This window comes from Streptomyces sp. NPDC101490 (assembly GCF_044767145.1).
Lineage (GTDB): Bacteria > Actinomycetota > Actinomycetes > Streptomycetales > Streptomycetaceae > Streptomyces.
Genome location: NZ_JBIWNI010000002.1, coordinates 55,961 through 113,631 on the forward strand (window position 1 = coordinate 55,961; position 57,671 = coordinate 113,631).

43 protein-coding genes and 1 pseudogene (1 of these 44 cut by a window edge) are annotated in these 57,671 nt (G+C 72.0%); 14 read left to right on the top strand and 30 right to left on the bottom strand.

Features of this window, described 5'->3' with window-relative positions; all coding sequences use genetic code 11:
* The 17 genes and pseudogenes from ACIRQY_RS04085 to ACIRQY_RS04165 all read right to left on the bottom strand — a co-directional run.
* Positions 1 to 189, bottom strand: partial view of an ABC transporter ATP-binding protein gene (locus tag ACIRQY_RS04085; protein WP_403922362.1) — the 5' portion only. 795 nt of this gene lie to the left of the window's left edge; the window shows 189 of its 984 coding nt (coding positions 1-189); it begins with the start codon at positions 187 to 189; its stop codon lies off the left edge, out of view.
* Between the two features lie 7 nt (positions 190 to 196).
* On the bottom strand, positions 197 to 1,171 hold the full coding sequence (locus tag ACIRQY_RS04090) for an ABC transporter permease (protein ID WP_351792622.1): 975 nt from the start codon (positions 1,169 to 1,171) through the stop codon (positions 197 to 199).
* On the bottom strand, positions 1,164 to 2,087 hold the full coding sequence (locus ACIRQY_RS04095) for an ABC transporter permease (protein ID WP_403922364.1): 924 nt from the start codon (positions 2,085 to 2,087) through the stop codon (positions 1,164 to 1,166). The genes ACIRQY_RS04090 and ACIRQY_RS04095 overlap by 8 nt, the downstream gene beginning before the upstream one ends.
* 122 nt (positions 2,088 to 2,209) lie before the next feature.
* Positions 2,210 to 3,838: an ABC transporter substrate-binding protein gene (locus ACIRQY_RS04100; RefSeq protein ID WP_403922366.1), complete on the bottom strand. Its 1,629-nt coding sequence runs from the start codon at positions 3,836 to 3,838 to the stop codon at positions 2,210 to 2,212.
* A gap of 268 nt (positions 3,839 to 4,106) precedes the next feature.
* A complete protein-coding gene (locus ACIRQY_RS04105) occupies positions 4,107 to 4,694 on the bottom strand; it encodes a peptidoglycan-binding protein (RefSeq protein WP_403922827.1) in 588 nt (195 codons plus the stop codon).
* 48 nt (positions 4,695 to 4,742) lie between these two features.
* Positions 4,743 to 5,030 (bottom strand): annotated as a pseudogene (locus tag ACIRQY_RS04110) (peptidoglycan-binding protein); the annotation flags it as partial.
* A gap of 23 nt (positions 5,031 to 5,053) precedes the next feature.
* Positions 5,054 to 6,058, bottom strand: coding sequence for a penicillin-insensitive murein endopeptidase (locus ACIRQY_RS04115; RefSeq protein WP_403922368.1), 1,005 nt, complete (start codon positions 6,056 to 6,058; stop codon positions 5,054 to 5,056).
* A gap of 175 nt (positions 6,059 to 6,233) precedes the next feature.
* The gene (locus ACIRQY_RS04120; protein WP_403922370.1) at positions 6,234 to 7,307 is read right to left on the bottom strand and encodes an N-acetylmuramoyl-L-alanine amidase; all 1,074 of its coding nucleotides are present in this window, start codon (positions 7,305 to 7,307) and stop codon (positions 6,234 to 6,236) included.
* Positions 7,308 to 7,317: 10 nt separating this feature from the next.
* A complete protein-coding gene (locus tag ACIRQY_RS04125) occupies positions 7,318 to 7,740 on the bottom strand; it encodes a DUF2690 domain-containing protein (RefSeq protein ID WP_403922372.1) in 423 nt (140 codons plus the stop codon).
* Positions 7,741 to 7,821: 81 nt separating this feature from the next.
* Complete coding sequence (locus ACIRQY_RS04130; RefSeq protein WP_403922374.1) at positions 7,822 to 8,241, bottom strand: DUF2690 domain-containing protein; 420 nt, start codon at positions 8,239 to 8,241, stop codon at positions 7,822 to 7,824.
* 430 nt (positions 8,242 to 8,671) lie between these two features.
* Entirely contained in the window at positions 8,672 to 9,760 is a 1,089-nt protein-coding gene (locus ACIRQY_RS04135) for a dipeptide ABC transporter ATP-binding protein (protein ID WP_351792640.1), read from the bottom strand.
* On the bottom strand, positions 9,753 to 10,811 hold the full coding sequence (locus tag ACIRQY_RS04140) for an ABC transporter ATP-binding protein (RefSeq protein ID WP_403922376.1): 1,059 nt from the start codon (positions 10,809 to 10,811) through the stop codon (positions 9,753 to 9,755). The genes ACIRQY_RS04135 and ACIRQY_RS04140 overlap by 8 nt, the downstream gene beginning before the upstream one ends.
* Before the next feature lie 14 nt (positions 10,812 to 10,825).
* A complete protein-coding gene (locus ACIRQY_RS04145; RefSeq protein WP_403922378.1) occupies positions 10,826 to 11,773 on the bottom strand; it encodes an ABC transporter permease in 948 nt (315 codons plus the stop codon).
* Positions 11,766 to 12,698 carry an ABC transporter permease gene (locus ACIRQY_RS04150; RefSeq protein ID WP_351792767.1) on the bottom strand — a complete coding sequence of 311 codons (933 nt, stop codon included), beginning with the start codon at positions 12,696 to 12,698 and terminating at the stop codon, positions 11,766 to 11,768. The genes ACIRQY_RS04145 and ACIRQY_RS04150 overlap by 8 nt, the downstream gene beginning before the upstream one ends.
* A gap of 169 nt (positions 12,699 to 12,867) precedes the next feature.
* Positions 12,868 to 14,508 (bottom strand): ABC transporter substrate-binding protein, encoded by a 1,641-nt coding sequence (locus tag ACIRQY_RS04155; RefSeq protein ID WP_351792648.1) that lies wholly within the window; start codon positions 14,506 to 14,508, stop codon positions 12,868 to 12,870.
* A gap of 497 nt (positions 14,509 to 15,005) precedes the next feature.
* Entirely contained in the window at positions 15,006 to 16,907 is a 1,902-nt protein-coding gene (gene typA / locus ACIRQY_RS04160) for a translational GTPase TypA (protein WP_351792651.1), read from the bottom strand.
* 282 nt (positions 16,908 to 17,189) lie between these two features.
* Positions 17,190 to 19,562: an ABC transporter family substrate-binding protein gene (locus ACIRQY_RS04165; RefSeq protein ID WP_403922381.1), complete on the bottom strand. Its 2,373-nt coding sequence runs from the start codon at positions 19,560 to 19,562 to the stop codon at positions 17,190 to 17,192.
* Between the two features lie 237 nt (positions 19,563 to 19,799).
* Between ACIRQY_RS04165 and ACIRQY_RS04170 the strand changes: the two genes are divergently transcribed.
* Both ACIRQY_RS04170 and ACIRQY_RS04175 read left to right on the top strand, forming a co-directional pair.
* Positions 19,800 to 21,938, top strand: a complete 2,139-nt coding sequence (locus ACIRQY_RS04170) for a TPM domain-containing protein (protein WP_403922383.1) — start codon at positions 19,800 to 19,802, stop codon at positions 21,936 to 21,938.
* A 112-nt stretch (positions 21,939 to 22,050) separates the two neighbouring features.
* Positions 22,051 to 22,758, top strand: a complete 708-nt coding sequence (locus tag ACIRQY_RS04175; RefSeq protein WP_403922385.1) for a PspA/IM30 family protein — start codon at positions 22,051 to 22,053, stop codon at positions 22,756 to 22,758.
* A gap of 232 nt (positions 22,759 to 22,990) precedes the next feature.
* Here ACIRQY_RS04175 and ACIRQY_RS04180 read toward each other — a convergent pair whose 3' ends face one another.
* The 5 genes from ACIRQY_RS04180 to ACIRQY_RS04200 form a co-directional block, all read right to left on the bottom strand.
* On the bottom strand, positions 22,991 to 25,561 hold the full coding sequence (locus tag ACIRQY_RS04180) for a SpoIIE family protein phosphatase (protein WP_403922387.1): 2,571 nt from the start codon (positions 25,559 to 25,561) through the stop codon (positions 22,991 to 22,993).
* 144 nt (positions 25,562 to 25,705) lie between these two features.
* A complete protein-coding gene (locus ACIRQY_RS04185; protein ID WP_351792664.1) occupies positions 25,706 to 26,128 on the bottom strand; it encodes an ATP-binding protein in 423 nt (140 codons plus the stop codon).
* Positions 26,129 to 26,271: 143 nt separating this feature from the next.
* Positions 26,272 to 26,721, bottom strand: coding sequence for a (deoxy)nucleoside triphosphate pyrophosphohydrolase (locus tag ACIRQY_RS04190; RefSeq protein ID WP_403922389.1), 450 nt, complete (start codon positions 26,719 to 26,721; stop codon positions 26,272 to 26,274).
* Positions 26,722 to 26,926: 205 nt separating this feature from the next.
* A complete protein-coding gene (locus tag ACIRQY_RS04195; protein WP_351792669.1) occupies positions 26,927 to 27,106 on the bottom strand; it encodes an SPOR domain-containing protein in 180 nt (59 codons plus the stop codon).
* A gap of 735 nt (positions 27,107 to 27,841) precedes the next feature.
* Complete coding sequence (locus ACIRQY_RS04200) at positions 27,842 to 28,594, bottom strand: GntR family transcriptional regulator (RefSeq protein ID WP_351792672.1); 753 nt, start codon at positions 28,592 to 28,594, stop codon at positions 27,842 to 27,844.
* A gap of 420 nt (positions 28,595 to 29,014) precedes the next feature.
* On the opposite strand from ACIRQY_RS04200, the gene ACIRQY_RS04205 reads away from it, so the two are divergent.
* Positions 29,015 to 30,346, top strand: coding sequence for a glycoside hydrolase family 18 protein (locus ACIRQY_RS04205; RefSeq protein WP_351792674.1), 1,332 nt, complete (start codon positions 29,015 to 29,017; stop codon positions 30,344 to 30,346).
* 409 nt (positions 30,347 to 30,755) lie between these two features.
* Here the strand turns inward: ACIRQY_RS04205 and ACIRQY_RS04210 are convergent, their stop codons facing one another.
* The 5 genes from ACIRQY_RS04210 to ACIRQY_RS04230 form a co-directional block, all read right to left on the bottom strand.
* Positions 30,756 to 31,946 carry a DUF4190 domain-containing protein gene (locus ACIRQY_RS04210; protein WP_403922391.1) on the bottom strand — a complete coding sequence of 397 codons (1,191 nt, stop codon included), beginning with the start codon at positions 31,944 to 31,946 and terminating at the stop codon, positions 30,756 to 30,758.
* Between the two features lie 395 nt (positions 31,947 to 32,341).
* A complete protein-coding gene (locus ACIRQY_RS04215) occupies positions 32,342 to 33,916 on the bottom strand; it encodes a S8 family serine peptidase (RefSeq protein ID WP_351792679.1) in 1,575 nt (524 codons plus the stop codon).
* Between the two features lie 699 nt (positions 33,917 to 34,615).
* Positions 34,616 to 35,386, bottom strand: coding sequence for a DUF4232 domain-containing protein (locus ACIRQY_RS04220; RefSeq protein WP_403922393.1), 771 nt, complete (start codon positions 35,384 to 35,386; stop codon positions 34,616 to 34,618).
* Between the two features lie 297 nt (positions 35,387 to 35,683).
* Entirely contained in the window at positions 35,684 to 38,329 is a 2,646-nt protein-coding gene (locus tag ACIRQY_RS04225) for a BTAD domain-containing putative transcriptional regulator (protein ID WP_351792685.1), read from the bottom strand.
* A 540-nt stretch (positions 38,330 to 38,869) separates the two neighbouring features.
* Positions 38,870 to 41,302 carry a DEAD/DEAH box helicase gene (locus ACIRQY_RS04230; RefSeq protein WP_403922395.1) on the bottom strand — a complete coding sequence of 811 codons (2,433 nt, stop codon included), beginning with the start codon at positions 41,300 to 41,302 and terminating at the stop codon, positions 38,870 to 38,872.
* A gap of 445 nt (positions 41,303 to 41,747) precedes the next feature.
* On the opposite strand from ACIRQY_RS04230, the gene ACIRQY_RS04235 reads away from it, so the two are divergent.
* From ACIRQY_RS04235 to ACIRQY_RS04265, 7 genes are all read left to right on the top strand, one after another.
* Entirely contained in the window at positions 41,748 to 42,995 is a 1,248-nt protein-coding gene (locus ACIRQY_RS04235; RefSeq protein ID WP_403922397.1) for a helix-turn-helix domain-containing protein, read from the top strand.
* Positions 42,996 to 43,284: 289 nt separating this feature from the next.
* Entirely contained in the window at positions 43,285 to 44,079 is a 795-nt protein-coding gene (locus ACIRQY_RS04240; protein ID WP_403922399.1) for a toll/interleukin-1 receptor domain-containing protein, read from the top strand.
* The gene (locus ACIRQY_RS04245; RefSeq protein WP_403922400.1) at positions 44,076 to 46,106 is read left to right on the top strand and encodes a hypothetical protein; all 2,031 of its coding nucleotides are present in this window, start codon (positions 44,076 to 44,078) and stop codon (positions 46,104 to 46,106) included. Before ACIRQY_RS04240 ends, ACIRQY_RS04245 begins: the two co-directional genes overlap by 4 nt.
* Entirely contained in the window at positions 46,103 to 47,488 is a 1,386-nt protein-coding gene (locus ACIRQY_RS04250; protein ID WP_403922402.1) for a hypothetical protein, read from the top strand. Before ACIRQY_RS04245 ends, ACIRQY_RS04250 begins: the two co-directional genes overlap by 4 nt.
* 274 nt (positions 47,489 to 47,762) lie before the next feature.
* Positions 47,763 to 48,932 (top strand): hypothetical protein, encoded by a 1,170-nt coding sequence (locus ACIRQY_RS04255; protein ID WP_403922404.1) that lies wholly within the window; start codon positions 47,763 to 47,765, stop codon positions 48,930 to 48,932.
* Between the two features lie 180 nt (positions 48,933 to 49,112).
* Positions 49,113 to 49,382 (top strand): type II toxin-antitoxin system Phd/YefM family antitoxin, encoded by a 270-nt coding sequence (locus ACIRQY_RS04260; protein ID WP_019434848.1) that lies wholly within the window; start codon positions 49,113 to 49,115, stop codon positions 49,380 to 49,382.
* Positions 49,375 to 49,638, top strand: coding sequence for a type II toxin-antitoxin system RelE/ParE family toxin (locus ACIRQY_RS04265; protein ID WP_403922406.1), 264 nt, complete (start codon positions 49,375 to 49,377; stop codon positions 49,636 to 49,638). Before ACIRQY_RS04260 ends, ACIRQY_RS04265 begins: the two co-directional genes overlap by 8 nt.
* A gap of 133 nt (positions 49,639 to 49,771) precedes the next feature.
* Here ACIRQY_RS04265 and ychF read toward each other — a convergent pair whose 3' ends face one another.
* The gene (gene ychF, locus ACIRQY_RS04270; protein ID WP_351792704.1) at positions 49,772 to 50,860 is read right to left on the bottom strand and encodes a redox-regulated ATPase YchF; all 1,089 of its coding nucleotides are present in this window, start codon (positions 50,858 to 50,860) and stop codon (positions 49,772 to 49,774) included.
* 252 nt (positions 50,861 to 51,112) lie between these two features.
* Between ychF and ACIRQY_RS04275 the strand changes: the two genes are divergently transcribed.
* Positions 51,113 to 51,829 (top strand): DUF6542 domain-containing protein, encoded by a 717-nt coding sequence (locus ACIRQY_RS04275; RefSeq protein ID WP_403922408.1) that lies wholly within the window; start codon positions 51,113 to 51,115, stop codon positions 51,827 to 51,829.
* 343 nt (positions 51,830 to 52,172) lie between these two features.
* Here the strand turns inward: ACIRQY_RS04275 and ppgK are convergent, their stop codons facing one another.
* A complete protein-coding gene (gene ppgK / locus ACIRQY_RS04280; RefSeq protein WP_403922410.1) occupies positions 52,173 to 52,916 on the bottom strand; it encodes a polyphosphate--glucose phosphotransferase in 744 nt (247 codons plus the stop codon).
* A gap of 30 nt (positions 52,917 to 52,946) precedes the next feature.
* Positions 52,947 to 53,990, bottom strand: coding sequence for a 4-hydroxy-3-methylbut-2-enyl diphosphate reductase (locus tag ACIRQY_RS04285; protein WP_403922412.1), 1,044 nt, complete (start codon positions 53,988 to 53,990; stop codon positions 52,947 to 52,949).
* A gap of 54 nt (positions 53,991 to 54,044) precedes the next feature.
* On the opposite strand from ACIRQY_RS04285, the gene ACIRQY_RS04290 reads away from it, so the two are divergent.
* The 3 genes from ACIRQY_RS04290 to ACIRQY_RS04300 all read left to right on the top strand — a co-directional run bounded on the left by ACIRQY_RS04290 (position 54,045) and on the right by ACIRQY_RS04300 (position 57,365).
* On the top strand, positions 54,045 to 55,415 hold the full coding sequence (locus ACIRQY_RS04290; protein ID WP_403922414.1) for an APC family permease: 1,371 nt from the start codon (positions 54,045 to 54,047) through the stop codon (positions 55,413 to 55,415).
* 324 nt (positions 55,416 to 55,739) lie between these two features.
* Positions 55,740 to 56,957, top strand: a complete 1,218-nt coding sequence (xseA, locus tag ACIRQY_RS04295) for an exodeoxyribonuclease VII large subunit (RefSeq protein WP_403922416.1) — start codon at positions 55,740 to 55,742, stop codon at positions 56,955 to 56,957.
* Positions 56,958 to 57,089: 132 nt separating this feature from the next.
* A complete protein-coding gene (locus ACIRQY_RS04300; RefSeq protein ID WP_403922418.1) occupies positions 57,090 to 57,365 on the top strand; it encodes an exodeoxyribonuclease VII small subunit in 276 nt (91 codons plus the stop codon).
* The last annotated feature ends 306 nt before the right edge of the window (positions 57,366 to 57,671 follow it).

The window sequence follows — 57,671 nt, forward strand, 5'->3', positions numbered from 1 at the left end:
GATCTTTCCCGGGGGCGTGTCGAGGATGCCCATGACGGCCTGGGCGGTGACGGACTTGCCGGAGCCGGACTCGCCGAGGACGGCGAGCGTCTCCCCGGCGTCGACGGAGTAGTCGACGCCGTTGACCGCCTTGGCGACCCCGTCCCTGGTGTGGAACTCCACGTGCAGGTCGCGCACTTCGAGCAGCATGGGTTCCCTACCTCAGCTTGGGGTCGAGGGCGTCGCGGACGGCGTCGCCGAGCATGATGAAGGCGAGCACGGTGACGGCGAGCGCGCCCGCGGGCCAGAGCAGCATGTGCGGCGCGTTGCGGATGTTCTGCGAGGCGGCGGAGATGTCGATGCCCCAGCTGACGGTCGGGGGCCGGAGTCCGACGCCGAGGTAGGAGAGGGTGGCCTCCAGGGCGATGTAGGTGCCCAGGGCGATGGTGGCCACGACGATGACGGGGGCGACCGCGTTGGGGGTCACGTGCCGGAGCAGCATCCGGGAGTTGGAGGCGCCGAGGGCGCGGGCCGCCTGGACGTAGTCGTGCTGTTTGGCGGTGATGACCGAGCCGCGCGCGATGCGGGAGATCTGGGGCCAGCCGAGCAGCACCATGAAGCCGATGACGGGCCAGACGGTGTTGCTGGTGATGACCGAGAGGAGCACGAGGCCGCCGAGGACGACGGGGATGGCGAAGAAGATGTCGGTGATGCGGGAGAGGATCGCGTCCCACACCCCGCCGAAGAACCCGGCGAGGCCGCCGAGGGCGCTGCCGAGGAGGGCGACGCCGAGGGTGGCGAGGACGCCGACGGTGATGGAGGTCCGGGCGCCGTAGACGGTGCGGGTGTAGACGTCGCAGCCCTGTCCGTCGAAGCCGAAGGGGTGGCCGGGCTGGGAGCCCTCCTGGGCCTTGGCGAGGTCGCAGTCGAGCGGGTCGCCGGAGGCGATCAGGGACGGCCAGATCGAGATGATCACGAGGAAGACGATGATCAGGGCGGAGACGATGAAGACGGGGTTGCGGCGCAGGTCCCGCCAGGCGTCGGACCAGAGGCTGCGGGGCTTCTCGCCGGGGTCCTGGCCCTGGCCGCCGGACGTGTGCCCGACCTCGATCGCCTCGCTCGCGGCGAGGTCCATCGCCCCGCCCGCGCCGGTCGCCGCGATGGCGCCCTCGTTCTCATAGGGGTCAGGCATAGCGGATCCTGGGGTCGAGGACGGAGTACAGCAGGTCGACGAGCAGGTTCGCCACCAGGAACACCAGGACGAGGATGGTGGCGAAGCCGACCACCGTCTGGGTGTTCTGCCGGAGGATGCCCTGGTAGAGCTGGTAGCCCACGCCGTGGATGTTGAAGATCCGCTCGGTGACGATGGCACCGCCCATGAGCGCGCCGATGTCGGTGCCGATGAAGGTGACGACGGGGATCAGCGAGTTGCGCAGCAGGTGCCGGGTGATGACGCGGCGGCGCGGGAGCCCCTTGGCGACGGCGGTGCGGACGTAGTCGGCGCGGGCGTTCTCGCCGACGGAGGTGCGGGTCAGCCGGGTGACGTACGCCAGGGAGACGGAGGCGAGCACGATGCCGGGCAGGATCAGCTCGTCGAAGGGCGCGCCGGAGGAGACGGTCGGGGAGACCCAGCCCCATTTGACGCCCAGCAGGTACTGGAGGACGTAGCCGGTGACGAAGGTCGGGATGGAGATGACGACGAGGGTGCCGATGAGGGTGCCGGTGTCGATCGCGCGGCCCCGGCGGAGCCCGCTGAGCACGCCGAGGGTGATGCCCACGACGATCTCGAAGAGGATCGCGACGATCGTCAGGCGGAGGGTGACCGGGTAGGCGTCGGCGAGGAGTTCGGTGACCTTCTGGCCGTTGAACGCGGTCCCGAAGTCCCCGGTGAACACGTTCCCCATGTAGGTGAGGTACTGCTGCCAGACGGGCTTGTCGAGGCCGTACTCCTCGCGCAGCCGGGCGGCGGTGGCCGGGTCGCAGGCGCGGTCGCCGCAGAGTCCGGCGATCGGGTCGCCCATCACGTTGACCATCAGGAACAGCAGCAGGGTGGCCCCGAAGAAGACCGGGATCATCTGTAGCAGCCGTCGAATCACATATCGACCCATGAGGGGGCTCCGGGGGTTGGCTCCGGGGTGGGGTGGCGTCCGGGGAGGGACGCGGGGAAGGCGTCCGGCCCGACGCGGGGGTCCGCGCGGGCCGGGCCGGGCGCCTCGGGCCTGCTACGGCGTCACTTCACCTTGATCTGGTCGTAGACGGGGACGCTGAAGGGGTTGAGGGTGACGCTCTCCAGCCGGTCCGAGTAGCCCGCGCTGCCGTTCTGGTACCAGAGCGGGATGGCGCCCATCGCGTCGCGCAGGACGCCCTCGGCCTGCTGGAAGATCCCCACGGCCTTCTTGGTGTCGGCCTCGGCGTTGGCCTGGTTCACGAGCTTGTCGAACTCGGGGTTGCTCCACTTGCCGTCGTTGGAGGAGGCGTTGGTGTAGTAGAGCGGCTGGAGGAAGTTCTGGATGAGCGGGTAGTCCATCTGCCAGCCGGCCCGGAACGGGCCCTGCATCTTCTGCGTGGTGACCTGGCTGCGGTAGTCGGCGAAGGTGCCGACGGGGTTGCCGAGGCAGGCGGTGTTGTTGCCGAGGGCGCGGTTGATGGAGTTGCAGACCGCGTCGACCCATTCCTTGTGGGAGCCGGTGTCGGCGTTGTACGAGATCTTCATCGTGCCGCCGGGGATGCCGCCGCCCTCCGCGACGAGCTTCTTCGCCTCGGCCGCGTCGTACGTGCAGTAGTCGCCGCAGACGTCCTTGTAGCCGCCTTCCTCGCCGAGGACCGGGGAGGTCCAGTCGACGGCGGGGGTCCGGGTCTTCTGGAAGATCGTCTGGGTGATCTGATTGCGGTCGATGGCCCGGGAGATGCCCTGGCGGAGCTTCTCCTGGCCGGGCTTGTTCCAGTCCGGGTCGTAGAACGGGAACGCGAGGGTCTGGATGATGCCGGCGGGGACGTTGATGTAGCGGTCGCCCAGGTCGGCCTTGACGTTCTTGAGCTGGGCGGCGGGGATGTCGTCGACGAGGTCGAGGTTCCCGGCCGTCAGGTCGGTGTAGGCGGTGTTGTTGTCGGTGTAGACCTTGAGGGTCACGCCGCCGTTCTTCGCCTTGTCGTCGCCGGGGTAGCCGTCCCAGCGCTTGAGCGCCATCTGGGAGCCCTTGGCGTACGAGTCGACGGTGTACGGGCCGTTGCCGACGGGCTTCGAGAGCCAGGCCGCGTGGTCGTCGTAGAACGCCGTGGGGAGCGGGGCGAAGGCCGCGTAGCCCAGGGTGATGGGCCAGGTGGAGAACTTCTGGGTGAGCTTGACCGTGAAGGTGCGGTCACCGGTGACCTTGAGTCCCGAGAGGGTGTCGGCGGTGGGTTCGCCCTTGTCGGGGTGGACCTTGTCGTAGCCCTCGATCTGCCCGAAGAAGTAGGCGTTCTTCTGGTTGTTCTTCAGGTTGGCGCCGTAGTTCCAGGCGTCGACGAAGGACTTCGCGGTGACCTTCTCGCCGTTGGAGAAGGTCCAGCCGTCCTTGACGGTGATGGCGAAGTTCGTCGAGTCGGTGGTCTCGATCTTCTCGGCGAGCATGTCCTTGGCCTCGCCGGTCTTCGGGTCGTACTGCTTGAGCCCGCGGAAGATCATGGACAGGACCTTGCCGCCCTGCACCTCGTTGGTGTTGGCGGGTTCCAGCGGGTTCTGCGGGTCGCCCCACGAGGAACTCACGATGCCGTCGGCCCCTCCGCCACCACCGCCGTTGTCGCCGCCGCCGCAGGCGGTCGCCGCGAGGGCGACGGCTGTGGCCAGTGCGGCCCACTTGGCGTGCGTGGCTCCGCGCATGGAGTGCCTCCCGTTGGTCTTGCCGAGACTTAGGCCCCCATATCACCCCAAGCCGGACGGAGTCGCATCTCGGCCTCACCTGTCCGGGGGATTGCCCCCTCGGGGGCGTACGCCCGGAGCGACGGAGGCCCTGGAGCACCGCGCCCGCGCTCCTCCCCCCTCCCCCGCACGCGCGAGGTCCCCCCGCCGCGCCGACGGGAGGCGTCGGTGCGGCGGGGGGACCGTGGGCGGACCCGTCCGGGACCGCCGGGGCGGTGCCGGACAGCGGTCAGTTCAGGAAGGTCACGTCCCAGTGGTTGCCCTCGTTGGCGTAGACGTTGCCCGAGGGAGCGGTGTAGAGGGCGGCGCCGTCACCCCGGGTGCCGGAGTAGGCGAAGGTGCCGGTGACGTAGTTGCTGAGGCAGCTGGTGATCGCGAAGTCCAGCTTGTAGCCGTTCCAGTGGCTGTACGTGCCGCTCGCGTGGCCCGTCTCCGTGCCGCCGGTGATGGTCAGCGCGCAGCCGCTCGCCCCGCGCAGCGTGACCGCGCCGTCGGCGGACGCCTGGCGCAGCCCGTCGAAGGAGGTGCAGCTGGTGCTGTTGCGGTTGGAGCAGTTGCCCGAGGAGGCCCAGGTGACGCCCGCGGCCGAGAACTTGCCCGCCGCCGCCGCGTGGGTCAGCAGACCGCTGTCGCCACCGCCGCCGCCGGAGGAACCGGTGACCAGGGCGCGCCAGGTGTCCGGGCCGATGATGCCGTCCGCGTCGAGGCCGTGCGAGGACTGGAAGGAGCGGATCTTGGAGTCGGTGCCGTCGCCGAACGCGCCGTCGACGGCGAGCCCCGCCCCGTACCGGTTGAGCTGCGTCTGGGCGGCCTTCACCCCGGAGCCGTTGTCGCCCTTGCGGACGGTGACGACCAGCCGGGACCAGGTGTCGGCGCCGACGACGCCGTCCGCCGAGAGGCCGTTGGCGCTCTGGAAGGAGCGGACCTTCGCCGCGGTGCCGTCGCCGAAGGCCCCGTCGGCGGCGGTGGTGTGGCCCCGGGAGGTCAGCAGGTGCTGGACGGTGGTCACCTGGACGCCGCTGCTGCCGGTCTTGACCAGCGGCCAGTCGGCGGCGAAGGCCGGGGCGGCCTGGAGGACGGCGGCCACCAGGGCGGTGACGAGGGCGGCGAGCAGCGCGGCCGCGAGGCCGGGCAGTCTTCTCACGTGGGTCATGGGCGGTTCCTCGGACTCTCGTGTCAGCACTGGTAGTTCGCGTCCGGGTGACCCGGCTCGCAGTAACGGATGTGCAGGTGGTTGTCGTGGTTGGGGTACTGGACGGTCAGCCCCTCCGCGATCAGCTGCGGGTCGTTGAAGAAGATCAGCTTCACGTGGCCCGGGGCGGCGGCGCGCAGGGCCTTGACCAGCTCGCGGGTGGCGCCCCGGTCGTAGGCGGCGGACTGCCAGGTGATCCGGGAGCCGGAGCACTGCGCCGCGTCGGTGCGCACGGGCCAGAGGTCGGCGTCCAGGCCGTCCTGGTGGGTGGCGTGGCCGTAGATCGAGCCGCCGTGCTCGAAGGAGATGTCACCGACCGGGACCTTGCCCCGGCCGAGGGCGGCGAAGGCGCGGGCGCCCGCCTCCAGCTGGCCGATGGTGGCGCCGGTGCCCCAGTCGGCGGAGCTGTTGCCGTCCGGGCTCTGGTTGCACAGGGTGCCGGAGTTGTAGTCGGCGTACTCGTAGTGCCAGAGCAGGTTGGTCCAGGTGTCCGGGCCGACGACTCCGTCCGCGCCCAGACCCGCGTGGCCCTGGAAGGTGCGGACGGCCGACGCCGTGCCCGCGCCGAAGGCGCCGTCGACGGTGAGGCCCGCGCCGCGCTTGGCGTTGAGCAGGTGCTGGACGGCCTTCACGGCCTCGCCCTGGCTGCCCTCCCGGACCGTGGTGGTCAGGGCCCGCCAGGTGTTGGGGCCGACGATGCCGTCGGAGCCGAGGCCGTGCGAGGACTGGAAGGAGCGGACGGCGGTGTCGGTGCCCGCGCCGAAGACTCCGTCGGCGGTGAGCTGCGCGCCCTGTCCGTTGAGGAGGTACTGGAGGGCGACGACGTCCGAACCCCGGTTGCCCTTGCTCTGGGTGGGGACGAACGCGCCGCCGAAGGCGTGCGCGGGCGTGCCGAGCCCGATGAGCACGAGCAGCGCGGCGAGGGCGGCGAGGGCCGCGAGCGGGACCGCCCCGCGCGCGGGGCGGAGCGACCGTGTGGTCGGCGACATGACGGTGGGCTTCTCCTTGGTCGGGTGGGAGGGGTGGGAGGGAGCGGCGCCTCCGGGCGGGGCCGGAAGCGGCCTTGGCCCGGAGCGGGCCGGGCCGGAGCGGGCCGGGCCGGAGCGGGCCGGGCCGGAGCCTTTGGTGGACAGGACCGGGACCGGGAGCGGGGACCGGGCCCGGTCAGGCCAGGAGGCGGCTGAAGGTGCGCGCGTCGGCGACACCGTCGGCGGGCAGCCCGGCCGTGCTCTGGAAGGTGGCCACCGAGGCGGCGGTGCCGGACCCGAAGACGCCGTCCGGGTCGGTGGGGACGCCCTTGGCCGTGAGCAGCAGCTGTACGGCCCTGACGGCGTCGCCGCTGTCGCCCTGCCGGACGGGCCCGACGAGCTGGTGCCAGGTCTGGTTGCCCGCGTAGCCGTCGGCGGTCGCGGTCGTCAGCGTCTGGAAGTCCCGTACGGCCCGCTCGGTGGCCGGGCCGAAGCTTCCGTCCGCGGTGATCGCGGCGCCGCGCCGGACCAGCAGGTGCTGGAGGGCCCGGACCCGGTCGCCGGTGTCCCCGGAGCGCAGCAGCGGCCACACGGGGGCCGTCGGGTCCCCGCCGACGCGGGCGGCGACGTCCCGCCGCAGCTGCGGCAGGAGCGCGTACAGCCGGTCGCCGGGGCACTGGGTGGCGTTGAAGTCCCGGTGCCCGTAGATCTGGTAGGCCCGCAGCCCGTACTGGCGGCAGAGGTACGCGCACAGCTCGACGAGGGCCGCGTACTGCTCGCTCCGCGGGTCGACCGTGGTGTAGGTGCCCTCGTTCTCGATGCCGACGGCGACGGTGTTCTGTCCGGTGCAGTGCGCCGACTCCACCATCTGCGTGCCGCCCCGGAGCGTGCTCAGGCTACTGTGCCTGCCCTCCAGGACGTGGGCCCCGCGCGAGACGGTGAAGTGCTGGCCCGTGTCGATCCACTGCTTCTCGTCCATCGCCCAGTTCTGCATGGCGCGGGCGAGCCGGAAGGCCTGGTCGCGGGAGAGGTCGGTGACGTTGGCGGTGGCCGTGTGATGGACGATGATCTTCTGTGGCGGGGTCGGCAGCAGCCGTACGGGGCTGCTCGCCGGGCGGGCGCCCCAGGCGGTGGTGTCCGCGACGGCGGGCCCGTCCAGGGCGTGCGCCCCGCCGGCCGCCCACAGGGGCAGCACGGCCGAGGCGCCGAGCGCGAGTCCGCCGGTGAGGAAGGCCCGTCGGCGCGGGTTCGGTTCGGATACCGGGGTCATGTCGGGGTCCTCAGTAGCTTCCGGTGCACTGGGTCTGGAGCGTCTCGTAGGCGCGCGTCTCGCAGGCCCAGGCCTGGATGTCCTTGTCGTTGACCATCCGGGTCCAGACGCTCCCGGAACCGCCGTAGTAGGTGCTGTGGGTGGTCCCCTGGGTGTTCTGGACGTGGATGGAGGTGTCGAGGGACCCGCCGGACGTCTTGCGGGCCCAGGCGGCCCGGCAGCCGGGGCTGTAGCGCAGTTCCACGCCCCAGGCACTGGTCCGCACGGTCTGGGCGTCGTTCTGGCAGACCGTGGCGGCCGGGTCGAGGCCCTGGCAGCTCGCCGCGTAGCAGGAGGTCGCCGCGGAGGCGGGCGAGGAGGCGAGCAGGAGGCTCGACGCGGCCACCGCCAGGGCCGAGCCGACGGTGGCGAGCCTGCGGGTGAGCCGGTTCATGGGAGGTGCTCCTTCTGGGACTCGTACCGGATCGCTGCGGGGCCGCGGTGGAGCGCGGCCGGGGGCGGGTCGGGTACCGGGTCACCACCACAGCGTGGAGGACGCCATGGTGTAGTCGGAGCGGCGGTCGCAGGCGTACGCGAGGATGTCCTTGTCGTCGACCATCGTGGTCCAGACGGTGCCGCCCGAGGTGCTGGGACGCACGCTCTGCATCTCCCGGCGGTCGTTCTCGACCTGGTAGTAGTGCCCGGCGACGGCGTTCTTCTTGCGGGCCCAGACGGCACGACAGGTGGCGCTGTAGCGCAGCTCGACGCCGGTCTCGCTGGTGAGGACGGTCGTGGCGTCGTTCTGGCAGACCGAGGTCGCCGGGTCGACGCCGTGGCAGCCGGTCGAGTAGCAGGACGTCGCCGCCGAGGCCGGCGAGGAGGCGAGCAGCAGACTCGACGCGGCCATCGCCAGCGCCGATCCGACGGTGGTGAGCTTGCGGGTGAGTGCGTTCACGACGACCCCTTGGTTCCGGTGCGGTGGGTGGCGGCCGCAGCTCGGTGGGCTGCGCCGCGGCACACGCTGCCAGTCCCGGCCGGTGTCCCGGCGGGTCCGGCCGTCCCGTGGGAGGGGCCGGTACGGCGCCCGGCGGGAACGGGCGAGGCGGCGCGCGGACGGGAGCCGGCGTCCCGTCGGGCGGCCGGGACGGACCGGGGGACGCGGGACGGGAACGGGACCGCGCGCGGACGGGTCCGCGGGACGCTTCCGGGCGGGGCCGCGGCGGGGCCGACAGGCACGGCGGGGGCAGTGGGGCGGATGGCCGTCGCGCGGGCGGCCCGGAGGGTCCCTTCCGGCGCGGCCCGGGAACGGGCGGGCCCGGGAACGCCGGAGGCCCCCGGTCACCCGTGGGAACGGGTGGCCGGGGGCCTCGGTGGGCTTCGGTGCGTCAGCTCACCGGAACGACCTGCTTCTCCTCGGCGAAGTGGCACGCCGAGAAGTGCGCGGCCGGGGTGTCCTGGCCCTGGAAGCGCTCCGGGATCGCCAGCACCGGGGTCTCCTGCGAGCACCGGTCCTGCGCCTTCCAGCAGCGGGTGCGGAAGCTGCAGCCCGACGGCGGGTTCGCCGGCGAGGGCACGTCACCGGTGAGGATGATCCGCTCGCGGTTCGCGCGGGCCTTCGGGTCCGGCACCGGCACCGCGGAGAGCAGCGCCTGGGTGTACGGGTGCGTCGGGTGCTCGTAGATCTGCTCGTCCGTACCGATCTCGGCCATCTTGCCGAGGTACATGACGCCGACGCGGTCGGAGATGTGCCGGACGATCGACAGGTCGTGCGCGATGAAGAGGTAGGACAGGTTGAACTCGTCCTGGAGCTTCCCCATCAGGTTGATGACCTGCGCCTGGACGGACACGTCCAGGGCCGAGACCGGCTCGTCGCAGATGATGATCTCCGGGTTGAGCGCGAGGCCCCGGGCGATGCCGATGCGCTGGCGCTGACCGCCGGAGAACTGGTGCGGGTACCGGTGGATGTACTCCGGGTTCAGACCGACGACGTCGAGCAGCTCCTGCACCTTGCGGCGCCGGTCGCCCTTCGGGGCCACCTCGGGGTGGATGTCGAAGGGCTCGCCGATGATGTCGCCGACCGTCATGCGCGGGTTCAGCGAGGTGTACGGGTCCTGGAACACCATCTGGATGTTGCGGCGCACGGCCTTCAGCGCGCGGCCGGACAGCTTGGTGATGTCCTGGCCCTTGTAGAAGACCTCGCCCGCGGTGGCCTGCTCCAGGTTCATCAGGAGCTTGGCGACCGTGGACTTGCCACAGCCGGACTCGCCCACGATGCCGAGGGTCTCGCCCTGGTAGAGGTCGAAGGAGACCCCGTCCACGGCCTTGACCGCGCCGACCTGCTTCTTGAAGAGGATGCCCTGCGTCAGCGGGAAGTGCTTCTTCAGGCCACGCACCTGGAGGATCGGCTCGCCACGGCCCACGGGGGTGTCGAGGGCGGCGGCCACGGCCTCGTCGTTCTTGCTGAGGTCAGCCATGGATCGTCTCCTTCCAGAAGTGGCAGGCGCTCTTACGGCCCGGGAGGTCCGCGCCGTCCTGCTCGGTGACCGGCACGAGGGCCGGGATCTCCGTGCGGCAGATGTCGTCGGCCTTGGGGCAGCGCGGGTTGAAGGCGCAGCCGGTGGGCACCTTGAGCAGGTTGGGCGGCAGGCCCTTGATCGCGTAGAGCTCCTGGCCCTTCTGGTCCAGGCGCGGGATCGAGTCCAGCAGACCGCGGGTGTACGGGTGGGCCGGGCGGCCGTACAGCTCGTGCACCGGCGCCTGCTCGACGATCCGGCCGGCGTACATCACGGCGATCTTGTCCGCGACGTCGGCGACGACGCCGAGGTCGTGGGTGATCAGGATCAGACCCATGTTGTATTCCTGCTGGAGCTCCGCGAGGAGGTCCATGACCTGGGCCTGGACGGTCACGTCGAGAGCCGTGGTGGGCTCGTCGGCGATGATCAGGTCCGGCTCCAGGGCCAGCGCCATGGCGATCATGATGCGCTGGCGCATACCGCCGGAGAACTGGTGGGGGTAGTCGGAGACCCGTGCGCCTGCGGCGGGGATCTTGACCTTGTCCATCAGCTCGATGGCCTTGACCTTGGCGTCCTTCTTGGACAGGCCCTGGTGCACGCGGAACATCTCGCCGAGCTGGTAGCCGACGCTGAGGACCGGGTTCAGGGAGGAGAGCGCGTCCTGGAAGATCATGGCGATCTTCCGGCCGCGGATCTTCCGCCGCTCCTCCTCGGACATCTTCAGCATGTCCTCGCCGCGGAACAGGATCTCGCCCTGCGGGATCTTGCCCGGCGGCATGTCGAGGATGCCCATGATGGCCTGCGCGGTGACGGACTTGCCGGAGCCGGACTCGCCGAGCACGGCGAGCGTCTCACCGGCGTTCACCGAGTAGTTGACGCCGTTGACCGCCTTGGCCACACCGTCGCGGGTGTGGAACTCGACGTGCAGGTCGCGCACTTCGAGCAGGGGTCCGGTGTGGTCGCCTCCGCCGCGGGGCGCGGGGACGGCCGAGGTCTTGTCGATGATGGTCATCTCTTACGCCCTCCTCAGCGCAGCTTGGGGTCGAGGGCGTTGCGGACGGCTTCGCCGAGCATGATGAACGCCAGAACGGTGATGCTGAGCATGATCGAGGGCCAGAGCAGGATGTGCTGGGCCACTCGGATCTGGTCGACACCGGTGGAGATGTCCACGCCCCACGAGACGGTCGGGGACGCGAGGCCCAGGCCGAGGTACGAGAGGGTGGCCTCGGCGGAGATGTATCCGCCCAGGGCGATGGTGGCGACGACGATCACCGGAGCCATGGCGTTCGGCAGGATGTGCCGGAACAGGATGCGGACCGTGCCCGCGCCGAGTGCCTTGGCCGCGTGGACGTAGTCGGCCTGCTTGACGGTGATCACGGCACCGCGCATGACGCGGGCCATCTGGGTCCAGCCGAGGAACGCGAGGGCGAAGACGACCACCCAGACCGTGCGCTCGACGAAGGACTGCAGGACGACCATGGCGCCGAGCAGGAACGGGATGCCGAAGAAGATGTCCGTCAGGCGGGAGAGCACCGCGTCGACCCAGCCGCCGAAGTAGCCCGCGAGCATGCCCATGATTCCGCCGAGCACGGTGACGATCGCGGTCACGCAGACGCCGACGATGATCGAGGCACGGGTGCCGTAGATCAGCCGGGCGTACACGGAGCGGCCCTGGCCGTCGTAGCCCAGCCAGCCCTCGGAGCCGACGCTGGCGAGCTCCGGCTTGCCCAGGTAGTGCTTGACCAGGTCACCGGCGGTCGGCGAGGCACTGGTGAAGAGGCCGGGGAAGGCGGCGATCAGCAGCAGGAAGGAGATCAGCACCGACGACACGATGAAGTACGGGTTCCGGCGCAGGTCGACCCAGGCGTCGCCCCAGAGGCTGCGGGGCTTGTCCTGCTTCGCCGGAGGAACGGCGTTGGCGAGAGGCGCGACGGAGGCCTCGACGGCGGCTGCGGTCTTGGTCACGTCAGGCATAACGGATCCTCGGGTCCAGGACCGCGTACAGCAGGTCGATGAGCAGGCTGGTGACGAGGTAGATGATCACCAGGATGGTGACCAGGCCCACGAGGGTGGACCCTTCGCGCCGGGTGATCGACTCGGCGATCAGACCGCCGACGCCCTTGATGTTGAAGATGCGCTCGGTGACGACCGCACCGCCCATGAGGGCGCCGATGTCGGTGCCGAGGAAGGTGACCACGGGGATCATCGAGTTGCGCATGAGGTGGACGCCGATGACACGACGCCGGGGCAGGCCCTTGGCGACGGCGGTGCGCATGTAGTCGGCGCGCAGGTTCTCGGCCATGGAGGTACGCGTGAGGCGCGCCACGTAGGCGAGGGAGAGACCGCCGAGCACCATGGCCGGGGCGATCATCTCGGACCAGAGCTGGTCGTTGCTGACGTTCGGCGCGATCCAGCCCAGTTCGAAGGCGAACACCATCTTGATGATGAAGCCGAGGACGAAGACGGGGATCGAGATGATCAGCAGCGTGAAGATCAGGATCGCGTTGTCGGCGAAGCGGCCGGCCTTGAGACCGGCGATGACGCCGAGGCCGAGGCCGAAGATCAGCTCGAAGGCGAACGCCAGGGCGGCGAGCTGGAGCGTGACGGGGAACGCCGCACCCAGTACCTCGGTGATCGGGCGACCGTTGCGGATCTGGTTCCCGAAGTCGAAGTGCAGGATGATGTCGGTCATGTAGTTCCAGTACTGCTGCCAGAGCGGCAGATCCAGTCCCAGATCATGTCTGATCTTCGCGAGGGTCGCGGGGTCAGCGCCCTTGTCCCCGAACATCCCCGCCACGGGGTCGCCGGGCAGGCTGTAGACCATGAGGAAGATCAGCAGGGTGGTCCCGATGAAAACCGGGATCATCTGGAGCAGTCGTCGTGCGACATAGCGCCCCATCATGCCTCCGTTGAAATGTGACAGCAGCAGCGACAGGCCCTCCCACGGCATCCGCGCCCCTGTGGGTACGCGAATGTCGTGGAAGGGCCCCCCAGCCACTGCGTAAGGCACCGAGACGGGACTGACTCTCCGTCAGTCCCGTGACGGCGTGCGGACTACGCTCGGGTGGTTACTTCTTGACCTCGACGCCGGTCAGGATCGGGTCGCCGTCCTGGCCGTACGCCACGCCCGAAACCTTCTCGGAGTAGCCCGCGTTGACCTTGTAGTACCAGAGCGGGATGGACGGCATGTAGTTGAGCAGTTCCTTCTCGATGGCCTGGAACTGCTTCACCGAGTCGTCCAGCGTCGCCGCGGAGTCAGCCTTGGCGATCTTGGCGTCCAGCTCCTTGTTGGAGAAGTCGCCCTGGTTGCCCGCCGCACCCGTACGGAACAGGTCCGAGATGAAGTTGGCGTTCACCGGGTAGTCGAGCACCCAGCCGGAGCGGTACAGGGACTTGACCTGCTTGCTCTTGCGAGCGGTCAGGTCGGCCTGGAAGTCCGGCTTGCCGTCGCCGACGCACTGGACGCTGGTGGACTGCTGGATGGAGTTGCAGACCGCGTCCACCCACTCCTTGTGTCCACCGTCGGCGTTGAACTGGATCGAGATCTTGTTGCCGGGGACGCCGCCGCCGGCCTTGATCAGTTCCTTGGCCTTCGCCGGGTCGAACTTGGTGACGCCGGCGCCACCGTCCTCCTGGAAGCCCAGGACGCCCTTGGCGACCCAGCCGGTCGCGGGCTCACGGGTGCCCTGGAGGACCGTCTTGGTGATGGTGGCGCGGTCGATCGCCATCGACAGACCCTGGATGACGCGCGGGTCGATCGGCTTCGGCTTCTTCCACTGGTCGGCGTAGAAGGCGACGGCGATGGTCTGGACCGCGGAGTACGGCTGGTCCACGGCGCGGTCGCCGAGGTCCGCGCGGTAGACCGGGAGGTCCTTCGGCGCGATCTGACGCAGGACGTCGACGTTGCCGGACTTCAGGTCCTCGTACGCGGCCTCGAGGGTGGTGTAGTTCTTGAAGACCACACCGCCGTTCTTCGCCTTGTTCGGGCCCTTGTAGCCGTCGAACCGAGTGATCTCGATCTTCTTCTTGTGGTCCCAGCTCTTGAACTTGTAGGGACCGTTGCCGACCGGCTTCTCGCCGCCGGCCTTCGGGTCCTTGTAGAAGGACTCCGGGAGCGGGGCGAAGACGATGTAGGCCAGCTTGTGACCGAAGTACGGAACGGCCTTCGAGAGCTCGATCTTGAAGGTGTTCTCGTCGACGACGGTCAGGCCGTCCAGCTTGTCGGAGGTGGGCTTGGCGCCCTCACCCTCGGGGTGAACCTTCTCGAAGCCCTTGACGTCCGCGAACCAGGAGGACAGACCCTGGGCGTTCTTGACGTTGGCGTTCCAGTTCCACGCGTCCACGTAGGACTTGGAGGTGACCGGGGTGCCGTCGTGGAAGGTCCAGCCCGGCTTGAGCTTGACGGTCCACGTCTTCGAGTCCGTCGTGGTGACCGACTCGGCGTTGATCATCTCGAGCGAGCCGTCGGCCTTGTAGTCGACCAGGGTCGAGAACAGGCCGGCCATGACCGCGGAGCCGTTGGACTCCATCGTGTCACCGGTGAGCAGCGGCTTCTCCGGCTCACCCAGCTCGATGGAGAAGATTCCGTTCGGGTCAACAGCGCCCTTGGCGTCATTGCCGCCGTCGCTCTTACCCCCGCCACAGGCGGTCGCAGCAAGGGCAACGATGATCGCGCCCGTTACCCACTTGGCGCTCTTGGCACCGCGCATGGGTTCCTCCTCATGAGTCCACTTTGTCACTACAAGAGGGGTACTCCGAGTTCAGCCGACACCCCTGACGGCTTTGGACTCACGTACCCCGAGTGTGCTCGTGAGTCGGCACTCCCCACAGTGCGTGACCCATTGACCCGAGCTCAATGGAGCCAACTATTAAGTACGTCCGGGCTGTAAACCACACTTAAGTGGTCTCGTTTTGACAACATCACCAGGTGTCCGGATACCGAAATCCGGACAAAGTGAGCACAGACAGACACCCCCGAAACGGACCGTTAACACACGTACCGGAGAGCGATGGCCGATATGCGGACACCCGGCCTCCGAAATCGAGTTGACCGGAGTTGACGAAAAGCCCGGACCCCCACCATGTCCGTGGGGGTCCGGGCTCCGGTGCTGACGTACCGTCAGCCGAGAGCGGAGTGGATCACAGGTCCGTGATCTACCCCGCCGTCATCGGCGGTATGCGAGCGTGCTCGGGCGATCTCGCCCGGTCAGTTGTTCTTGGCGCGGGAGGCGCTGCGACCGCGCGCGTTCTGGTCCAGGATCACCTTGCGGATGCGCACGGCCTCCGGGGTGACCTCGACGCACTCGTCGTCGCGGCAGAACTCCAGGGACTGCTCCAGGGAGAGCTTGCGCGGCGGGACGATCGCCTCGAAGGAGTCGGCGGAGGCGGAGCGCATGTTGGTGAGCTTCTTCTCCTTGGTGATGTTCACGTCCATGTCGTCGGAGCGCGAGTTCTCGCCGACGATCATGCCCTCGTACACCTCGGTGCCGGGGTCGGTGAACAGGACACCGCGCTCCTGGAGGTTCGTCATCGCGAAGGCGGTGACGGCACCGGCGCGGTCGGCGACCAGGGAGCCGTTGTTACGGGTGGTCAGGGTGCCGAACCACGGCTCGTGACCCTCGTGGATGGAGTGGGCGATGCCCGTACCGCGGGTGTTGGTGAGGAACTCCGTACGGAAGCCGATGAGGCCCCGGGACGGGACGACGAACTCCATGCGGACCCAGCCGGAGCCGTGGTTCGACATGTTGTCCATGCGGCCCTTGCGGATGCCCATGAGCTGCGTGACCGCGCCCATGTGCTCCTCGGGGACGTCCACCGTGAGGCGCTCGACGGGCTCGTGCGTCTTGCCGTCGACCTCCTTGGTGACGACCTGCGGCTTGCCGATGGTCAGCTCGAAGCCCTCGCGGCGCATCTGCTCGACCAGGATGGCGAGCGCCAGCTCACCACGGCCCTGGACCTCCCAGGCGTCCGGGCGCTCGGTGTCGAGCACGCGGAGCGAGACGTTGCCGATCAGCTCGCGGTCGAGGCGGTCCTTGACCTGGCGGGCGGTGACCTTGCGCTGCTTGACCGCGGACTTGGCCTCCGCGCCCTTGCCCGTGCCGCCGCGGCCGACGAGCGGCGAGGTGTTGGTGCCGATGGTCATGGAGATGGCCGGCTGGTCGACCGTGATCAGCGGCAGCGCGATCGGGTTCTCCGGGTCGGCCAGGGTCTCGCCGATCATGATGTCGGGGATACCGGCGACGGCGCAGATGTCACCGGGGCCGGCGACCTCGGCGGGCTTGCGGGTGAGCGCCTCGGTCATCATCAGCTCGGTGATGCGGACGTTGGAGATCGTGCCGTCCCGCTTGATCCACGCGACCGTCTGGCCCTTGCGCAGCTCGCCCTGCTCGACGCGGAGCAGCGCGATGCGGCCGAGGAAGTTGTCGGCGTCGAGGTTGGTGACGTGGGCCTGGAGGGGCGCCTCCTCGTCGTACGAGGGGGCCGGGACGTGCTCCAGGATGGTGGAGAAGAACGGCTCCAGGTTCTCGCTGTCGGCGGGGACGGTGCCGTCCGCCGGCTTGGTCAGCGAGGCGACGCCGTCACGGCCGCAGGCGTAGACGATCGGGAACTCGATCTGGTCCTCGTCCGCGTCCAGGTCGAGGAAGAGGTCGTAGGTCTCGTTGACGACCTCGTCGATCCGGGAGTCCGGGCGGTCCGTCTTGTTGATGCAGAGGATGACGGGCAGGCGCTGCTGGAGGGCCTTGCGCAGCACGAAGCGGGTCTGCGGGAGCGGGCCCTCGGAGGCGTCCACGAGGAGGACGACCGCGTCGACCATCGACAGACCGCGCTCGACCTCGCCGCCGAAGTCGGCGTGGCCGGGGGTGTCGATGATGTTGATCGTGATCGGGGCCCCGCCGTCCTTGGGGTGATACTTCACCGCCGTGTTCTTGGCGAGGATCGTGATGCCCTTCTCACGCTCCAGGTCGTTCGAGTCCATCATGCGGTCGTCGAGGTGCTGGTGGGCGGCGAAGGCACCGGCCTGCTTGAGCATGGCGTCGACGATGGTCGTCTTGCCGTGGTCGACGTGGGCGACGATGGCGACGTTACGGATGTCGTGGCGCGTGGGCATGGGTGCTTGCGCTTCTCTCGGATCGTGGGATGCGGCGTCAGTTCCTCGTACGCCCGCCGGGCGGACGCGCCACGGCTATGTCCTATGGTACGGGGCTGCCGCGCGAGGGGCTTCCCCGGTGGAGATCGCGGAGAGATCGCGGAGAGATCGCCGGGGGTTCCCGGGGGTGTGGGGGAGGTCGTGCTGCCGGGTCAAGGGGCCGACGCGATCCTGCCCGCCGGGGTCACCGGCGGGCAAGGAACTTGAGCTGCTTCTGAGGTTGTGACCTGCGATTTCAGGGTCCTACTGGTTCTTTTCCGTGCTCTTGGGGGATTCGGGCTTCTTGAAGCCGATGTCCTGGTAGCGGGGGGCGGCCAGGCCCCAGGCACCGGCGTTCACCAGCTCGGCCCTGGCGGCCGCGAGCTGGGGGCGCTGGTAGAGGGGGATCGATCCGGCGGCGGCCCAGATCCGGGCGTCGGCCTGACGGACCAGGTCGCGGGCCTCGTCCTCGTCGAGGGTCCTCGCCGCCTGGTCGAACAGCTGGTCGATGCGGTCGGTGCCGACCCGCGAGTAGTTCTGCTCGACGAGGAGGGAGCCGTCCGAGGCGGGCTCGGGCTTGGCGAAGATCGGCCGGGCGTCGGTCGCGGGGAAGGCGGAGGCGGGCCAGGAGTAGAGGGCCAGGTCGTAGTCGCCGGAGGCCACGTGGTCCTTGAAGAAGCTCTCGTCGGAGACCTTGGTGACGGCGGTACGGATGCCGACCGCGTCGAGCATCCGGACGATCCGGTCGCCCACCGCGCGCAGCGACTCGGAGCCGGGGCCGGACGGCAGGACGAAGCGGAGGACGAGCGGCTTGCCGTCCTTGCCGAGGGCCTGGTTGGCCTCGGGCACGGCCGCGGGGGCGGCGGAGCCGCGCGGGGCGTAGGCCCCGGCGACGCCCTTGTCGGTCCTGGCGACGGTCCTGGCGGCGTGGGCGGCGGCGCCCGTACCGGTGTCGAGGGCCTCGGCGCGGGCGAGGAGGGCGGCGCTCTGGCGGGCGGCCGCGGGGGCCGGGGCGAGGACGGCGGTGCCGCTGCCGGGGCCGTCCTCGCCGAGGGCGACGACGTGGCGGTCGCCGGGCTTGTCGTCGCCGACGATGTAGAGGCCTTCGTCGGAGGGGGTGTCGTTCCCCTTCTTCCCGTCGCCGGAGTCGCCCTCCCCCTTCTCCGCCTTCTCCTTCTCCGCCTTCACCTGCTTGTCCGCCTCGCTGCCCGCCTTGGTCCCGGCGGGCTTGCGGGTGGCGCCGCCGGGGACCCAGCCCGCGTCGGCGAGCAGGGCGCGCGCCTCCTTGGTGTCCTGGCCGCCGAGCGCGTCGCTGCTGTCGGCGTAGGCGGCCTGGCCTTCGAGGGCCAGGTGGCTGCCGGGCGGGCTCGCGGGGAGGCCGAGCGGCTTGAGGACGGAGTCGGCGAGCTCCTGGCGGTTGATCGCGCGGGCCACCGCCCGGCGCACCCGCTCGTCGGAGAGCGGTCCGGACTCGCCGTTCAGGGAGAGCTGGGTGTAGGCGGGCTCCAGGGACTTGCGGACGGTGTACCTGGTGAGGGTGGTCTGGGCGCTCGCGTAGCGGGTGACGGCCTCCTGGTTCTCGGCGCGGGCGGCCCGGACCTCCTCGGCCTTCTCCTCGTCGGAGCCGTGCGCGAGGGCCCAGGACCTCAGGGCCTTGCCGGGGGTGATCCCGGAGCCGGGGCCGTGGGCGAGGGCGGCCTGCGCGCCGCTGCGTCCGGCGCGGGCGTCGCGGAGGGCGAGGGAGATCCGGTCGGCGGTGGCGCGGTCGATCTCGGCGAGGTCGAGGATGCCGTCGGCGAGGGCCTGGGTGCGGTCGGCGCGGGGCACGGCCTTGAGGACGAGGCTGTCGAGCTTGGCGGTCTGTCCCCACCAGCGGGGGTTGCGGACGAGGGTGACGTCGCCGCTCTTCCGGTCGACCGACTTCAGCAGGAACGGTCCCGCGGTGGCCTTCAGCGTGGTGCGGGCCCCGTCGTTGAACGCGTTCGGGGAGCCCATCACCTGCTTCGGGTAGAGCGGGGTGAAGAGGGACCGCCAGTCGGCGTAGGGCTTGGCGAAGGTGACCCGGACCTCCAGGTCGTTCTTGCCCTTCTCGATCTTCTCGATCCGCTCGTAGCCGGAGTTCCGGGCGGTCCAGTACGCGGTGTCCCGGCCGCTGAGCGCCCGCCACTGGGCGACGAAGTCGGGGGCGCCGACCTCGCGCCCGTCGCTCCAGACGGCCTGCTGGTGGAGCTTGTAGAGGACGACCTGCTTGGGCTCCGTCTCGACGACCTGCGCGGACTCCAGGTAGTCGGGGTTCAGCTGCGGCCTGCCCCGGGCGTCGAGGGTGTAGAGGGAGGGGAGCACCGCCCCGGCGATGCGGCTGGTGGTGCCGTCGGCGTCGGCCTGGAAGGTGTTCAGGGTGGTGGGCAGGGCGTCGACGGCCCAGCGCAGGGTGCCTCCGTCGGCGACCTTGTCGCGGGTGGCGGGCGCATTGTCCTGCGCCGCGCCGGAGATCTCGTCGGCCGGGTCGCCGGAGCTGCATCCGGCGAGGAGGGTGAGGGCGAGGACGGCGCTGCTGAGGGTGGCGACGGAGCGGAGCGTGCGGGAGCGGGGGCTCCTGGAGCATGTCCTCCCGCGAGGGGCGCCGATCTGGGACATGACATGTACCCCTTCGTCCAGATTTATTACATTTGGAGATGATCACACCTATGACCCACCCAATGAAAAGGACAATGGAGATCCGGCCATCACGACACGGCGCCCTGTCTGAAAATCCCACTCGTGCGGCCCAGTCGAGACCCCTCCCCCACACCGGGCCCCGACCCCACCCCGGGTCCGGACTCCACCCCTCCCTCCCGGTCGCGGGCCCCCATATGCGGACATAGCCTCCCTTCTGTGACGCGAAAAGCCGCCCGTGTGCCGCACCGAGCCACCCGAGCCCTCCTCTCGGTACTGGCGGCGGCGTGGTGGCTCCTGGTGCCCGCCGTCCACGGGGCGCACGCCGACGACCCCGTCACCCTGTCCCGGGACGGCCAGATCACCGACCGGGTGGACGCCCTCGGCGACCGCCGCCCCGCCGTGGTCCGGGCCCTCGGCAGGCTCTACGACGCCCGGCGCGTCCAGCTCTTCGTCGTCTACGTCCGCGACTTCTCCGGACGCGGCGGACAGGACTGGGCCGACGCCACCGCCCAGCGCAACGGCCTCGGCGCCGACGACCTGCTCCTCGCCGTCGCCACCCACGACCGCCGCTACGGCTACTCCGCCGACCCCGCCTCCCGCTTCACCCGCGCCCAGCTCGACGACGTCGCCCGCACCGCGATCGAACCCGCGCTCCGGCAGAACGACTGGGCGGGCGCCGCCATCGGCGCCGCCGACGGCTACGCGGCCGTCCTCGCCGACCTGCCCGTGCCCGTCCCCGCCGTCACCCCCGGACCGGCCGACCCCGGCGCCGCCTCCGAGAGCGGCGGCTCCGCCACCGACCTGGTGCTGCCCGTGGTGCTCGTCGGCGGCGCCGGGGCCGTGGCGGCGTACGCGTACGTCAAGAGGCGCCGCAGGACCGAGACCCGCACCACCCCCGGCGGCGACCGGGGCTGGGGCCCGCCCCCCGAAGCCGCCCCGCCGTCCCTCGACGCGCTCGACGGGGAGGCCCGCAGGGCCCTGGTCGCCACCGACGACGCCGTCCGCACCAGCCGGGAGGAACTCGGCTTCGCGACCGCCCAGTTCGGCGACGAGGCGGTCCGCCCCTTCACCGAGGCGGTCGCCTTCGCCGAGGAACGGCTGACGGCCGCCTTCCGGCTGCGCCAGCGGCTCGACGACGCCTTCCCCGAGGACGACGCCACCCGCCGGGAGCTGCTCACCGAGATCCTGCGCGGCTGCGCCGAGGCCGACGCCCGGCTCGACGCCGAGACCGAGGACTTCGACCGGCTCCGGGCCCTGGAACGGACCGCGCCCGAGGCCCTGCTGGCCGTCGAGGCCGCCTTCCGCGAGCAGACCGGCCGGACGGGCGCCGCCGAGGCGACCCTGGCGGCCCTGCGCGAACGGTACGCGGACAGCGCCTCCGCCCCCGTCGGCGGCGACGTCGAGCAGGCCAAGGACCGGCTGGTCTTCGCGACGACCCATGTCAACCAGGCCCGCCAGCGGATCGACACCGGGGACAACGGCGGGGCCGCCGTCCACATCCGGGCCGCCGAGGGAGCCGTGGGCCAGGCGGCCCGGCTGATCGGGGCCGTGGACCGGCGGGCCCGGGAACTGGCCGAGGCGGCCGGCCGGCTGACCGGGGCCCTCGCCGAGACCGACGCCGACCTCGCGGAGGCCCGGGGGCTGCTGGAGGGCGCCCGGGACGGCGCGGCCACCGCCGACCTCCGGGGCCGGACCGCCCGCGCCGCGTCGGTGCTCGCCGAGGTCCGGCGGGCCGTGGACGCCGGACGGTACGACCCCATCGACGCGCTCCGCCGGATCGAGGAGGCCGACACCGCGCTCGACGAGGCCCTGGCCGGGGCCAGGGAGCACGTCTCGGGCGACCGGCGCGCCCGCGCGCTCCTCGGCCAGGCGACGCTGACGGCCCGCTCGGCGGTCGGCGCCGCCACGGACTACGTCACCACGCACCGGGGCGCGGTCGGGGCCGAGGCCAGGACCCGGCTGGCCGAGGCCCAGCGGCACCTGGAGGAGGCCGGGTCCCTGGCCGGGGCCGACGAACCGGCCGCCGCCCTCGCCGAGGCCCAGCGGGCGGACGCGCTCGCCCGCCGCGCCCAGGACCTCGCCGAGCGGGACGTACGGGCCTACGGCAACCCGAACGGCCCCGGGGGCGGTCCCGGCGGCTCCGGCGGTCCGTTCGGGACGGCCGGAACCGGTGGCGGGCTCGGCGGTGCGGTGCTCGGCGGCATCATCCTCGGCGGACTGTTCGGCGGCGGGTCCGGCGGACACGGCCGGGGTCCCGGCGGCTCCGGCGGCCGGTCCGGGGGCTCCGGCGGCGGGCCCGGCAGCTTCGGGGGCAGCGGCACCCGTGGCCGGCTCGGCGGTGGCGGCCGCTTCTGAGCCCTGGCTGCGACCGGAACGACGACCTCTGAGCCCCGGCGGCGACCGGGACGACGACCTCACTCCCGTACCCCCGTTCCCTCCCTCTCCGTCCCCCACAAGGAGAAGCACCATGAGCAAGCAGACCGTCCTCGGCCGGGTGACCCAGCTGGCGAAGGCCAACATCCACGCCCTGCTCGACCAGGCGGAGGACCCGCAGAAGATGCTGGACCAGCTGATCCGCGAGTACACGGGCAACATCGGGGAGGCGGAGGAGGCGGTCGCCTCGACCATCGGGAACCTCCGGCTGATGGAGCAGGACCACCAGGAGGACGTGGCGGCGGCGAAGGAGTGGGGCGGCAAGGCACTCGCCGCCAGCCGGAAGGCCGACGCGCTGCGCGGCGCCGGGCAGGCGGCGGAGGCCGACCGCTTCGACAACCTGGCGAAGGTGGCGCTCGGCCGTCAGCTCCAGTCGGAGAAGGAGGCGCGGACGGCGGAGCCGACGATCGCCGCCCAGACCGAGGTGGTGGCGAAGCTGCGGACGGGCCTCGACCAGATGCGGGCCAAGCTGGGCGAGCTGACGGCGAAGCGGGACGAGCTGGTGGCCCGCGCCCGGTCGGCGCGGGCACGGAACACCATGACGGACGCGGTGCGGAACATCGACGTCCTCGACCCGACCAGCGAACTGAGCCGGTTCGAGGACAAGGTGCGCCGCGAGGAGGCGCGGGCCCTGGGCAAGGAGGAACTCGCGGCCTCCTCGCTCGACGCGCAGTTCGAGCAGCTGGACGCGCTGGGCGACAGCGCCGAGATCGAGGCCCGGCTCGCCGCGCTCAAGGAGTGACGGCCGGGGCGGGGCGACGACCGGGCGAGGCGGGGAGGAACGACTCGGGCCGGGCCGGAGGGGGTCTGGTCGAGCGGGGCCGGGCAGAGCCGAGCCGGGACCCAGCGGGGCCGGGCCGCGCGGGATCTCGGGCCGTGTGGGGCCTGGCCAGGTCGGGCCGGACGGGGCCCGGTCGAGCGGGGCCGGCGGGGTCGGGCCGCGCGGGACCCTCAGGCCCGGGCCGGGCCCGGGGTCAGAACATGCTCAGGAGCTGTTCCACCGTGGGCTCCGCCGTGCCCTCGCCGTCCGGGAGGTCCAGTTCGAACCAGACGGTCTTGCCGCGCGGGGTCCGCCGCGCGCCCCACGAGGAGCTGAGGAGCCCGACGAGCTGGAGGCCCCTGCCCCCCTCGTCGGTGTCCTTGGCGCGGCGGCGGCGCGGCTGGACGAGCCCCGCGTCCCACACCTCGCACACGAGGGTGCGGTCGCGGAGCATCCGCAGCCGGATCTCCCCCTCGCCGTACCGGAGCGCGTTGGTGACGAGTTCGCTGACGAGGAGTTCGACGGTGTCCACGAGCCCTTCGAGGCCCCAGGCACCCAGCTGCGCGCGGGCGAGTTCCCGGGCGCGGCCGACCGAGCGGGGCTCCCTGGGCAGCTGCCAGTCGCCGACCGCCTCGCCGGGCAGTCCCTGGATCCTCGCCATGAGCAGGGCGATGTCGTCCTCGCCGTGCCCGGTGTTCAGGGTCGTGAGGACCCGGTCGCAGACGTCCTCCAGCGGGCGGACGGGGTCGGTGAGGGCCCGCTGGAAGGCGCTCAGGCCCTCGTCCAGGGGGTGGTCGCGGGACTCGACGAGGCCGTCGGTGTAGAGGGCGAGGAGTGCGCCCTCGGGCAGTTCGACCTCGACCTCCTCGAAGGGTTCGCCGCCGACGCCGAGCGGCATCCCGGGGGGTACGTCGAGCAGGACGGCGGCCTTGCCCGGTTCGACGAGGACCGGCGGGAGGTGCCCGGCGTTGGCGAAGGTGCAGCGGCGCGTCACCGGGTCGTAGACGGCGTAGACGCAGGTCGCGAGGTAGACCTCGGAGAGTTCGGGGCCCCGGCCCTTGTGGTTGCGGGACTGCTGGGCGCCGATGGGGGCGCCCAGTCCCCGGGCGATCTCGTCGAGGTGGGAGAGGACTTCGGCGGGTTCCAGGTCGAGCTGGGCGAGGGTGCGGACGGCGGTGCGCAGTTCGCCCATGGCGACGGCGGCGCGCAGTCCCCGTCCCATGACGTCCCCGATGACGAGGGCGGTGCGGTGCCCGGGGAGTTCGATGACGTCGAACCAGTCGCCGCCGACCTCGGTGGCGGCGGTCCCGGGCAGATAGCGGCAGGCGATGTCGAGTCCGGCCGCCTCCGGGTCGCCGGGCGGCAGGAGGCTGCGCTGGAGGATGAGGGCGCGCTCGTGCTCGCGGCGGTAGAGGCGCGCGTTGTCGATGGAGACGGCGGCGCGGGCGGCGAGTTCGGCGGCGAGGGCCCGGTCGCGCTCGCCGAAGGGTTCGCTGCCCTTGGTGCGGGAGAACTGGACGAGGCCGACGACGGTGTCGTGGGCGGTCATCGGGACGACCAGGGTGGACTGGACGAGGTCCCCCCCGGAGCCGGGGACGGTCCGGAGGCGGCCGGTCCGCAGGGCTCCGGCGCACGGCGAGTTGAAGGGGTAGCGGTGGACGGCGCCGACCTCGATGTGTTCGGGGCCGCAACAGCCGCTGCCGGGTTCGTGGCCGCCGTCGGTTCTCAGGGCGGCGTCCGAGACGGCGCTGGCGAAGGCGACCCTGCGCAGTTCGGCGCTGCCCGCTCCGTAGCCGATGTCGTGGGAGCTGCCCCACCGGCCCGGTGGTGCTTCGTCGCCGGTGAGCAGGCCCTGGTAGAGGTCGACGGAGGCCAGGTCGCAGAAGCCGGGGACGGCGACGTCGAGGAGGGCGCGGGCGGTGGCCTCCAGGTCGAGGGAGTTGCCGATGCGGGCGCCCGCCTCGTTGAGGAGGGCGAGGTTGCGGCGTGCGCTGGCCGCTTCCCTGGCGGTGCTGTGGCGGCGGGTGACGTCGATGCCGAGGCCCGCGACGCCGATGGGGCGCCCCGAGCCGCTGTGCACCCGGTAGAGGTTGACGGACCAGTGGCGGCGGTCCCTGGCGCCGGGCGCGGCGCCGATGATCTCGAAGTCGGTGACGGACTCGCCGGTGTCGAGGACGCCCCGGAGGGCGGCGGTCAGCCGGTCGGCCTCGGCGCGGCCGAGGTAGTCGTGGACGGTACGGCCCCGGTGGTCGTCGGCGGAGCCGCCGAAGACGGTGGCGAACCGCCGGTTGGCCCGCTTGACGGTGAGGTCGGTGCCGAAGAGGAGGAAACCGAAGGGAGATTGGCCGAAAATCGCCTGCGAGGCGGCGAGGTCGGTCTCGATCCGGCGCAGGGCGCGCACATCGACGACGATGCAGAGCGCGGCCCGCTCCCCACTGGGGGTCTCGCTGGGCATGACGTACATCTCGGCGATGCCACGGGGCCGGTCCTCGCCGGGGACGCGGAACGGGACGAGGCCCGTCCACTCCTTGCCGTCGAGGATCTCCCGGACCCTGCGCCGGCCGCGCTCACGCAGGTCGGCGGGCATGAAGACCTCGACGGGGTCCTTGCCCCTGGCCTCTTCGGCGGTGACTCCGAAGAGGTCGACGGCCCGTCGGCTCCACTGCTCGACGAGGCCGTCGGGCCCGATCGAGAAGGACGCCACCCGGATGTAGTCATAGATGGAGCCGGGCGGGCTGCTGTGCCACACGACGCCGCCGCTCGCCGTCTCAGGTATCTCGCTCACGCGACCGTCCCCTCCAGCTCACCGCACCGGACCGGCCATGCCCGCAGTATTCAGCACCTCGGGCACCGGCGGCACGACGTTCACGATCACAGGGTGGTCTCGTTCGCCTGACGCCGAGTACCGGTGATCGTCGTCCCTTCCTGTTTACTCACCAGGCAGAGCCAGCTCGAACCATACGGTTTTGCCCTTACTTCCCTTACGGGTTCCCCAGCGGCGTGCGGAACAGGCCACGAGACCGAGTCCGCGCCCCCCTTCGTCCTCCGGTCCCGGGGCGCGCTCGGTCGGCGGATCCGGAAGCGGATCGGAGACCTCCACCAGGAGCCCAGGCGGGCGGGAGGGGTCGGACCGGTCGCGGTCGGGGCGGACCAGACGCACTCCGATGGGCCCCGACGCGTACCGCAGGGAGTTGGTCACCAGCTCGCTGACCAGCAGGACGGTCACATCTCCGAGCTCCGAGTCGAGCTCCCAGGCCCGCAGCGTCTCGCGCACCGCGTGGCGTGCCGTACGCACGGCGTTCGCCTCCGCGGGGAAGTTCCACTCGGCGCGGTCGCCGTCGGTGTCGATCACACCCGATCACTTCCCCAGCCGTGCGTCAGCAGGAAGGCCCACGTCCTCTTCCAACGGGTCATTCAGGACATACCCGTAATTTGGTACGAGATATCGCGCTGGGCGCAACAGCGGGCGCACGGTGGCACGAACGGCGTAGGGACTCAGCCGTGTGCTCCGGTCACGGGGGTCGCGGGGAGCCCGCGCGCGGCTTCCGCGACGGCGGGCCGGTCCTGGTCGAGCCAGTCGACCGAGTCCAGTTCGGCCCGGGTCAGCCAGCGGAGTTCGTCGTGGTCCTCCAGGGGGCGGGGTTCGCCGGAGAGCAGCCGGGCGGTCCACACCCGCAGGACGTAGCCGGGCTTGAGCGGCCATTCGCCGGGGATGCGCTCCCCCGGTTCGACCTCGACGCCGAGCTCCTCGCGCAGTTCGCGGACGAGTGCCTCCTCGGGGGTCTCGCCCGGTTCGAGCTTGCCGCCGGGCAGCTCCCAGCGGCCCGCCAGCTCGGCGGGGGCGCTGCGGCGGGCGGCGAGCAGCCGCCCCCGGTCGTAGAGGGCGCCCGCGACGACCACGACGGGGCCGGGCGGCGGGGTGGGGCGGGAGGTGTGATCCGTCATGGGCGCGAGCGTAGCCCGGTCCCGGTCCAGGAGGCCCCGGCCCTTGGACGCCCGGCGGGCCGTCGGAGCCCGGGGCCGGGCGGGCCACCTGCGCTCCTGCCCGCCGGGTGCCGTCGGGGCCGCCGGAGCCCGGGGGCGGGCGGGGCCGTCCGAATCGCGCTCGTCGGGGAGCGTGGGCCGGTCGGGGCCGTCAGGATCCGGCGGATCAGAGGGCGGGGCTGCCGATGCGCTCGACCCAGTAGAGCTGCTTGTGGCCCCGGGCATCGAGGCTGTCGGCCATCTTCTGCGCTTCGTCCTCGGTCGCGTACCGCCCCACTCGGTAGCGGTTGCCGTTGTCGTCCTGCCGGACGACGAGCCAGACGAGGACGGGGCCGCTTTCGGTCATCGGACTTCTCCCTCCGCCGCTCCGGGCGCCGCCATGGGTCTCCGGGAAACCTCGATCCGCATATGCCGGAGCTTACGCCTGACCTTCACACAGCGGATACGGAATTGCACGAAGAGATACGGATCGGCCGGGAACCGACGGAAGGCGGCCGACCGTGACGACGGGGACACCGCCCCCGACCCGCCGCCACCGGCACTGGCGCGGCACCCGCCCGCACCCTCTGGCCCCTCACGGCGAACGTCCCCGCAGATGGTGCCACGGAAGCACCCCACCCGGCAGCCGCACCCCCGAACACACGAGCCGGTTCCCGACCCCGGAACCCCGCGGAAGGTTCCACCCGTCCACCCGAAGGACGGGTGGCGCGTTCCCCGACAGAGCCGGGTGACCCAGGGGCGGCGAACGACGGGCGTCGGGCGTCGGGCGTCGGGCGTCGGGCGTCGGGCGTCGGGCGTCGGGCGTCGGGCGTCGACAGCAAGATCGCAGAAGACCGGTCACGACACGGCCGACCGCGAGCCGCCGGACCGCCGATCCCCGGCTCACCGCTCACCGCACCGCCGGACCGCCGATCCTCGAACCTCCGGATCTCGGACCAGGTCCGTACCCGCACAGTCGGCCGCCGGTACCGGCCTGGTCACCGGGTCACCTGGTCACCTGGCCACCGGGTCACCCACAGCCGGTCACGTGGCGGCCCGCCGGGCGGTCAGTGGCTCCTCGTACGGGCCCCGGGGCGCCCTCTCAGCGGACCGGCAGGTGGTAGGAGAGGCGGTAGCGGTCGGCGGGGACCACCACGTCGGCGGTCTCGACCGCGCGCCCGGAGGCGTAGTACGTGCGCTCCACGGCCATCACCACATGGCCCGGCACCCCGCCCAGCGCGAGGAGTTCCTCGGCGAGCCCCGGCCGGGCGCCGACCTCCTCCACCACGTTGTCCACCACGACGTCGATGGCCGCCATGCGCTCGACGACACCGCAGCCGCCGAGCGGCCCCTCCTCGGGCAGCATCACCGGGGTGCGGCCGGTGACCGCGAGGGGCTCCCAGGAGGTGGCGACCATCATGGGCTCGCCGCCGTCCCGGTACACGTACCGGGTGCGCATCACCCGCTCCCCCGGCTCGATGCCGAGCCGCTCGGCCACCTCGGGGGCCGCGGGCTCCTGCTCGCTGTTCGAGTCCCAGGTGCCCCGGGCGCCCTCGTCCGCCTGCTCCTGCCGGAAGGGATTGGCGCCGGTCGCGGGGCGGTACCCGGAGCGGGAGATCCGGCGCGGCACCGGCCGCTCGCGCACATAGGTCCCCGAGCCGGACCGCCCCTCCACCAGCCCCTCGGCCATGAGCACCTTGCGGGCCTCCAGCGCGACCGTGTCCGACACCCCGTACTCCTCGCGGATGCGCGCCTGCGAGGGGAGGCGGGTGTGCGGCGGGAGCGAGCCGTTGGCGATCTTCTCCCGCAGATCGCTCGCCACGCGCAGATAGGCGGGCTGCTCACCGAACGTCACTGGACACTCCCCTCAGGTTGACTGTCAGCTACAGAGTGACAACCGTCGGTCGCGGTCCGCAAGCATGGGCCAGAGTTTCACTCGAAGTGATGACGCAAGGGTCCGACCCCTTGCCCCCAGGAACCCGCCGGGCTAGACGCCGCCGGACCGCGCCGAATCCACCGGCCCCGCCGCGTCCGGACGAGCCCGCACCCACGGACCGACGCCACCCCGGGGACACTCCGATCCACCCCGGACACCCCCTCGCCGCCGACCCCCATTTCGCCGAACCTCCGCCCCCCGCAAGGAGCTTGGCCCGGCCGATGGATGCCGTAGGCACTTGATCGAATACCGCCGAACCCCTTGACCTGATTGGTACAGACCAATACTTTCCTGCCAGCACGCCGCACGCTCCAGCCCGCCTCGCACAGGAACGAGCCCATGCGTCCCAGAGTCATGACCAAGCTGACCCTCGGCACCGCCGCCGCGGCCGCCCTCGGCCTCCTCGCCACCCTGGCCCCCGCCGCCGACGCCCACCAGCCCGCCTCGCAGAAGCCCGCGCTCAAGCGCATCGGCTACTTCACCCAGTGGGGCATCTACGGCCGGAACTTCCAGGTCAAGGACCTGGAGACGAGCGGCACCGCCGCCAAGCTGAGCCACATCAACTATGCCTTCGGCGTGGTCGACGCCGATGGAAAGTGCCAGATGGGCAACCTCCCCGGCTCCGACCCGTGGGCGGACTACGTGCGCCCGGTCGACGCCGCCTCCTCGGTGGACGGCGTCGGGGACACCGCCGACCAGCGGCTCGCCGGAAGCTTCAACGAGCTGCGTGAGCTGAAGGCGAAGCACCCCGGGCTCAAGGTCATGATCTCGCTGGGCGGCTGGAGCGGCTCCGCCTACTTCTCCGACGCGGTCCGCACCGACGCCGGGCGCAAGAAGCTCGTCTCCTCCTGCATCGACACCTACATCAAGGGCAACCTGCCCGTCGACGGCGCCCGCGGCGGCGCCGGTGCAGCCGCCGGGGTCTTCGACGGCGTCGACCTCGACTGGGAGTGGCCGGGCTCCGACGGCGCCCCCGGGAACGTGATCCGCCCCGAGGACAAGCCCAACTTCACCAAGCTCGTACGGGAGTTCCGCACCCAGCTCGACACCTACGGGCGCTCGCTGCCGAAGCGCAAGCACTACGACCTCAGCGCGTACGTGCCCACCGCCCCCGCCAAGATCGACGCGGGCTTCGAAGTCGCCAAGATCATGCGGGACTTCGACTTCGTGAACCTCCAGGGCTACGACTTCCACGTGTCCGGCGAGTCGACCGCCAACCACCAGTCCGCGCTGTACGCCAGGAACGACTTCAGCGTCGACCAGACCGTCAACGACTGGCTGCGGCGCGGCGCCCCCGCCCACAAGCTGGTGGTCGGAATGCCGTTCTACGGCCAGGGCTGGACCGGTGTCACCGGCGGCGGCGACGGCCTCGGCCAGCCCGCCGCGGGCCCCGCCCCCGCGACCTGGACGGCCGGTTCCGAGGACTACAAGCACCTGAAGACCCTGGCCGCCTCGGGCACGTACAAGGTCTACCGGGGCTACCGCGACGGGCACGCCTGGCTCTTCGACGGCACCACCCTGTGGACGTACGACGACCCGACCGTGCTGCGCGCCAAGGCGAAGTACGTGCGCCAGAACGGGCTCGGCGGCGCGATGATCTGGTCGCTCGACGGGGACACCGCGAACGGCGAGCTGATCACCGCCATCGACCGGGGCCTCACCCGCCGCTGACCACCTCCCCGGCCGCCCCGCACGGGCGGCCGGGCCCCTGACCGCGGACCGGCGTCCCGCCGTACGCGGTGCACCGGAACGGCGGTCGGTCACGGGCCGCCGTCCCCGGGACACCGTCTCGGTCCGCGCACGACGGGGCCGGGCCTCCGAGAGGAGACCCGGCCCCGTTCCCGTGCCTGTATCCGTACCCGTACCGGTACCAGTAATCGGAACCCTTACGGGGAACCCGCGCTCGGGACCCGTAGGGCGAACCCCGTACGGGGAATCCCGGATCCGGGACCCGTACGGAAGACCCCGGACCCGGGACCCGTACGGGAAACCCCGGACCGGGGACCCTCACGGGAAACCCCGGACCGGGAACCCTCACGGGGAATCCCGGACCGGGGTCGCCGTACCCGGAGTCCCGTGGTCAGACCGAGGTTTCCGTGCCCGGGTCCGTCGGGGGCTCTGCCGTCAGGCGGAGCGCGGTGCGGACCTTCACTCCCAGGTCCTCGGGCAGGTGGTCCCAGACCTCGGCGTACGCCACCCAGTAGGTCTCCGAGTCGGCGGCGACCGCCAGCTTGCCCCACTCCGTGGACGCCGTCGCGAGCTGCTGGCCCAGGGCGTCGGCCTGGGCCCTGGCCGTGCCCGGCCAGACGTGCCCCCGCAGACCGGCCCGCGCCCCGTCGATGGCCACGACCATCTCCCCGGCCCACTTCTTGTTGGCCGCGAGGTCCTCGTCCGGGTCCGCCTCCGGCTCCGCGTAGGACACCGTCTCGATCGGGTTGACCGTCTTCAGGAAGTGCAGCTGGTCGGCGTCGAGCGTGGTCGCGTCGGCGCGCAGCGAACCGGTGAGCTTCTCCTTGTCACCGAAGTACGCGCAGGTCACGGTCCGGTCGCCGAGCCGCCAGCTCTGCTTGCTCGGCAGGTAGTAGTACGTCCAGGCGTCGAGCGGCACGGCCCAGGTGTCCAGCGCGTAGGCGGTGTTGACCTTCTCGCAGCGCTTCTCCGCGATCGTGTCGATGGCGTCCTCGCCGGGCCACGCGTCGAAGCCGGTGACCTTGAAGTCGCCGGTGACCTCGCCCTCGTGCGGCCGGGCGCAGTCGACCAGCGTGACGCCGGTGGTGTACTCGGCCTTCTCCGCGCTCCGGTCGTCGAAGCACTGTCCGGTCCGCAGGTCCATCGGCGACTTCGAGCGGGCGGCCTCGTCCACCCCCTCCTTGAAGCCGTCCCAGACCGTGCGGAAACCACCGGTGGCGAAGCCGACGACGATCAGCAGACAGCTGACGACGGAGAGCGCGATGCCCGTGACGGCCAGGCCCTTGCCCGCCTGCCCCCGCTTCTTGATCTGCGGGAGGGCGACGAGCCCGAGGACCAGCCCGAGGGGCGGGAGGCAGCAGACGATGCCCGAGACGAGGGAGCCGATGGCGAGCCCGTTGGTGGTCCGGCGGGGCTGCCCGTACGGGCCCGTGCCGGGCGGACCGCCGTAGGGCCCCGCCGCGTACGGCATCCCCGGGGAGGTGTACGGGCCCGGCGCCGGGGCGGGCCATCCCCCCTGCTGCGGGCCCTCCCTGGGCGGCTGGGGCTGCTGGGGCGGTGGGGTCGGCTGGGTCGGCTCCACGGGGGCGGGCTCCTGATTTCGGGGCGGTCGGCGCGAACAAACGATCGAGCGCGCATCGTACGCGGCCGAAGGAAGGGCACGGACGGGCGGGGTGGGCGAAAGGGGGCGGGTGGGACATTCGGGCAGGTGGGACATTCGGACGGGTGAGGTAGGCGGACGGGTACGGCATCCGGGCAGGTAGGGCATTCGGGCCAGGGCTGCCGAGGACGGCGACGACAGCGGCGGCAGGGGGAAGGCGGCCTGAAGGCACGGCAGGGGAAGGACGGCCGGAAGGGGCGGCCGCCCGTAGGCGACCGCCCCTCGTGCTTCAGCCTTCGTCGTTCAGCCGGTCGGGATCAGAACCACTCGGATCAGAACCACTCGGATCGGAACCGCTGGGACCGGAACCGCTGGGATCAGAACTGCAGGGCCCAGGAGTCGATCTTTCCGGTGTCGGCGGCGGCGTTGTCCGAGACCTGGAGCTTCCAGGTGCCGTTCGCCACCTCGGCGGAGGCGTTCACGGTGTACGTGGTGTTGATGTTGTCCGCGCTACCGCCGACGCCGAAGGCCTTCAGCGTGTAGGCCGAGCCGTCGGGCGCGATCAGCTGGACCTGGAGGTCACCGATGTAGGTGTGGACGATGTTCACCGGGACCTGGAGGGCGGCCGGGGCGTTGCCCGTGACACCGCTGACGGTGACCGGGGACTCGACGGTCGCGTTGTCGGCTATCGCGTAGTCGGCGGTGTTCTCGAACTTCGGGCCGGTGGGCGGGTTGGTGGAGCCGCCGCCCACGTACAGGAGCCGGTTCGGGGAACCGGTGCCGGGGTTGGTGACCACGTTCGGGGTGGCCGCGCTCGTGAGGGCGGCCGAGACCTGCGCCGGGGACGCGGTCGGGTTGCCCGCCAGGTAGACGGCTGCGGCACCGGCCGCGTGCGGGGCCGCCATCGACGTACCGGAGATGGTGTTGGTGGCGGAGTCGCTGGTGTTCCAGGACGAGGTGATGGAGGTGCCCGGTGCGAACAGGTCCAGGACCGTGCCGTAGTTGGAGAAGCTGGAGCGGGCGTCGGTGTTGGTCGTGGAGCCGACCGTGATCGCCTCGGCGACGCGGGCGGGCGAGAAGTTGTTCGCGTCGGCGTTGGAGTTGCCCGCCGCGACCGCGTAGCTGACGCCGGAGGCGATCGAGTTGCGGACGGCCTGGTCGAGGACGGTGTCCACGCCGCCGCCGAGGCTCATGTTCGCGACGGCCGGCTTCACGGCGTTCCGGGTGACCCAGTCGATGCCCGCGACGACCTGGGCGGTGGTGCCCGAGCCGGAGTTGTTGAGGACGCGGACGGCGACGATCTTCGCCTTCTTGGCGACGCCGTACGCCGTACCGGCGACCGTGCCGGCGACGTGGGTGCCGTGGCCGTGGCCGTCCTGCGCGACGTTGTCGTTGTCGATGGCGTCGTAGCCGTTGGAGGCGCGCCCGCCGAAGTCGGCGTGGGTGATCCGGACACCGGTGTCGATGACGTACGCCGTGACGCCCTCGCCCGCACTGTCCGGGTAGCTGTAGCTCTGGTTCAGCGGCAGCGCCTTCTGGTCGATCCGGTCGAGCCCCCAGGAGGGCGGGGACGGCTGCGTGCCGTCGACCGTGAAGACCCGGTTCTGGACCACCGACGTCACCGCCGGGTCGGCCGCGAGCTTCTTCGCCTGCGCCTCGGAGAGCTCGACGGCGTAGCCGTTGACCGCGGAGGTGTACGTGCGCTGGATCTTCGCGCCGAACTTGGCGGCCACCGCGCGGCCCTCGGCGCTCGCGGCGGGTGCCGACCCTTCGAGGGTCACGATGTAGCTGCCCGCGATGGTGCCCGGCGCTCCGGCGTTCCCGATGACGCCCTGGGGGGCCGTCGGCGCGGCGGCGGCCGGGAAGGCCGCGAGCGAGCCGAGCGCGAGGGCCGCGGCTGCCACGACCGCGGCGGTGGCGGTTCTCCGACGTGCGTCACGCGTCACTGACATGTGAGGTGTCCTCCTCGTGTGGGGGTGCTCTGCCGTGGGGGCATCGCTGTGGGGGGCTGGGGGTGTGGGGGTGCTGTGGGGGGAGGTGCTTGTGGTGCTTGTGGTGCGTGGGGCTGGGTGGTGCTGTGGGGGTGGCGCCATGAGGACGTGCGGTGGGGGGAACCAGAGGTGCACACGGGCATGGTGGTCACTTTTTAGCAGGCTCATGACAAGGCGATGCGAGGCTCGCACCGTCTCGCTTGACCGGCTGATGACCGAAAGATTGACTGATCCATAGGAAACCCACAAGAGCGCCCGACATTCCGCAACACCCGTGCCACACACCGGACATGACGATGCGCCAGATCGCCGATGGGTGCCCCGGTCGCCGTTCGGGACCCACCGGGCACGCGCTCACCTGGCGCTTCACCGCACAGCACCGCTCTCCGGACACCCGGCGCAGCCGAGCCATCTGGCGCCCCTCTCGCCCCATCCGTCACGGGGTAATTCACGGGGGCGTTACGCGCCACCGCCCCGCGCGGGACCCGAAGCGGGTCCTGGGCGGGGCGGAAGCGAGTCCCTGGGCAGGGCGGGGACGAGACCCGGGCGCCACGGGGGCGAGGACCGGGAAGGAGGCGGGGGCGAGGGCCGGGAGCACGCGCGGGCCGGACGCCGGGGCCGATACGGCGGCCGGGATCCGACCGTACGAGAACGGCCGGATCAGAACTCGTCGGCGCCGTTGCGCAGTTCCTCGGTCCAGTAACCCGTCTTCGCGGCGGACTCGTCGACGGCCAGGCCACCGGCCGGTGCCTTCACCACGACGCTGCCCTCGGCCGGGCCCCCGGCGGCGAAGAGGTTCACGTTGAACTCCTTCACGACCTTGTTGTTCTCGTGGACCCCGCCGAGCGAGACGCGGACGTTGGCGTACGCGGGGGCGCCGGGCCGCAGGACGACCGGGGCCGCGGGCCTGCTCTTGGCGACCGCCGGAACGTCCTTCGCGGTCTGGATCGGGCCGAAGGCGAGCAGCGGGTACTTCAGGAGGGTGCAGGCGCGGCCCGAGACGTTGGTGGCGGTGAGCACGATGTGCTCGGTCGGGACCTCGTCGGCCTTCGCCGCCGTGACCTTGATGTCGTTGTAGGCGCAGGCCGGGGCCTTGCCGGTGGACGAACCGCCGCCGGTGGACGAGCCGGTGGAGGAGCCGCCCGTGGAACCGGCCGTGGAGCCCTTCGAGCCGCTGCCGCCGTCGGTCGAGCCGCTCGTCGAGGCGCCGGTAGCGCCGGTGGAGCCCGAGCCGCCGCTCTTCGCCGCGGCCTGGTCCGTCGCACCCGCGGTGGTGGCCTTGTCGCCGGTGGCGCCCGTGGGCGCCTGCGCGGAGGCATTGCCCGCATCCTTGGCGCCGGTGGCGCCGTCCCCGCCGCAGGCGGTGAGACCGAGCGAGAGGGCGGCGACGGCCGCGGCGGCCAGGACGACGGACTTGTGGTGGTGACGCATGGTGGTTCTCCCCCGTGACGCGGTACGAGCCCTCTCCGAGTGGTGGGCCTCGTTCAGCTTCCGGCGCCGCACTGCCGTCCCGCTTGCGCGGTGCTAACGATCCGCTGTCAGCGGTGAAAGAGCGGCGCGGACGATCCACCGTCAGCGGTGAGGGAGCACCACGGACGATCCACGGTCGGCCACGAAAGAGCACCACGGACGATCCACCGTCAGCCATGAGAGAGCACCACAGACGATCCGCCGTCGACCACGAGAGGACGGCGCCGACGATCCGCCGCCAGCCATGGGAGAGCGTCTCTAGCGATCCGCCGTCAGCCGGGAGAGGTGTGCGGCGGCCCGCGCCGACCCCTCCGGGAAACCCGCCGCCTCGGACGCCACGATCGCCTGTTCCAGCTGGTCGGCGGCCTCTTCGAGGCGGCCGGAGCCCGCCAGCGCCTCGCCCCTGACGATCTGCAGCTGGGCCTGGACGACCACCGACTCCGGCGCGACGAGTTCCCCCGCGCGCAGGGTGTGCGCGAGCGCCGCCTCGAAGTCCCCGGCCTTCAGGCAGTGCGCCGCCAGGTGCTGGAGGGACAGCACCTGGGTGGACGGGTGCCCGATCCGGTCGGCGAGGGAGACCGCGTGCACCATCAGCAGCCCGGCCCGCTCGTGCTCCCCCGTCGCGTCCAGGACGGCGGCGTAGTTGACGTACGCGATGGTCTCGCTGATCGTGTCGCCGACCCGGGCGGCGAGACCGGGTGCCTTCTCCAGGTGGACGAGCGCCTCCGCGTTCCGGCCCTCCGCGTGCAGGATCCAGCCCAGCAGCGCCCGCACCCGGGACTGCGCGTCCAGGTCGGCGATGTGCTCGGCGGAGGCCAGCCCCGCCTTCAGGAGCGGTGTCCAGCCGTCCCCTATCCGCATCAGCATCAGCGGCCACTGCAGCAGGGCGAGCCGCCAGGCCCGGTCGTGCAGGCCGAGGGACGCGGCGGCGGTCACCGCGCCCTCCAGGGCGACGCGCTCCGCCACGTACCAGTCGAGGGCCGCCGTACGGTCCTCGAACTCCCGGGTGGCGGCGGGCCGCCGGGCGTCGGCGGGCAGCGAATAGCAGGGCTGGGAGCCCGGCTCGGCGGCGGCGTCCGCCGCGAGCCCGGTGTACAGGTAGTGGTCGAAGAGCCGGGGCAGCCCCTCCGGGTCGGCGTCCTCAGCGAGGTGCCGGGCGTACAGGCGCACCAGGTCGTGCGGCATCCAGCGGCCGGGCACCGACTCGGTGAGCAGATGGGCGGCGGCCAGCCGGTCCAGATCGGCGGACGCCTGCGCGGGCGAGGTCCCGGCGAGCGCGCCCGCCGCAAACCGGTCCAGATCGGACCCGGTGTGCAGACCGATCGCCCGGAACAGCCGGGCCGCGGACTCGGGCAGTTGCTGGACGGTGAGCCGCAGCGCCGCCGACACTCCCCGGTCCTCGATGTCCAGCAGCATCAACCGGCCCTGTTCGTCGGCGAGTTCACCGACCATCGCGTCCAGCGTCCAGCGCGGCCGTTCGGCCAGCCGGGCCGCCGTCACCCGCAGCGCGAGCGGCAGCCCGTCGCAGAGCCCGGCGAGCCGCGCGGCGGCGACGGGTTCGGCCGCGACCCGTTCCCCGCCGAGGACCGTGGTCAGGAGCGCGGCGGAGTCGGCCGGGGGCAGCAGCCCGAGGGGTACGGGCCGGGCCGCGTCGGAGGCCACGAGACCGCCGAGCCGGTCCCGGCTCGTGACCAGGGTGGTGCAGTGGTCGCCGCCCGGCAGCAGCGGCCTGACCTGCTCGGACGAGCGCGCGTTGTCGAGCAGGACGAGCAGTCTGCGGCCCGCCGTCAGGGACCGGAACAGCGCGCCCCGCGCCTCCACGGCCTCCGGGATGCGGCGCGGCGGGACGCCCAGGGCGAGCAGGAACTCCCGCAGCACGGCGGCGGTCTCGGGCGCCGGGGTGTCGCTGAAACCGCGCAGGTCGGCGAAGAGCCGGCCGTCGGGGTAGTCGGAGCGGCGCTCGTACGCCCAGTGGACCGCGAACGCCGTCTTGCCGACCCCGGCGGGCCCGGTGACCAGGCAGACCGGGCCGTCACCGCCGCGCACGGTCCGGTCGAGCACGGCCAGTTCGTAGCCGCGCCCGGTGAAACCGCGCGGCGCCCGGGGCAGGCCCTCCGGCGCGGGGGCCTCGGCGGGGGCGGCGGGGCCCGGCGCGGGCACCGGCTCGGCGGACCTCAGCAGCGTCGCGTACGCCTCGCTGAGGGTCTCGCCGGGGTCCACGCCCAGCTCCTCGGCGAGCAGCCGCCGGGTCCTGTGGTACCAGTCGATCGCGTCGGACTGCCGCCCGGAGCGGCCGAGGGCCAGCATCAGCGCGGCGGCCAGGGACTCCCGCAGGGGGTGCGCGACGGCCTCGGTCCGCAGCACGGCGGCGGCCCTGGCGTGCTCGCCCAGTTCGCCGTACGCCGCCGCCAGCGCCTCCACCGAGGCCAGCCGCAGCTCTTCGAGACCCCCAGCGGCGGCTTCGAGGGGACGGCTGTGCACGGTCCCGGTGAGCGCGGGCCCCTGCCAGTACGAGAGGGCCTCGCGGAGCATCCGTACGGCGTCGGCGGGTCTGCGCTGCACCCCGGCGAGTCCGACGAGTTCCTCGAACCGGTGGGCGTCGACGAGCGATTCGGGCATCCGCAGCACATACGCCGAGCCCTGGGTGGCCAGCTCGACCCCGTACGCCTCCGCGCCGTGCTCGGCGAGCAGCGCCCGCAACCGCGAGACATGCCCCTGGAGCACGGTCTTGGCGTGGGTGGGCGGCTCCTCCTCCCACAGTGCGTCGATCAACTGCTGTGTGTTCACAGCGCTGTTGGGGCGCAGCAGAAGCATCACGAGGAGGCTGGACCGCTTGGCGGGCCCCAGGGCAACGTCCCCGCCCTCCGTCACCAGCGCAACGGATCCGAGCAGCCGGAACTCCACCAATACACCTCCGCGGTCTTTCCCCCGTCCCCTTCCCCAGCAGTCGAGGATACGTGGGACACGGGGCCCGCCCGCGCCCCGGTGACCCCGGCGGACCCGCCTCGGCCGAATAACAGCGGAGGGGAACGGGAGGGGCCGCACCGGCCCGGTACCGGAGCGTTTCCGGACGATCACGGCCCGGGGTCGGGGCGGGGGACGGAGGGCGACACGGAGGCGGTACGGGGTGTTTTGGGCCTTCTGGGGGCGGGTGTCGGGGGCAGGCCTCGACCCCCGGGACTCGGGGGCGGGCCCGGGTCCGAGGTCCCGCGAGTCTGGGAAGTCGAGGTCAGGCGGGCGGACCGGGAGGAGGGTGAGGATCGGGGTTCGGGGGGCGTGGGCTGAAGGGTCGGGGGCGCGGCGGATTGGGGGGCGCGGCGACTGGGGGGCGCGGCGGCTGGGTCCAGAGGTCCGGGGGGGGAAGCCGGGACCCGGGGAAACAGGGGAAACAGGGGAAACCAGGCAAGCCGAGGAAGGCAAGGCCCCGGGCCGGGGCTCCGGCCCTCAGGCTCCCGGGGCGCCGGTCTCCGCGCTCAGCCGGGCCTGTTCGTCCTCGACGATCCGGCGGGCCAGCTCGACATCGGTGACGTCGACCGCGTCCGGGGTGGCCTCGGCCACGGCGGAACGCCGGGCGTACGCGTCGAACAGCCGGGTCTTGTCCTCCAGCATCCGCACCATGCGCTCGTCGACTCCCCCGATGGCGAGCAGCCGGTGCACCCGTACGGGCCGGACCTGTCCCATGCGATGGGCCCTGGCCACCGCCTGGTGCTCCAGGGTGGGCTTGATCTGCGGCTCGCAGAGGACGACGACGGACGCGGCCTGGAGGTTGAGGCCGACACCGCCCGCCTGGATCTGTGCGAGGAGCACCGCGGGGCCGCGGACGGCGGAGAAGTCGTCGACGAGCTGCTGCCGCCGGACGGCGGGAACGCTCCCGGCGAGCGGACCGAACACGGGGCCGAACGCCGGACCGGACACGGGACCGGACCCCGAAGCGCCACCACCGGAACGGCCGGAGGAAGCCCCGGCGGAACCGCCACGGGAACGGGCGCCGGAACCACCGGCGGAACCGTCGCCGGAGCCGCCACCGCGACCGTCGCCGGATGGATCGGCGAGGATCCCGCCGACCGCGTCGAGCACGTCCTTGAAGCAGGAGAAGACCACCGTCTTCTGCCCGTTCTCCCCGGCCTCCCGCACGATCTCCCGGAGCCGGTCCAGCTTGGCCGAGGTCGCGGGACGGGCGTACGCGGCCCGGCGCATGGCCATGAAGCCGCCCGCGCGGACGGCCTCGCGGTAGGCCTCCTCGTCGGGGCCGCTCAGCCGCTCCCACTCGTCGGTCCGCTGGAGGCTGGGCAGTTCGGTGAGCACGTCCTTCTGGTTGCGGCGCAGATAGACGGGAGCGACGGCCCGGCGGAAGGCGACCGAGTCGGTGGGGGCGGCCGAGTCGGTGGGGGCGGCCGAGTCGGTGGGGGCGGCCGAGTGGGTGGGGGCGGCCCGGCCGCCGAGGGAGCCCTTCCCACGGGACGACTCCCGCACGCCGGGGGATTTCCGGCCGCCGAGGGCCTTCGGTCCGCCGGTGGAGTCCCGCCCGCCGGTGGAGTCCCGCCCGTCGAGGGCGTCCGCGACCTCGGGGTCGAGCATCCGGACGAGGCTGCGGAACTCGTCGACGCGGTTCTCCATCGGGGTGCCCGTCATGAAGAGGCCGCGTTCGCAGCGCTCGGTCCACAGGGCGACCGCCTGGGAGCGTTTGGCCAGGGGGTTCTTCACGGAGTGGGCCTCGTCGACGACGAGCAGCCCGATCTCACCGCCGCCCGGCGGGGGGAAACCCCGGAGCGCGTCGAAGGTGGTCACGCCGACCCCGCCGTGCCCCTTCCAGTCGGCGAAGGCCCGGTGGCGGTCGGGTCCGTGGAGGAGCGTGACGCGCAGGGTGCTGCGGGCCTCGATCTCCCGGGTCCAGTTCACCAGGACACCGGCCGGGCAGACGACCATGAAGTGGCTCTGCCCCTCGGCGGCCAGGTGGGCGAGGACGGCGATGGCCTGGATGGTCTTCCCGAGGCCCATCTCGTCGCCGAGCAGCACTTTGCGCTGCGCGAGGACGAACCGGGCGCCGAAGGACTGGTAGCCGCGCAGCGAGACCCGGCGGTGGGTGTCGTCGAGGCGCTGGGCGCGTACCCGCTCGGCGACCGCCTCCGGCAGGAAGCCCTCGGCGGCGGCCGGGTCGGGCAGACGGCTGGAGACCTCCGCGAGGAGCCCGTAGTACTCGGCGGAACGCAGCTCGAAGTCGACCAGGGCGGCGGCGTCGGAAGGGAGCCCGCGCAGCAGGTCCACGGACGCCTGGGCGAAGAGACCGGGCAGGCCGGACTCCTCGGCCTCGTCCGTCAGGACACGCAGCTCGGCTACGGCCTCCAGGGCGCGGGCCCGCCCCTCCCGGCCGGCCAGGAGCATCCGGAACCGTCCGGCGACGGGCCGGGCGGCGGCGAGGAGGGGGTCGAGACGGCCGGTCAGGGCGGCGGCCCGGTCCACCGCGCGCCGGGCGTCGGGACCGGCCTCGACCAGGACGTGCAGGGCGGCGAGAAGCGCGGTGGTGCCAGGGTCCGGCCGGTCCACGTCGATGTGGATGGCAACCGTCTCGTCGACGGCTTCGGCGAACTGGCGTGCGGAGGCTATGAGTTGGTCGGCGGTGCGCTGCCCGACACCGGGTATCCGCCGGAGCCGGTGGGGCAGCTCGCCGAGGAGGTCCCCGACGGTGCGGAGCCCGCTCTTCTCGACGTTCCCCACCCGGAGGCGCCCCCCGGTGGCGTCCTGGAGCCGGGCGAGGGGGATGGCGTCCAGCTCCCGCCGGACGGCAGCCTCATGGAGGGGCCGGAGCGCCTCCCGTACGACCCCGACGGCCCGCCCGTGATCCCCGGCGACCGCCCGAGCCCCCTCCCCCAGCCGCACCCCCCGAGCGACAACCTCCCGCTCCCTACGCCCCACACCGTCCCCCTCTCTCCCGTCCCGCGCATCGTCCCACCCACCACCGACAGCCCCCGGTCCCCACCCCGAAGCCAGGCAGCCCCGGGACCTCCGCGATCCCGCGCCAACCCGAGAACACACAGCCCGGCCTTGTCCTGTTCGATCAGTTCGTCCCGCCCGTGACCGAATCCGTTCACGACGAGCGGCAGATCGCAAGGAAAGGAGAAGCGGAAGAGGCAACAGGCAACCCCGCCGAACCCCGATTCCTGAGGCACGCCTCGTGCCAGACTCACTCCCGGACGCGAAATGCGACTCCGTCGTCACGCTGGGTGTTCAGCACGCCGGTCGCCGCGTGCTCCAGTGAACGTCGGACGGAAGTTCCCTGTGAGGTGCACGGCTCTCACGGTCACTGTTCAAGAGGAGGTCAATGATGAGCACAACTCAGCCTTTCGGCCCCGAACTTCGCCGCTTACGACAGGAAGCGAGGCTTTCCCTGACCGAGTTCTCCGTAGCGCTCAACTACGACAAAGGACACCTCAGCAAGGTCGAACGGGGGGAGCGGTCCGCGTCCCTCGAACTGGCACGGCGGTGTGACGCCTTTCTCGGTGCGAACGGCGAGCTGCAGCGCCTGGCCATCCGCTCCGAGGCGGAACAGGACACGCCCGAGCCCGCCGCCACCCCGAGCCCTTGGGCCGTCGGGCGCCGAGAGGTCCTCGCCGCGGGTACGGGGGCGCTGATCGATCTCGGCCTGACGCTCGGTGGCCAGGCACTCCCCGCCGTCGCCGACCCGCTCCTCCCCTCCTTCCGGATGCAGTTCGACCAGCTGCGCAAGCTCGGGCAGTCCACCGCGCCGAAGGCCCTGCTTCCCCTGCTGGAGGCGCAGACACGCACAGTGACCGGGCTGGCAGCCAGCGCGGCGTCCCCCGCGAGGGCCCCCGCACTCCTGCTCGCCTCCCGGTTCGCGGAGTTCACCGGCTGGATGGCCCAGGAGGCCGGGAACAGCGACGCGGCGCTCGGCTGGACCGGAGAGGCAGCTGAACTGGCGCGCGCCGGAGGCGATCCGCACCTCAGCTCCTACGCACTCGTGCGACGCGCCCTGGTCACGTTCTACGACGGGGACGCCGCAGGCACTGTCGCCCTGGCCCGCCAAGCCCAGAGCAGCGGGCTTCCCCCACGCATCCGGGGGCTCGCCGCCCAGCGGGAGGCACAGGGACACGCGCTCATCGGCAACGAGCGCGACTGCCTCCACAGCCTCGACAGGGCGCGGGAACTCCTCGCCTCCGACGACGCCCGCAGCGGTACCGAGCCCGTGATCGGCACCACCCACGTGAGCGATCCGGCGGCAATGACGACCGGCTGGTGCCTGTACGACCTCGGTCGCCCCAGGGCCGCCGCCGAGATCCTCGACCGTGAGTGCCGCCGCCTCCCTCCGCACGCGCTCCGGACCCGCGCCCGCTACGGCTTCCGCAGGGCCCTGGCCCACGCCGCCTCCGGAGAGGTCGAGCACGCGTGCGCGATCGCCGGGGAGTTCCTCGGAGTGATGCCGGCCGTGCCCTCCGCGACGGTGAACAGCGACGTCCGGCGGCTCACACGGGAACTCTCCAGGTTCCGGAGCAGCCAGGCCGTCCACGACCTGCAGCCGGCGCTGGCGCGGGCTCTCGCTCCCTCACACGGCTGACACCACCCCCACGAACCGCACCGGCTTGAGCCGTCGGGCTCGCCGGACCGGCCGGTTTCCCGGGCCTTCCGGGATCCAGAACTCCTGACGGGGCCTTCCGCGCTTCCCTCTGCCGCGCCACATCGCAACCGGCGCCCCAGGGGGCTCCACAGCCCATGACCCCGGCACCGCGCCGCCCCCTTCCCACGGCCTCCGGACGCGCCATGCCCGCGCGCGGCCGGAGCGTCATGGCCGGGCGGCCTCACGTCCGGACCACACCTGTCATCCACCTCTCACGGAGGAAACCCTCATGACCGATGTCTTCGTCAACTACCGGACGGGCGACGAGGAGTCCGCAGCCGCCATGATCGCCCGGGAGCTCACCCGGCGGTTCGGTGAGGACCGGATCTTCTTCGCCAGCAACTCGATCGCGCCCGGACGCCGCTTCCCCTCGGAACTGGTCAAGGCCATGGAGAAGTGCGAGGCACTCCTCGCCGTGATCGGCCCGCGCTGGGCGGAGGTGCGCGGGGCGGACGGCCGTCCCGCCATCGAAGCCGAGCAGGACTGGACCCGTCGTGAGATCCGTACCGCGCTGGACCGTGGAGCCCTGGTGATTCCCGTACTCGTCGGCAAGGCCACGCGGATCGACCGCACGGCCCTCCCGGAGGATCTGTGGGAACTGGCGGACTGCCAGTACAAGCGGTTCGACCACCGCAACGCGGGGTCGGACCTGACGGCGCTCGGCGACACGCTCGTCCGGCTGCTGCCCGAGCTGAACTCGTCGGACCGCGACGGCCAGACGGCAAGGGATCGCAAGGAGGCACAGTTCCGCGAAGAGTCGGACCGGGACTCAGGACACACCAGGATGCGGACGCGCGATGTCGACCAGCGGGTGGACGGCGGCATCGGGAACCTCAACGGGGATCTGTCCGGCACGTTCGTCAACAAGCCGCAGGGCCCGGTGAACACCGGCCGGGGCCACCAGTACAACGCTCCGCACTTCGAGGGCGACAACACCGGCGTCCAGTTCACCGCGGGCGACAACAGTGGCACGGTCCACCAGCGTTTCGAGCGCGAGCGTCGGCGTTCGGACGACGGACGATGACGGAGCAGGGGCGGGAGCGGGATCCGGAACGGGAACCGGAGGGGGCATGGGAGTGGGCGTGGGAACACGTCACCGTCAACGACCCGAGCGGCCCGGTGAACAACGGCGCGGGGGCCCAGCACAACCACTTCTACCCCACCGCTACCCATCGGCGGGTCCGACGCGGGGCCGAGTCCCTTCGGATCGTCCGTGAGGACAGGGTGTACCTGGCGGACCGGTTCGTCCCGCCCCCGGAGTACCGCGTCGCCGCCGAGCGGCTGGAGAAGCCCGGATCGACGGTGTTCCTGACGGCCTCGCCGGGCAGCGGCCGTCGGGCGGCGGCCCTGATGCTGCTGCACGAGCTCGGTGAGGACGGCGGCGCCCACGAGGGGGACGTCCGGTTCGAGGAGCTTCCCGCCCGGGACGAGGGCGAGGACCACTTCGCCCCGCGTGAAGGCGACCGCTTCCTCCTCGACCTCTCCGCCATCACCGAAGAGGCCGCATACATACAGGCCCAGCGCCTCCTGGCCCTGCGCCGGTCCCAGGTGCGGGAGGCGGGGGCGCACCTCGTCGCCGTGCTGCCGTCGGGGCTCGGGCACGCCCTCGCACCGGACTTCCAGCCGCACGTGGTGCAGCTCGGGCGTCCCCGTGGGATCGCCGTCGTCACCCGGTACCTCCGGATGGACCGGGTGGCCTTCCGCCCCGAGGATCTGGGCGGCACGGAACTCCTGCTTCTGTGCGACCGCTCCCCGATGCGGGAACTTGCCCGGTTCGCGGGGCTGGTGAGGACCGCCCGCGAAAGCGGCAGGTTCGGCGGCGGCTTCGCGGACTGGCTCGACCAGGCGATGCACGCGGTGAAGGACCGCGCCGACGAGGCACGCGGTCAGGTGGCCGAGGTCCGCACCGCGCCCGAACGGGCCCTGCTGCTCGCGGCGTCGGTCTTCGAGGAGACCCACGCCGACACCGTCCACGAGGCGTGGCGCGTCCTGATGCGGACGGTGCGGCACGAGGAGGAGGCGGCGGACGGGCTCGCGAGGACGGACTTCGGGGAGCATCTGGAGTCGCTCGGGATCGAACGGGCTCTGGACGGGCGGCTCCGCTTCCGCCAGCTGGCCTACGCCGAGGCCGTGCGGGCGCACTTCTGGACCAACTTTCCCCATCTGCGAGCCGACTTCAGGGACTGGATCGGCCGGGCGGCCGGGCTCAGCGGGCTGACCGTCGACGAGCGCACGAACGTCGTGCTCCGCTTCGGCGAACGGGCCCTGGCCGCCGGACAGCCCGACCACCTCTTCGACCTCGTGGTCCACTGGGCGAAGAGCGCGACCGGGTCCACCTGCGAGCCACGGGCTCTGGCGGCCCTCGAACTCGGCATCAAACACGAGAAGTTGGGAGGCTGGTTCCGCAAGCGCATGTACGAGTGCGTCCGCTCCACCGACTTGCCGAACGGGCTCATCCGGGTCCTCAGCATCGCCTGTCTCCGGAGCCTCGGCCCGACCCACCCGCATCAGGCGATGGTCCGTCTCCGCTACCTCGCCCTACGGCGGGAGGAGGCCGCGAGCGAGGCCCGGAAGGCCCTTCTCGACCTGGTCGAGCGCGACCGCAGGCTCTACCGGCCGCTCGTCGAGGACCTGCGGAACCGGGCCCGCCGGAACCCGCGAGAGGCCGAGTCCCCTCTCCGGCTGCTCACCGAACTGCTGGGGAGCGAACGGACACCGGATCCGCCACCGTGGCCAGTTCTGTTCCAGGGCTGGGACGCGGTCTTCTCCCAGCCGCCGACAGAGCTCTGGAACCCGCTGGTGCGCGGCTGGCTGGACGCCGTGGCCGTCGACAGCACGCGGGGCATGGCCCTCGGCGTGATGGTCCGGGCCGCGCGCGGCCGCTCGGTCGCCCTCCACCGTCTCTACGTCATCGCCAGCGACTGGCTGCGGTCCCCGCGCCATCCCTCCCGGGAGGCCGTCGCCGACCACTTCTGGCAGCACATCGACCATGCGCAGTACGCCCGTACGAACCGTCCGGGCACCGGACCACGGACCACGGAAGAGACATGATGAGACACCGCGTCGCCAGCCTGCTGTTCGTCGCTCTCTGCGGCCTCGCACCGGCCGTGATCGGAAACCTCCAGCACTGGTCCGCCTGGCTGTGGGGCTTCATGTCCATGGTCACCGCCTCGGGCTCCCTGCTGCTCGTGATGACGCTCCTCAGCGGAGGACGAGCCCCGGCCGATCCGTACGACCACGGGGAACCCGAGCCGCCTGCGGCCCCGGCGGAGCAGCCGTACCGGGAGACCCGGGTGGTCGACGCGGGGCTGCCGAGCGCGGTGGACGGCTACGACTTCCTCTTCTCCGCCACCGTGTGGTGGAAACCCGGCCCCGAGCAGACCGACCGGTACGACGGCACCTTCGCGGCTCTCGCCGCGTCCTCGGTGGTCAGCCGGGCGCTGGAGGTCGTACGCGATGAGGAACCGGGCCGGGCGAGCTTCGCGCGGTACCTCCTGGAGGGGGAGCTGGGCGTCCCGCTCCCGGACCGCAGCGGACGGGTGAGGGCCATGGCCGCCGATGTGACGCTGACCCTCGCCCCCGCCGACCGCGAGCGCCTGCGGAAACTGGACGACCTGCGCAAGGACGAGGAGATCTGGGAACACGAGCGTCAGCACGAGCGCAACAAGCGGCGCTACCTCGGTGACGACGTGCTCAAGAGCCCGGGCAGCGCGGTGGTCTGGTGGCTGGCCCGCCACGAGAACGAGATCGACAAGGCGGTCGCCATGATCGGCCCGCTCGCCCAGATCACGGCGGCGGCCAACGACGAAGAGGTGCCCGAGCTCTTCCGCCACCTGCTCGTCCCGCCCGTGGTCGCGCCCAGTGAAGCAACCGTCGGCGGTCCTTCGTGGGACGGGTACGGCCGGGAGGCGGGAATGTACGGCCACGAGGCCGAAGCGGGGGCGTACGGCCGCGAGGCCGAGGTAGGAGCAGCGGATCGGCTGCTCCTGCTGCTCGCGGCGGTGGGCCTGAAGGCCGACATGGACGCGTACACGGTGTTCGTACGGCGGGTGATCCGGGATCTGGAAGCGACGGGGCGGCACGAGGCCGCCGAGGAGATCAGGAGGGCTTTCTTCCCCGCACCGGACGAGGGCGGGGGCGAGGATCCGGAGACCGGGCCTTCGGAAAGCGGCAGGGGCGAGCGGGACCAGGACCGGCACAAGTCCGGGCCTTCGGAGAGCGGCGTGTTCGAGCAGGACCAGAACCGGTACGAGCCGGACGAGTACGGCATGGCTCCCCCGTACTTCTGGGGCACCGGCCACAGCCCGCACCGGCCTGCGGAAGGGCGCGCATGGGTCGAGGACATCGAGGTGGAGGAGAACGACGGCACCGAGGACAACAACAGGAGCGAACGGAGCCACAGGGCCGACGGAGACGACAGGAACGGAGACTGACCGGCTGAGCGGACCACTCTCCTCGTCCGGTCTCCCGCCCGCACCACGGCGAGCCGTGAGCATCGTCCCGGCGCGGAGAGGACCAGGGGGCGGCTCGGAAGAGTCGCCCCCCTGCGGTCGACACCACCTGGTCCGCACCGGAGACACATGGATCGGCCGGAGGCGGCGCGGTCGCTTCCGGGACGGACGCCCGACTGTCAGTCAGTGACAGAGCCACGACCACCGGAACCCGCGTACGCGTATCCATGTCAGTGGTGGCTGCTTCCATGGCGTCATGAGCACCGTGCACGAGATCGCCGCCCTCCTTCCCGACCCGGCCCGCCTCCGGGCCCATCTGCGCGCCCTGGCCGTCCTGGACGCGGCGATCGGTGACGACCCCAGGTTCTGCGACTACGGCTTCGACGACTCCTGGGGGCCCGGCCAGGAGGCAGCCCTCATGGACAACGGCTCGGGGGACGACTTCTCCGTCCTCTTCACCCCGGCGGGCGTGCTCATACGCGGCTTCGACCACGAATCGGCGATGAGCCCGTACGCGACGGACGACGAGCGGGTCTGGCCCGGTGTCATCGACGACGTGCCCGCCTCGCTGCGCCCGCTCCTGTACGAACCCGCCTTCTTCGACGAAGGCATCGACGTCCCCCGGGTCACCGTCTGCCTGTGGCGGGAGACGGGCGACACCGCCTGGCGGACCGGCCCGGCCATCGTCTTCCCCTCCGGAAGCGAGGACCCGGACGGCTCGGACTTCCTGTTCGGCCTCCTCAAGGAGCGCTCCCCGGAGGCCGTCCAGGCCCACTTCGAGGACCATTACGAGCGTCCTGTGGCCCTCGACGCCATCCGTCACGTCCTCGACGGGCGCCCCGTCACCCCTGCGCTCGCCAAGGCCCTCAACCCTGCCGCCCTCTCGGACGAGGCGCTGCTCCGCAGGATCGCCGCGCATCCCGAGGCCGCTTCCTATCTGTCCCGCGACGGCGAGTTCGACCTCGCCCGCACGGACCCGATCGAAGCGATAGCACTGCCCAACGGCCTCCCGGTGCAGCCCGTCGCGGGGTGCAACGCAGGCGGCACCCACTACCTCTGCGGCCCGGCCGCCCCCGACGGCTCCCGTCCGGTGCTCTACACCGACTCCGAGGGCCAGGCGTCACTCATCGCCGAATCCCTCGCCGAGGCCCTGACCCTCGCCGTCGTCCTGCCGTCCTGGCACGAGGCCCTGGGAGGCCTGAGGCCCCCGGTCCTCAACTCCGACTACCTCGACGACCACCCGGACCATCCCGCCGTACGCGACCGGCTCCTCGCCGCACTCCGGCTCCCCCCGGCCACCGACGAGGACGTCCTGGACCGCCTGCTCACCACCGCGGCCCGCACCGTCCCCGACGGCTTCCTCCCACGGGTACTCGACGAGGAGGACTCCGCCTTCGAGCCGATGCTCGAACCGCCCACCTGGTAGGACGCGACCGGCCACCGCCGACATCGCGTCAGGACATCCAGCACCCATCCAGCACGGTGCGAGTCCATCCGGCCCATCCAGCACCACCACGCCGCGAGAGAGCCCCTCACTCCACCGACGGACCTCCCGGCCTCCCGACATGGATTGTGTACACATGGGACACTCGGTACGCTTGAGCGCATGACGCAGCCGCTGCCCATAGAGTCCATCCGCGACGTGCGCGCACACCTGGCGGAGGTCGTGGAGCGCGCGGACCGCGACGACGTACCCACAGTGATCACGCGCCGAGGCAAGGAAGTCGCCGCCGTCGTCTCCATCGAGGTGCTGCGCAAGTACCAGGAGTGGGAAGAGCGCGAAATCAACCGGATCATCGACGAGCGCATGGCCAACCCCGCACCCGGCATCCCGATCGAGGACATCATGAGGGAGACGCTGGCGCGAGGTGAGTGAGTACCGGACCGCCTTCCGCCCTGAGGCACAGGCCGAGCTCCGGAAGATCCCCCGCGACATGGCACTGCGCATCCTGGCCAAGCTGACCGAGCTGGAGAGCGATCCCCTCGGCTTCAACACCACGGCGCTCACGTCGCAGCCGGAACGCCGTCGGCTGCGAGTCGGCGACTACCGCGTCGTCTACACGATCGATAACGGAGAGCTCGTGATCTGGGTGGTACACCTCGGGCATCGCTCCACCGTTTACGACACCTGACCCCAGCTGACCAGGCGTCAGAATATCCAGCACCCATCCAGCACGGTGACGACGAAGGGGTCGACTCCCGGAGGAGTCGACCCCTTCTGACCTGCACGTTTGACGGTTCACCTGGCGTGCAGCAACAGACTGATCACACGTTGAAGCGGAACTCCACCACGTCCCCGTCCTGCATGACGTACTCCTTGCCCTCCATGCGGGCCTTGCCGGCGGCGCGGGCGTCGGCCACCGAGCCGGTTTCCACGAGGTCGGCGAAGGAGATGACCTCGGCCTTGATGAAGCCCTTCTGGAAGTCGGTGTGGATCACACCGGCCGCCTCCGGGGCCGTCGCGCCCTGCTTGATCGTCCAGGCGCGGGACTCCTTCGGGCCCGCCGTCAGGTAGGTCTGGAGGCCCAGGGTCGCGAAGCCCACGCGGGCGAGGGTGGCCAGGCCCGGCTCCTCCGCGCCGACCGACTGGAGGAGCTCCATGGCGTCCTCCTCGTCCAGCTCCGCGAGGTCCTGCTCCAGCTTCGCGTTGAGGAAGATCGCCTCCGCCGGGGCGACCAGCGCGCTCTGCTCCGCCTTGAACGCCTCGTCCGTCAGCTCCTCCTCGTCCACGTTGAACACGTAGAGGAAGGGCTTGGTCGTGAGCAGGTGCAGGTCGTGCAGGAGCTCCGTCTTCTCCGTGCCCTGGACGATGCCCTGCGAGAAGAGCGTGTCACCGCGCTCCAGGATCGCCTGGGCCGCCTCGACCGCCGCGACCTTGGGCGCCACGTCCTTCTTGATCCGCGACTCCTTCTGGAGGCGCGGCAGGACCTTCTCGATCGTCTGGAGGTCCGCGAGGATCAGCTCCGTGTTGATCGTCTCGATGTCGTCCTTCGGCGAGACCTTGCCGTCGACGTGGACGACGTTCTCGTCCTTGAAGGCGCGGATGACCTGGCAGATCGCGTCCGACTCGCGGATGTTCGCGAGGAACTTGTTGCCCAGGCCCTCGCCCTCGCTCGCGCCGCGCACGATGCCCGCGATGTCGACGAAGTCGACCGTCGCCGGGAGGACGCGCTGCGAGCCGAAGATCTCGGCGAGCTTCGTCAGACGGGCGTCCGGGACGCCGACGACGCCGACGTTGGGCTCGATCGTGGCGAACGGGTAGTTGGCCGCCAGTACGTCGTTCTTGGTCAGGGCGTTGAACAGGGTCGACTTGCCGACATTCGGCAGACCGACGATTCCGATCGTGAGCGACACGGTGGCGACTTCCTGAAGGTGTGGACGGGGGGCCGATCCCCCAGTTTACGGGCGGGCCGAACCGGCCAGTGACGCCGACCTTCGGTCGTTCTCGGGGGCAAGGTCACCCAAAGGGCGTGTCCCGGACCCGGTTCCCGCCCCTACCCGACCTACGTTGGGGGGGTGGAGCAGCACAGGACAAGTCAGCCGCAAGGCCGCCGACGGCCGCAAACCCCCGCGACGCCGCCCGGCGCGCTCGTGGAGGGTGCCGCCGTGTACCGGGTGACCGGCAGGACCCGGCGGGGCCCCGGCGGCGCCCGCGTCGAGCGGGCGGGAGCCCCGGGAGCCGCCGGGCGGCCGCCGGGCGGCCGTCCCGTGCCGCCCGTCGTCCTCGCCCTGCGGCGCCTTCCCGCACCCCGGCTGACCGGGCTCGGCGCCGGGCTCTTCGCCTCCGCCGTCATGCTGGCGCTCGGTTTCCTCGACCTGCTGCTGTTCGACGGCTCCCCGCTGGTCTACGGGCTGCTGTTCCTGCCGGTCAGCGCCCTCACCGCGCTCTGGGTACGGGCCGCCGACCTGGTCACCGCCCCCATCAGCGTGCCCATCGCGTTCGCCGTCGGCGTCGTCCCCGTCGCCGGGGGCACCGGGGGCTTCGGCGGGCAGGCCATGGCCGTCGTGACGGCGCTCGCCGTGCACGCCGGGTGGCTGTACGGCGGCACGCTCGTCGCCGGGCTCATCGCCAGCGTCCGGAAGGTACGGGAGATGGGGCGGCGCCGGCACCCCGCCCGGCTCTCCCCCGCGCCCGCGTCGCCCAGCGCCGGAGCCGGAGCCCCAGCCGCAGCCGGGAAGGGCCCCGGGGGTGTTTCCGGGGCCGGTACGGGTGCCGGGCCCGGGCCCGGGTCCGGTGCCAGGCCCGCTCCCGGATCCGCGTCCGGGCCAGTGCCTGGGGAGGCCGCCCGTAATACGGCCCCGCGCCGTCGTCCCGTGATCTGAGAGGCACCCCGGCGAACAGGGGGCCCGGGTCCGGCACCGGGGCCCGACGCCGAGATCCAGGACCGGCGTCAGGGCCGGGCCCAGAGCTCGGGCATCATCCCCCGAGCCCGTCATCTGAGCGGAACGCCCCCGGACCGGCCCGCCATCCGAGCAGGCCGCCCACCCCTGGTCCGGCCCGTCAGGGCCCGTCCGGCCCGGCTCGCCCCCACCCGCCCCGGACCGGCCCCTTCCGGCCCCCGTCCCGGCGACGCCCGGACCCGTACCCCTGCCCCCGTCCCGTACGCCCTGATCAACCCCTGATCAACCCTGCTCAGCCCCTGCTCAGCCGGTGCTCAGCCGGTGCTCAGCCCGTCCCCGCCGTCATTCCCGCGCCCACGATGCCCGCGTTGTTCTGGAGTTCCGCCGGGACGATCTCCGCCCTGATGCCCTCGATCAGCGGCAGGAACCTGTCCGCCTTGCGGCTCACCCCGCCGCCGATGATGAAGAGCTCCGGCGAGAACAGCATCTCCACGTGCGCGAGGTACTTGGTCAGACGGCGCTTCGCCCAGTGCTCCCAGCTGAGGTCCTCGTCCTCCTTGGCCTTGGTCGAGGCCCTGGTCTCGGCGTCGTGGCCCTTCAGCTCCAGGTGGCCCAGCTCCGTGTTCGGAACCAGCCGGCCGTCGACGAAGAGCGCCGAGCCGATGCCCGTGCCGAGGGTCAGCAGGATCACGGTCCCCTCGCGGCCCCGGCCCGCGCCGTAGGTCATCTCGGCGATCCCGGCCGCGTCGGCGTCGTTGAGGACGGTCACGGGCCGGCCGCCCAGCCGTTGGCTCAGCAGGGCGCCCGCGTCGACGCCGACCCAGGACTTGTCGACGTTCGCGGCCGTACGGACCGTGGAGCCGGTGACCACCCCGGGGAAGGTCACCCCCACGGGTCCGGTCCAGCCGAAGTGCTCCACGACCTCGACGACGCAGCCCGCCACACCGTCGGGTGTGGCGGGCTGCGGGGTCAGGACCTTGTGGCGCTCCTCGGTGAGCGCGCCGCGCTCCAGGTCCACGGGGGCGCCCTTGATGCCCGATCCGCCGATGTCCACTCCGAAGACGTTCATGGACCCCACGGTAAGGGCTGCGGCGCCGAGTTACTCCTTGACGGGCGTGGTGGCGAGGAGCTTCGCCGCCTCGGCCCGCAGGTCCTTGTTGCGGAGCTCCTTGGGCAGCGAGAAGGTGAGGGACTCGTCGGCCGTCTTGACGATCTCCACGTCCACGTAGCCGCGCTCGGAGAGCCACTCCAGGACCTCCTGCACCAGGATGTCCGGGACGGAGGCGCCGGAGGAGAGACCGATGCTGGTCACGCCCTCCAGCCACGCCTCGTCGATCTCGGTCGCGAAGTCGACCAGGTAGGCGGCGGGGACGCCCGCCTGCTTGGCGACCTCGACCATGCGGATCGAGTTCGAGGAGTTCTTCGAGCCGACGACGATCACCAGCTCGGCCTGCCCGGCCAGCTCCTTGATCGCGATCTGGCGGTTCTGGGTGGCGTAGCAGATGTCGTCCGACGGCGGGGAGATCAGCTGCGGGAACTTCTCCTTCAGCGCGTCGACCGTCTCCATCGTCTCGTCGACGGAGAGCGTGGTCTGGGAGAGCCAGACGACCCGGGCGGGGTCGCGGACCTCGATCTTCGCCACGTCGCCGGGGCCGTCGACGAGCTGGATGTGGTCGGGGGCCTCGCCGGAGGTGCCGATGACCTCCTCGTGGCCCTCGTGGCCGATGAGGAGGATGTCGAAGTCCTCGTTGGCGAAGCGGACGGCTTCCTTGTGGACCTTGGTGACCAGCGGGCAGGTGGCGTCGATCGTCTTCAGGAGCCCGTCGCGGGCCTCGTCGTGGACGGTCGGGGCGACGCCGTGCGCGGAGAACATCACGATGTTGCCCGGCGGCACCTCGGTCGCCTGGTCGACGAAGATCGCGCCCTTCCGCTCCAGCGTCTGGACCACGTACTTGTTGTGGACGATCTCGTGACGGACGTAGATCGGCGCACCGTACTGCTCCAGGGCCTTCTCCACCGCGATCACGGCACGGTCCACACCCGCGCAGTAGCCGCGGGGGGCGGCGAGCAGGACACGCTTCGGGCGGTTCGTCGCAGCGGCGGAATCGGGCGTCGGCGCGGGCGTTGCAGTCATGCGTCCCATCGTAAGGCCGCGTCGGTGAAGGCTTTGATCCGCATCGTGGCCGAAACTGTGCCCATGGCCGAGGATTCGCAGGTGGCGGCGCGCGGTGACGGCGCCGGGCATTCGGGGCTTCGTCGGAACCTGGGGTTCCGTGATCTGGTCGTCTACGGCCTGCTCTTCATCGCCCCCATGGCGCCCGTCGGCGTCTTCGGGACGCTCGACGCCAGGTCCGGCGGGGCCGTCGCACTGGTGTACGTCGTGGCCACGGTCGCGATGGCGTTCACCGCGTTCAGCTACGCGCAGATGGTGCGGGTCGCCCCGCAGGCCGGTTCGGTCTTCGCGTACGCCCGCAAGGGCCTGGGAGAAGGGCCGGGATTCATCGCCGGGTGGATGGCGATGCTCGACTACCTGCTGATCCCGGCCGTCGCGTACCTCTTCGCGGGCATCGCCATGGAGTCCCTCGTCACCTCGGTCGACCGGTGGGTGTGGACCGGTATCGCCGTCGTCGTCACCACCCTGCTCAACCTGTGGGGCGTCCGGGCCGCCGCCCGCGTCGGGCTCGCCGTGCTCGCGATGGAGATCGTGGTGCTGCTGGTCTTCGTGGTGTCCGCCGTGGTGGTGCTCGTACGGGACGGGGCGCGGCGCGACTGGTGGTCGCCGCTCGTCGGGGACGCCTCGTTCTCGTTCGCGGCGGTGGTCGGGGCGGTGTCGGTGGCCGTCCTGTCGTACCTGGGTTTCGACGCCATCGCCTCCTTCGCCGAGGAGGTCACCGGCGGGTCGGCGAAGGTGGCGCGGGCGGTGCTGTGCTGTCTGGCCCTCGCGGGGGTGCTGTTCGTCGCGCAGTCCTGGCTGGCCGCGCTCCTCGAACCGCTCTCCTCGGCCGAGCTGGCCGCCGACCCGGAGAAGCAGGGAACGGCCTTCTACGACGCCGTCAACGCCTCGGTGGGCAGCTGGCTGCACGACCTGGTGGCGGTGTCGAAGGCGATCGGGGCGGCCTTCGCCGCGCTCGCCGGGCAGGCGGCGGGCGGGCGGCTGCTGTTCGCGATGGGCCGCGACCGGCGTCTGCCGCACGTGCTCGCCCGCACGGACGGGGGTGTGCCGCGGGTCGCGCTGCTCGTGTCGGCGGTGGTGACGATGACCGCGGCGCTGTGGGCGGCCCGGCGGAGCGACGGCCTCGACCATCTGGTGTCGGTGGTCGACGTCGGCGCCCTGACGGCCTTCGTCCTGCTGCACGCGAGCGTGGTCGGCTGGTTCGCGGTCCGGCGCGCCGAGGGGCCGCCGCACGTCCTCAAGCACGTGGTCCTGCCGGTGGTCGGCGCGGCGATCCTGGTCGCGGTGATCGTGGGGGCCTCACCGGCGGCACAGGTCGTCGGCGTGGTCTGGCTGGGCGTGGGCCTGGTGGTCCTGGCGGTGCAGGGCGCGGGCAGGACGCCGGCGGAGCGGTGAGACGGTGCGGGAGCGGTGCGCCCGAACGGTGCGGGGCCAGGCCGTCCGGCGGCAGCGGCGGTGGCAGTGGCAGTGGCAGTGGCGAGACTGGGCCGAGCAGGGCCGCGCGGCCGGGGGCGGTGTGCCGGGACCGGACAACGTCACACGGCGCGCCGAAGCCGGGACCGGGGCTGGGGCTGAGGCCGGTGCCGGGCTGGGGCCGGGACCGGGGCCGGACGGAGCCACACAGCCCGGTGGGGGCGGTGTGGCGGATGAGGACCGCCGTGCCGTACTCCCCCGTCCCGCACCCCTGACGTTGTCGTACCACGCCGTTACGCTCGGTCCATGGCTCTGACTACGTCCCCCGAAGCGCCGCTTCCCGTCGGCGAGGTCTCCCGGCTGATCGGGAGCTGGATCGACCGGCTCGGGGCGATCTGGGTCGAGGGGCAGATCACCCAGCTGTCGCGGCGCCCCGGTGCCGGGGTCGTCTTCCTGACCCTGCGCGATCCCTCGTACGACATCTCCATCGGCGTCACCTGCTACCGCCAGGTCTTCGACTCGGTCGCGGACGTGGTGTCCGAGGGGGCGCGGGTGCTCGTGCACGCGAAGCCCGAGTGGTACGCGCCGCGCGGGCAGCTGTCGCTGCGGGCGGCGGAGATCAAGCCGGTCGGCATCGGCGAGCTGCTCGCCCGGCTGGAGCAGCTGAAGCGGAGCCTGGCCGCCGAGGGCCTCTTCGCCCAGGACCGGAAGAGACCGCTGCCGTTCCTGCCGCACCGGATCGGGCTCGTCTGCGGGCGCGCGTCGGCGGCGGAGCGGGACGTCCTGGAGAACGCCCGGCGGCGCTGGCCCGCCGTCGCCTTCGAGGTGCGGAACGTGGCGGTGCAGGGCGTGAAGGCCGTTCCGCAGGTCGTGGGGGCGGTCCGGGAGCTCGACGCCCACCCGGAGGTGGACGTGATCGTGGTCGCCCGGGGCGGCGGCAGCGTCGAGGACCTGCTGCCGTTCTCGGACGAGCAGCTGATCCGCGCCGTGGCCGACTGCCGTACGCCGGTGGTCTCGGCCATCGGGCACGAACCGGACTCGCCGCTGCTCGACCTGGTGGCCGACCTGCGCGCCTCGACCCCGACGGACGCGGCCAAGAAGGTCGTACCGGACGTCGGGGAGGAGCTGGACCGGGTGCGGGGGCTGCGGGACCGGGCCCTGCGGACCGTACGGGGGCTCCTCGACCGGGAGGAGCGCGGGCTCGCGCACGCGCTCGCGCGACCGGTCATGGAGCGGCCCCTGCGGATGGTCGAGGTCCGCGAGGACGAGGTCGCCGCGCTCCTCGCCCGGAGCAGACGGGTCCTGGGGCATCTGCTGGACCGGGCGGACTCGGAGCTGTCGCACACCCGGGCGCGGGTCCGCGCGCTGTCGCCCGCCGCGACGATGGAGCGGGGGTACGCGGTGCTCCAGCGGGCGGACGGGTCCGTGGTCCGCTCCCCCGAGGAGGTCACGGAGGGCGAGGACCTGCGGGCCCGGGTCGCGGAGGGCGAGTTCGCGGTCCGCCGCGTACCGGACGCGACCTGACCGGGTCTGACCTGGGCGGTCCTGAACGGTCCTGAACGGTCCTGGCCGGGTCCGGTCGCAGCGGGCGGCCGAAGATGTACGTGAGACAGCACCCCGGCGGCGGAGCCGGGGACGAGACGGAGGGAGCGGCAGATGGCGAAGGGCGCGGGGACTGTGGAGGGCGCGGAGGGCGCGGGCGCGGACGGGACGGTGCTCGGGTACGAGGAGGCGCGGGACGAGCTGATCGAGGTCGTCCGGCGCCTGGAGGCGGGCGGGACGTCCCTGGAGGAGTCGCTCGCGCTCTGGGAGCGCGGCGAGGAGCTGGCGAAGGTGTGCAGGCGTCGCCTCGAAGGGGCGAGGGCCCGGCTCGACGCCTCCCTCGCGGCGGAGCGCGCGGCCGAGGAGGGCGGGGAGCCGGAGCAGCGGTAGCCCCCCGCAGAGGCTGTACCACCCGGGGCCGCGCCGCCCCGGCAGGCGGGAGAAGCACTGATCCGGCGCGGCGTGCGGGGAGGGTCAGTCCCACGCCCCCGGACGCGAGGAAAGGCCGTGCCGCCCCGCCGGATGCAAGGAAGGACGTGCCGCCGCCGGACGCGAGGAAGGACCGCGCCAGCCGCCGCCGGATACGAGAGAAGCGGGCCCATCCGGCCTGATGCGGAGAGGGGCCTTGCCGCCCCCTCAGGCGCCAGAGACGAGAGGGACCCCGGCCCGCCGGGCGCAAGGCGCCATGCCCCACGC

Coding starts and splice junctions, on each gene's coding strand:
- ACIRQY_RS04090 (WP_351792622.1), bottom strand. CDS start 1,171: ATGCCTGACCCCTATGAGAACGAGGGCGCCATCGCGGCGACCGGCGCG.
- ACIRQY_RS04095 (WP_403922364.1), bottom strand. CDS start 2,087: ATGGGTCGATATGTGATTCGACGGCTGCTACAGATGATCCCGGTCTTC.
- ACIRQY_RS04100 (WP_403922366.1), bottom strand. CDS start 3,838: ATGCGCGGAGCCACGCACGCCAAGTGGGCCGCACTGGCCACAGCCGTC.
- ACIRQY_RS04115 (WP_403922368.1), bottom strand. CDS start 6,058: ATGTCGCCGACCACACGGTCGCTCCGCCCCGCGCGCGGGGCGGTCCCG.
- ACIRQY_RS04120 (WP_403922370.1), bottom strand. CDS start 7,307: ATGACCCCGGTATCCGAACCGAACCCGCGCCGACGGGCCTTCCTCACC.
- ACIRQY_RS04125 (WP_403922372.1), bottom strand. CDS start 7,740: ATGAACCGGCTCACCCGCAGGCTCGCCACCGTCGGCTCGGCCCTGGCG.
- ACIRQY_RS04135 (WP_351792640.1), bottom strand. CDS start 9,760: ATGGCTGACCTCAGCAAGAACGACGAGGCCGTGGCCGCCGCCCTCGAC.
- ACIRQY_RS04140 (WP_403922376.1), bottom strand. CDS start 10,811: ATGACCATCATCGACAAGACCTCGGCCGTCCCCGCGCCCCGCGGCGGA.
- ACIRQY_RS04145 (WP_403922378.1), bottom strand. CDS start 11,773: ATGCCTGACGTGACCAAGACCGCAGCCGCCGTCGAGGCCTCCGTCGCG.
- ACIRQY_RS04150 (WP_351792767.1), bottom strand. CDS start 12,698: ATGGGGCGCTATGTCGCACGACGACTGCTCCAGATGATCCCGGTTTTC.
- ACIRQY_RS04155 (WP_351792648.1), bottom strand. CDS start 14,508: ATGCGCGGTGCCAAGAGCGCCAAGTGGGTAACGGGCGCGATCATCGTT.
- typA (WP_351792651.1), bottom strand. CDS start 16,907: ATGCCCACGCGCCACGACATCCGTAACGTCGCCATCGTCGCCCACGTC.
- ACIRQY_RS04165 (WP_403922381.1), bottom strand. CDS start 19,562: ATGTCCCAGATCGGCGCCCCTCGCGGGAGGACATGCTCCAGGAGCCCC.
- ACIRQY_RS04175 (WP_403922385.1), top strand. CDS start 22,051: ATGAGCAAGCAGACCGTCCTCGGCCGGGTGACCCAGCTGGCGAAGGCC.
- ACIRQY_RS04190 (WP_403922389.1), bottom strand. CDS start 26,721: ATGACGGATCACACCTCCCGCCCCACCCCGCCGCCCGGCCCCGTCGTG.
- ACIRQY_RS04195 (WP_351792669.1), bottom strand. CDS start 27,106: ATGACCGAAAGCGGCCCCGTCCTCGTCTGGCTCGTCGTCCGGCAGGAC.
- ACIRQY_RS04205 (WP_351792674.1), top strand. CDS start 29,015: ATGCGTCCCAGAGTCATGACCAAGCTGACCCTCGGCACCGCCGCCGCG.
- ACIRQY_RS04215 (WP_351792679.1), bottom strand. CDS start 33,916: ATGTCAGTGACGCGTGACGCACGTCGGAGAACCGCCACCGCCGCGGTC.
- ACIRQY_RS04220 (WP_403922393.1), bottom strand. CDS start 35,386: ATGCGTCACCACCACAAGTCCGTCGTCCTGGCCGCCGCGGCCGTCGCC.
- ACIRQY_RS04235 (WP_403922397.1), top strand. CDS start 41,748: ATGAGCACAACTCAGCCTTTCGGCCCCGAACTTCGCCGCTTACGACAG.
- ACIRQY_RS04240 (WP_403922399.1), top strand. CDS start 43,285: ATGACCGATGTCTTCGTCAACTACCGGACGGGCGACGAGGAGTCCGCA.
- ACIRQY_RS04245 (WP_403922400.1), top strand. CDS start 44,076: ATGACGGAGCAGGGGCGGGAGCGGGATCCGGAACGGGAACCGGAGGGG.
- ACIRQY_RS04250 (WP_403922402.1), top strand. CDS start 46,103: ATGATGAGACACCGCGTCGCCAGCCTGCTGTTCGTCGCTCTCTGCGGC.
- ACIRQY_RS04255 (WP_403922404.1), top strand. CDS start 47,763: ATGAGCACCGTGCACGAGATCGCCGCCCTCCTTCCCGACCCGGCCCGC.
- ACIRQY_RS04260 (WP_019434848.1), top strand. CDS start 49,113: ATGACGCAGCCGCTGCCCATAGAGTCCATCCGCGACGTGCGCGCACAC.
- ppgK (WP_403922410.1), bottom strand. CDS start 52,916: ATGAACGTCTTCGGAGTGGACATCGGCGGATCGGGCATCAAGGGCGCC.
- ACIRQY_RS04285 (WP_403922412.1), bottom strand. CDS start 53,990: ATGGGACGCATGACTGCAACGCCCGCGCCGACGCCCGATTCCGCCGCT.
- ACIRQY_RS04290 (WP_403922414.1), top strand. CDS start 54,045: ATGGCCGAGGATTCGCAGGTGGCGGCGCGCGGTGACGGCGCCGGGCAT.
- xseA (WP_403922416.1), top strand. CDS start 55,740: ATGGCTCTGACTACGTCCCCCGAAGCGCCGCTTCCCGTCGGCGAGGTC.
- ACIRQY_RS04300 (WP_403922418.1), top strand. CDS start 57,090: ATGGCGAAGGGCGCGGGGACTGTGGAGGGCGCGGAGGGCGCGGGCGCG.